This is a genomic window from Cupriavidus sp. SS-3 (genome assembly GCF_035818815.1).
GTDB lineage: Bacteria > Pseudomonadota > Gammaproteobacteria > Burkholderiales > Burkholderiaceae > Cupriavidus > Cupriavidus taiwanensis_C.
The window spans coordinates 1-56159 of record NZ_JAYLVT010000024.1; the positions used below are offsets into that span (position 1 = coordinate 1).

At 66.8% G+C, this 56159-nt stretch carries 55 protein-coding genes and 3 tRNA genes (1 of these 58 running past the window's edge); 18 read left to right on the forward strand and 40 right to left on the reverse strand.

Annotated elements, in window-relative coordinates:
* Positions 1 to 823, reverse strand: an 823-nt coding sequence (locus U9J39_RS26375; RefSeq protein WP_326348530.1) for an AMP-binding protein, incomplete at its 3' end; no start/stop codon positions are given.
* A gap of 310 nt (positions 824 to 1133) precedes the next feature.
* Between U9J39_RS26375 and U9J39_RS26380 the strand changes: the two genes are divergently transcribed.
* The 4 genes from U9J39_RS26380 (at position 1134) to murI (ending at position 5373) form a co-directional block, all read left to right on the forward strand.
* Positions 1134 to 2093 carry a DMT family transporter gene (locus tag U9J39_RS26380; protein WP_115710120.1) on the forward strand — a complete coding sequence of 320 codons (960 nt, stop codon included), beginning with the start codon at positions 1134 to 1136 and terminating at the stop codon, positions 2091 to 2093.
* A 100-nt stretch (positions 2094 to 2193) separates the two neighbouring features.
* The gene (locus tag U9J39_RS26385; RefSeq protein WP_115680614.1) at positions 2194 to 2742 is read left to right on the forward strand and encodes a TIGR00645 family protein; all 549 of its coding nucleotides are present in this window, start codon (positions 2194 to 2196) and stop codon (positions 2740 to 2742) included.
* 197 nt (positions 2743 to 2939) lie between these two features.
* A complete protein-coding gene (locus tag U9J39_RS26390) occupies positions 2940 to 4463 on the forward strand; it encodes a fumarate hydratase (protein ID WP_115710122.1) in 1524 nt (507 codons plus the stop codon).
* A 100-nt stretch (positions 4464 to 4563) separates the two neighbouring features.
* A complete protein-coding gene (murI, locus tag U9J39_RS26395) occupies positions 4564 to 5373 on the forward strand; it encodes a glutamate racemase (RefSeq protein WP_115710123.1) in 810 nt (269 codons plus the stop codon).
* 13 nt (positions 5374 to 5386) lie between these two features.
* Here murI and U9J39_RS26400 read toward each other — a convergent pair whose 3' ends face one another.
* Positions 5387 to 7699, reverse strand: a complete 2313-nt coding sequence (locus U9J39_RS26400; RefSeq protein ID WP_115711684.1) for an AAA family ATPase — start codon at positions 7697 to 7699, stop codon at positions 5387 to 5389.
* 487 nt (positions 7700 to 8186) lie between these two features.
* Here U9J39_RS26400 and U9J39_RS26405 point away from each other — a divergent pair, with 487 nt between their 5' ends.
* The 4 genes from U9J39_RS26405 (at position 8187) to U9J39_RS26420 (ending at position 10652) form a co-directional block, all read left to right on the forward strand.
* The gene (locus U9J39_RS26405; RefSeq protein ID WP_326348531.1) at positions 8187 to 8843 is read left to right on the forward strand and encodes an energy transducer TonB; all 657 of its coding nucleotides are present in this window, start codon (positions 8187 to 8189) and stop codon (positions 8841 to 8843) included.
* A 63-nt stretch (positions 8844 to 8906) separates the two neighbouring features.
* On the forward strand, positions 8907 to 9635 hold the full coding sequence (locus U9J39_RS26410) for a MotA/TolQ/ExbB proton channel family protein (protein WP_326348533.1): 729 nt from the start codon (positions 8907 to 8909) through the stop codon (positions 9633 to 9635).
* 21 nt (positions 9636 to 9656) lie between these two features.
* A complete protein-coding gene (locus tag U9J39_RS26415; RefSeq protein ID WP_115710127.1) occupies positions 9657 to 10070 on the forward strand; it encodes an ExbD/TolR family protein in 414 nt (137 codons plus the stop codon).
* Between the two features lie 252 nt (positions 10071 to 10322).
* Positions 10323 to 10652, forward strand: coding sequence for a hemin uptake protein HemP (locus U9J39_RS26420; protein ID WP_115711686.1), 330 nt, complete (start codon positions 10323 to 10325; stop codon positions 10650 to 10652).
* Positions 10653 to 10924: 272 nt separating this feature from the next.
* Here U9J39_RS26420 and U9J39_RS26425 read toward each other — a convergent pair whose 3' ends face one another.
* The 4 genes from U9J39_RS26425 to U9J39_RS26440 all read right to left on the reverse strand — a co-directional run bounded on the left by U9J39_RS26425 (position 10925) and on the right by U9J39_RS26440 (position 14200).
* Positions 10925 to 11332, reverse strand: a complete 408-nt coding sequence (locus U9J39_RS26425) for a heme-binding protein (RefSeq protein WP_062800826.1) — start codon at positions 11330 to 11332, stop codon at positions 10925 to 10927.
* Between the two features lie 162 nt (positions 11333 to 11494).
* Positions 11495 to 11752 (reverse strand): hypothetical protein, encoded by a 258-nt coding sequence (locus U9J39_RS26430; RefSeq protein ID WP_115680618.1) that lies wholly within the window; start codon positions 11750 to 11752, stop codon positions 11495 to 11497.
* A 267-nt stretch (positions 11753 to 12019) separates the two neighbouring features.
* Positions 12020 to 12382 (reverse strand): hypothetical protein, encoded by a 363-nt coding sequence (locus U9J39_RS26435; protein WP_116312829.1) that lies wholly within the window; start codon positions 12380 to 12382, stop codon positions 12020 to 12022.
* 714 nt (positions 12383 to 13096) lie between these two features.
* The gene (locus U9J39_RS26440; RefSeq protein ID WP_326348534.1) at positions 13097 to 14200 is read right to left on the reverse strand and encodes a YeiH family protein; all 1104 of its coding nucleotides are present in this window, start codon (positions 14198 to 14200) and stop codon (positions 13097 to 13099) included.
* Positions 14201 to 14299: 99 nt separating this feature from the next.
* Between U9J39_RS26440 and U9J39_RS26445 the strand changes: the two genes are divergently transcribed.
* Positions 14300 to 15241 (forward strand): LysR family transcriptional regulator, encoded by a 942-nt coding sequence (locus U9J39_RS26445; protein WP_116312831.1) that lies wholly within the window; start codon positions 14300 to 14302, stop codon positions 15239 to 15241.
* Positions 15242 to 15263: 22 nt separating this feature from the next.
* Here the strand turns inward: U9J39_RS26445 and U9J39_RS26450 are convergent, their stop codons facing one another.
* The 6 genes from U9J39_RS26450 to uvrC all read right to left on the reverse strand — a co-directional run bounded on the left by U9J39_RS26450 (position 15264) and on the right by uvrC (position 20160).
* Positions 15264 to 16496, reverse strand: coding sequence for a cation:proton antiporter domain-containing protein (locus U9J39_RS26450; protein ID WP_115710134.1), 1233 nt, complete (start codon positions 16494 to 16496; stop codon positions 15264 to 15266).
* A 348-nt stretch (positions 16497 to 16844) separates the two neighbouring features.
* Positions 16845 to 16918 (reverse strand) — tRNA-Cys (locus tag U9J39_RS26455).
* A gap of 99 nt (positions 16919 to 17017) precedes the next feature.
* Positions 17018 to 17093 (reverse strand) — tRNA-Gly (locus U9J39_RS26460).
* Positions 17094 to 17154: 61 nt separating this feature from the next.
* Positions 17155 to 17230: transfer RNA gene (locus tag U9J39_RS26465), tRNA-Gly, on the reverse strand.
* A 171-nt stretch (positions 17231 to 17401) separates the two neighbouring features.
* Complete coding sequence (gene pgsA / locus U9J39_RS26470) at positions 17402 to 18001, reverse strand: CDP-diacylglycerol--glycerol-3-phosphate 3-phosphatidyltransferase (protein WP_115680623.1); 600 nt, start codon at positions 17999 to 18001, stop codon at positions 17402 to 17404.
* A 116-nt stretch (positions 18002 to 18117) separates the two neighbouring features.
* Positions 18118 to 20160: an excinuclease ABC subunit UvrC gene (gene uvrC / locus U9J39_RS26475; protein ID WP_439897358.1), complete on the reverse strand. Its 2043-nt coding sequence runs from the start codon at positions 20158 to 20160 to the stop codon at positions 18118 to 18120.
* A 172-nt stretch (positions 20161 to 20332) separates the two neighbouring features.
* On the opposite strand from uvrC, the gene earP reads away from it, so the two are divergent.
* Positions 20333 to 21496 carry an elongation factor P maturation arginine rhamnosyltransferase EarP gene (gene earP / locus U9J39_RS26480; RefSeq protein ID WP_326348535.1) on the forward strand — a complete coding sequence of 388 codons (1164 nt, stop codon included), beginning with the start codon at positions 20333 to 20335 and terminating at the stop codon, positions 21494 to 21496.
* Between the two features lie 204 nt (positions 21497 to 21700).
* Complete coding sequence (gene efp, locus U9J39_RS26485; protein ID WP_010814696.1) at positions 21701 to 22261, forward strand: elongation factor P; 561 nt, start codon at positions 21701 to 21703, stop codon at positions 22259 to 22261.
* Positions 22262 to 22357: 96 nt separating this feature from the next.
* On the opposite strand, the gene nagZ is transcribed toward efp, so the two are convergent.
* The 23 genes from nagZ to U9J39_RS26600 all read right to left on the reverse strand — a co-directional run bounded on the left by nagZ (position 22358) and on the right by U9J39_RS26600 (position 42533).
* On the reverse strand, positions 22358 to 23407 hold the full coding sequence (gene nagZ, locus U9J39_RS26490; RefSeq protein ID WP_115710140.1) for a beta-N-acetylhexosaminidase: 1050 nt from the start codon (positions 23405 to 23407) through the stop codon (positions 22358 to 22360).
* Positions 23408 to 23421: 14 nt separating this feature from the next.
* Positions 23422 to 23844, reverse strand: a complete 423-nt coding sequence (gene acpS / locus U9J39_RS26495) for a holo-ACP synthase (protein WP_326348536.1) — start codon at positions 23842 to 23844, stop codon at positions 23422 to 23424.
* Positions 23841 to 24623 (reverse strand): pyridoxine 5'-phosphate synthase, encoded by a 783-nt coding sequence (gene pdxJ / locus U9J39_RS26500; protein WP_326348537.1) that lies wholly within the window; start codon positions 24621 to 24623, stop codon positions 23841 to 23843. Before pdxJ ends, acpS begins: the two co-directional genes overlap by 4 nt.
* A gap of 38 nt (positions 24624 to 24661) precedes the next feature.
* A complete protein-coding gene (gene recO / locus U9J39_RS26505) occupies positions 24662 to 25549 on the reverse strand; it encodes a DNA repair protein RecO (RefSeq protein WP_326348538.1) in 888 nt (295 codons plus the stop codon).
* A gap of 54 nt (positions 25550 to 25603) precedes the next feature.
* The gene (gene era / locus U9J39_RS26510; RefSeq protein ID WP_115680629.1) at positions 25604 to 26539 is read right to left on the reverse strand and encodes a GTPase Era; all 936 of its coding nucleotides are present in this window, start codon (positions 26537 to 26539) and stop codon (positions 25604 to 25606) included.
* Positions 26536 to 27306, reverse strand: coding sequence for a ribonuclease III (rnc, locus tag U9J39_RS26515; RefSeq protein ID WP_326348539.1), 771 nt, complete (start codon positions 27304 to 27306; stop codon positions 26536 to 26538). The genes era and rnc overlap by 4 nt, the downstream gene beginning before the upstream one ends.
* Before the next feature lies 1 nt (position 27307).
* Complete coding sequence (locus U9J39_RS26520) at positions 27308 to 27703, reverse strand: DUF4845 domain-containing protein (RefSeq protein WP_115680630.1); 396 nt, start codon at positions 27701 to 27703, stop codon at positions 27308 to 27310.
* 47 nt (positions 27704 to 27750) lie between these two features.
* Positions 27751 to 28650, reverse strand: coding sequence for a signal peptidase I (gene lepB, locus U9J39_RS26525; protein ID WP_111517561.1), 900 nt, complete (start codon positions 28648 to 28650; stop codon positions 27751 to 27753).
* Positions 28651 to 28748: 98 nt separating this feature from the next.
* Positions 28749 to 30542, reverse strand: coding sequence for a translation elongation factor 4 (lepA, locus tag U9J39_RS26530; protein WP_115710143.1), 1794 nt, complete (start codon positions 30540 to 30542; stop codon positions 28749 to 28751).
* A 197-nt stretch (positions 30543 to 30739) separates the two neighbouring features.
* On the reverse strand, positions 30740 to 31045 hold the full coding sequence (locus U9J39_RS26535) for a glutaredoxin family protein (protein WP_115710145.1): 306 nt from the start codon (positions 31043 to 31045) through the stop codon (positions 30740 to 30742).
* Between the two features lie 6 nt (positions 31046 to 31051).
* Positions 31052 to 32542 carry a DegQ family serine endoprotease gene (locus tag U9J39_RS26540; RefSeq protein ID WP_115710146.1) on the reverse strand — a complete coding sequence of 497 codons (1491 nt, stop codon included), beginning with the start codon at positions 32540 to 32542 and terminating at the stop codon, positions 31052 to 31054.
* A gap of 129 nt (positions 32543 to 32671) precedes the next feature.
* On the reverse strand, positions 32672 to 33751 hold the full coding sequence (locus tag U9J39_RS26545) for a MucB/RseB C-terminal domain-containing protein (protein WP_116313279.1): 1080 nt from the start codon (positions 33749 to 33751) through the stop codon (positions 32672 to 32674).
* Positions 33752 to 33759: 8 nt separating this feature from the next.
* Entirely contained in the window at positions 33760 to 34389 is a 630-nt protein-coding gene (locus U9J39_RS26550) for a sigma-E factor negative regulatory protein (RefSeq protein WP_115680635.1), read from the reverse strand.
* Positions 34390 to 34509: 120 nt separating this feature from the next.
* On the reverse strand, positions 34510 to 35109 hold the full coding sequence (gene rpoE, locus U9J39_RS26555; RefSeq protein ID WP_010814682.1) for an RNA polymerase sigma factor RpoE: 600 nt from the start codon (positions 35107 to 35109) through the stop codon (positions 34510 to 34512).
* Between the two features lie 56 nt (positions 35110 to 35165).
* Positions 35166 to 35774, reverse strand: a complete 609-nt coding sequence (locus U9J39_RS26560) for a hypothetical protein (RefSeq protein WP_326348540.1) — start codon at positions 35772 to 35774, stop codon at positions 35166 to 35168.
* On the reverse strand, positions 35755 to 36987 hold the full coding sequence (gene fabF / locus U9J39_RS26565) for a beta-ketoacyl-ACP synthase II (RefSeq protein WP_326348541.1): 1233 nt from the start codon (positions 36985 to 36987) through the stop codon (positions 35755 to 35757). Before fabF ends, U9J39_RS26560 begins: the two co-directional genes overlap by 20 nt.
* A gap of 190 nt (positions 36988 to 37177) precedes the next feature.
* Entirely contained in the window at positions 37178 to 37417 is a 240-nt protein-coding gene (gene acpP, locus U9J39_RS26570; protein WP_008644813.1) for an acyl carrier protein, read from the reverse strand.
* A 169-nt stretch (positions 37418 to 37586) separates the two neighbouring features.
* Entirely contained in the window at positions 37587 to 38336 is a 750-nt protein-coding gene (gene fabG / locus U9J39_RS26575; protein ID WP_092309615.1) for a 3-oxoacyl-ACP reductase FabG, read from the reverse strand.
* Between the two features lie 16 nt (positions 38337 to 38352).
* The gene (gene fabD, locus U9J39_RS26580) at positions 38353 to 39282 is read right to left on the reverse strand and encodes an ACP S-malonyltransferase (RefSeq protein WP_115710151.1); all 930 of its coding nucleotides are present in this window, start codon (positions 39280 to 39282) and stop codon (positions 38353 to 38355) included.
* An 82-nt stretch (positions 39283 to 39364) separates the two neighbouring features.
* On the reverse strand, positions 39365 to 40345 hold the full coding sequence (locus U9J39_RS26585; protein WP_115710152.1) for a beta-ketoacyl-ACP synthase III: 981 nt from the start codon (positions 40343 to 40345) through the stop codon (positions 39365 to 39367).
* A 53-nt stretch (positions 40346 to 40398) separates the two neighbouring features.
* Positions 40399 to 41478: a phosphate acyltransferase PlsX gene (plsX, locus tag U9J39_RS26590; protein ID WP_062800881.1), complete on the reverse strand. Its 1080-nt coding sequence runs from the start codon at positions 41476 to 41478 to the stop codon at positions 40399 to 40401.
* A gap of 165 nt (positions 41479 to 41643) precedes the next feature.
* Positions 41644 to 41823: a 50S ribosomal protein L32 gene (rpmF, locus tag U9J39_RS26595; protein ID WP_010814675.1), complete on the reverse strand. Its 180-nt coding sequence runs from the start codon at positions 41821 to 41823 to the stop codon at positions 41644 to 41646.
* Between the two features lie 119 nt (positions 41824 to 41942).
* A complete protein-coding gene (locus U9J39_RS26600) occupies positions 41943 to 42533 on the reverse strand; it encodes a DUF177 domain-containing protein (protein WP_115710153.1) in 591 nt (196 codons plus the stop codon).
* Between the two features lie 194 nt (positions 42534 to 42727).
* Here U9J39_RS26600 and U9J39_RS26605 point away from each other — a divergent pair, with 194 nt between their 5' ends.
* Positions 42728 to 43327 carry a Maf-like protein gene (locus U9J39_RS26605; RefSeq protein WP_326348542.1) on the forward strand — a complete coding sequence of 200 codons (600 nt, stop codon included), beginning with the start codon at positions 42728 to 42730 and terminating at the stop codon, positions 43325 to 43327.
* Positions 43328 to 43352: 25 nt separating this feature from the next.
* Positions 43353 to 44084, forward strand: a complete 732-nt coding sequence (locus U9J39_RS26610) for an SAM-dependent methyltransferase (RefSeq protein ID WP_116312836.1) — start codon at positions 43353 to 43355, stop codon at positions 44082 to 44084.
* Between the two features lie 72 nt (positions 44085 to 44156).
* Here the strand turns inward: U9J39_RS26610 and U9J39_RS26615 are convergent, their stop codons facing one another.
* From U9J39_RS26615 to U9J39_RS26630, 4 genes are read right to left on the reverse strand one after another with little or no spacing between them, the layout of a single operon-like run.
* Entirely contained in the window at positions 44157 to 45335 is a 1179-nt protein-coding gene (locus tag U9J39_RS26615; RefSeq protein ID WP_115710159.1) for a S49 family peptidase, read from the reverse strand.
* Positions 45336 to 45358: 23 nt separating this feature from the next.
* On the reverse strand, positions 45359 to 45757 hold the full coding sequence (locus U9J39_RS26620; RefSeq protein WP_326348543.1) for a Rieske (2Fe-2S) protein: 399 nt from the start codon (positions 45755 to 45757) through the stop codon (positions 45359 to 45361).
* Complete coding sequence (locus U9J39_RS26625; protein WP_326348544.1) at positions 45750 to 46409, reverse strand: HAD-IA family hydrolase; 660 nt, start codon at positions 46407 to 46409, stop codon at positions 45750 to 45752. The genes U9J39_RS26620 and U9J39_RS26625 overlap by 8 nt, the downstream gene beginning before the upstream one ends.
* A gap of 30 nt (positions 46410 to 46439) precedes the next feature.
* Positions 46440 to 47441 (reverse strand): RluA family pseudouridine synthase, encoded by a 1002-nt coding sequence (locus tag U9J39_RS26630; protein WP_115710163.1) that lies wholly within the window; start codon positions 47439 to 47441, stop codon positions 46440 to 46442.
* 795 nt (positions 47442 to 48236) lie between these two features.
* On the opposite strand from U9J39_RS26630, the gene U9J39_RS26635 reads away from it, so the two are divergent.
* The 5 genes from U9J39_RS26635 (at position 48237) to U9J39_RS26655 (ending at position 55140) form a co-directional block, all read left to right on the forward strand.
* Positions 48237 to 51368, forward strand: a complete 3132-nt coding sequence (locus tag U9J39_RS26635) for an Rne/Rng family ribonuclease (protein ID WP_116312837.1) — start codon at positions 48237 to 48239, stop codon at positions 51366 to 51368.
* Positions 51369 to 51593: 225 nt separating this feature from the next.
* On the forward strand, positions 51594 to 52718 hold the full coding sequence (gene moaA, locus U9J39_RS26640; RefSeq protein WP_326348546.1) for a GTP 3',8-cyclase MoaA: 1125 nt from the start codon (positions 51594 to 51596) through the stop codon (positions 52716 to 52718).
* A gap of 19 nt (positions 52719 to 52737) precedes the next feature.
* Positions 52738 to 53337, forward strand: a complete 600-nt coding sequence (gene mobA / locus U9J39_RS26645; RefSeq protein ID WP_115680648.1) for a molybdenum cofactor guanylyltransferase MobA — start codon at positions 52738 to 52740, stop codon at positions 53335 to 53337.
* 29 nt (positions 53338 to 53366) lie between these two features.
* The gene (gene moeA, locus U9J39_RS26650) at positions 53367 to 54665 is read left to right on the forward strand and encodes a molybdopterin molybdotransferase MoeA (RefSeq protein WP_116312839.1); all 1299 of its coding nucleotides are present in this window, start codon (positions 53367 to 53369) and stop codon (positions 54663 to 54665) included.
* Positions 54666 to 54858: 193 nt separating this feature from the next.
* A complete protein-coding gene (locus U9J39_RS26655) occupies positions 54859 to 55140 on the forward strand; it encodes a hypothetical protein (protein ID WP_115710171.1) in 282 nt (93 codons plus the stop codon).
* Positions 55141 to 55219: 79 nt separating this feature from the next.
* On the opposite strand, the gene rmuC is transcribed toward U9J39_RS26655, so the two are convergent.
* On the reverse strand, positions 55220 to 56159 hold the 3' portion of the coding sequence (gene rmuC / locus U9J39_RS26660) for a DNA recombination protein RmuC (RefSeq protein WP_115710173.1). It continues 560 nt past the right edge of the window; 940 of the gene's 1500 nt are visible here — the last part of the coding sequence; its start codon lies off the right edge, out of view — the gene reads right to left on this strand; its stop codon occupies positions 55220 to 55222.

The window sequence follows — 56159 nt, forward strand, 5'->3', positions numbered from 1 at the left end:
CGGTGGAGCCCGAGGTGTAGAGCACGAACAGCGGATGCTCGGCGCCGACGGGTTCGGCCTCGCAGGTATCGGGCTGGTTGGCGCAGACGTCGTCGAGCCAGCGGTCGCGGCCCTCGGTCCAGCCGACATTGCCGCCGGTGCGGCGGTACACGATCACGTTCTTCACGGCCTCGCAGCCGCCCAGCGCCAGCGCGTCATCGGCGATGGCCTTCAGCGGCAGCGCCTTGCCGCCGCGCATCTGCTCGTCGGCGGTGATCAGCGCCACCGCGCCCACGTCGACCAGCCGCTCCTGCAGCGACTTGGCGGAGAAGCCGCCAAACACCACCGAGTGCGTCGCGCCCAGGCGCGCGCAGGCCTGCATCGCCACCACGCCCTCGACCGACATCGGCATGTAGATCACCACGCGGTCGCCCTTCTTGATGCCGAGCGACTTCAGCCCGTTGGCTAAGCGGCACACCTTGGCATGCAGGTCGCGGTAGGTGACGCGGCTGACGGTGCCGTCGTCGGCCTCGAACACGATCGCGACCTTGTTGGCATTGCCGTTCTGCAGGTTGCGGTCCAGGCAGTTGTACGAGGCATTGAGCTCGCCGTCCTCGAACCACTTGTAGAACGGCGCATTGCTCTCGTCCAGCACCTTGGTGAAGGGCTTGTTCCAGTGCAGCAACTCGCGCGCGTGGCGGGCCCAGAAGCCCTCGTAGTCGCGCTCGGCCTCGTCGCACAGCGCGCGGTAGGCGTCCATGCTGGGGATGGCGGCCTGGCTGGCAAACGCCTCGGGCGGGTTGAACACGCGATGCTCCTGCATCACCGATTCGATGGCGGACATGGACTCGTCTCCTGATTTTGGACTGGCTTTGGCTGCCACGTTACGCCCGACGGCTTACTTAAACCTGACGATAAATCCCTGCAGCCGGCAGGATCAGGCGCTGCAACGTGTTGCATTGCAGCGGGAAGAATCGGGGGGCGCGCCGCGAAAGTGCAGCCTTCTCCATTAGGCTAGCACAGCTATAATGCCGCGAGCCTGATACCTGAATGCGACGCTGGCCCTTGCCACGCGGCGCCGCACCGACCAGCACGGACGCTTGCCCGTGCACCCCGCCGGCCGGTCGACCGGAAGATCCCCGAGGCAAGTACCCGTGCCCGCCAACGCTCCTGTCTTCGCTCCCGTCTACGTGCTGTTTCTGATTGCCTCGATGGCGCTGGTCGGCAGCAACGTCGGACTCGGCAAGTCGATCATCGCGCATGTGCCGGTGCTGCTGTTCGCGCTGCTTCGCTTTGTCATCGCCATCGTCTGCCTGGCGCCCTGGTACCGACCCGCGCGCATGCGTCGGGTCTCGCGCGGAGAATGGTTGAACCTGTTCCTGCAGGCGTTCTTCGGCACCTTCCTGTTTACGCTGCTGATGCTCAACGGCGTGCGCCTGACCAGCGCCATGGCCGCCGGCGTGATCACCAGCACCATCCCCGCCACGGTGGCGCTGCTGTCCTGGCTGCTGCTGCGCGAACGGCTGTCGCGGCGCACGCTGGTGTCGGTGCTGCTGGCGGTGGCCGGCATCGCCGTGCTCAACATCGCGCGCGGCGATTCCCACGGCGCCGGCGCAGGCAGCCAGGCCTGGCTGGGCAACCTGATGATCATGGGCGCGGTGGTGTGCGAGTCGATCTACGTGATCCTGTCGCGCCGGCTCACGCAGACGCTGGCCGCGATCGAGATCTGCGCCTACACGCACCTGATCGGCGGACTGCTGATGCTGCCGCTGGGACTGGTGCCGCTGCTGAACTTCGACGCCGCCGCGGTGCCGGCGCAGACCTGGCTGATGGTGCTGTGGTATGCGCTGTCGGCCAGCGTGTTCTCGTTCTGGCTGTGGATGAAAGGCATCCGCCATGTGCCGGCGCAGCTGGCCGGGGTCTTCACCTCGGTGCTGCCGGTGGCCGCCGCCACCTACGGCATCGTCTTCCTGGGCGAGCAGCCGGGCTGGCCGCACGGCGTGGCGCTGGCGTGCGTGCTGGCGGGGATCGTGCTGGCCAGCTGGCCGGGCCGGATCACGCGCGGCGCGTGGGGCGCCAAGGCGGCAGGGACCGAGCCGGGCGCGCGGGCCTGAGCGGCCTGGCGTGGCCGCGGTTACCGCTGGTAACACAGCGTTGCCATGGTCGCTTGGTACAATCCACGCCGATTTTCAACTCCGCCGACCCCGCCCCGCCATGGCTTCCAACCCGATTCCCAAGCCGCAGCCCCAGACCCTGCGGCCGATCCCGAGCATCATCTTCGCGTCGCGCTGGCTGCAGCTGCCGCTGTACCTGGGCCTGATCGTGGCCCAGGGCGTCTACGTCTACCATTTCCTGATCGAAGTCTGGCATCTTCTCGCCCACGTGACCGAGTTCGACGAGAACAAGATCATGCTGGTGGTGCTGGGCCTGATCGACGTGGTGATGATCTCCAACCTGCTGATCATGGTGATCGTCGGCGGCTACGAGACCTTCGTCTCGCGGCTTGGCATCGACAACCATCCCGACGAGCCCGAATGGCTCGACCACGTCAACGCCGGCGTGCTGAAGGTCAAGCTGTCGATGGCGCTGATCGGGATTTCGTCGATCCACCTGCTCAAGACCTTTATCGACGCCGAGCAGCGCACTACCCATACCATCATGTGGCAGGTGGCGATCCACCTGGCGTTCCTGCTGTCGGCAGTGGCGATGGCGTGGGTGGACCGCATGGTGACCCACCCTGCCGGCGCGCACGCCAAGCATTGACGACGGCTTGCGGGGCCAACCCCCCTTGCTGACTAACCGCGGCCATGTGCCGCGGTTTTTGCTTTTGGGCCGGCGCGTTCGCCGGCAGCGGCGTTTGCCGCACATTACCGGCTGTGGACGGCTGTATGCAGACGGGCAGAGCGGCGCCGCTCAGTGTATGATTTCGGGCTGTGTTTCACCGCTGCCCACCCCACAAAATGACAGTCATCAAGCAAGAAGACCTCATCCAGAGCGTCGCCGACTCCCTGCAGTACATCAGCTACTACCACCCGATGGACTACATCACCAGCCTGGGCCGCGCCTATGAGCTGGAGCAGAGCCCGGCGGCCAAGGACGCGATCGCGCAGATCCTGACCAACAGCCGCATGTGCGCGGAAGGCAAGCGCCCGATCTGCCAGGACACCGGCATCGTCACGGTCTTCGTCAAGGTGGGCATGGACGTGCGCTGGGACGGCGCCACCATGGGCCTGACCGACATGATCAACGAGGGCGTGCGCCGCGGCTACACGCACCCCGACAACGTGCTGCGCGCGTCGATCGTCAGCCCGCCCGAAGGCGGCCGCAAGAACACCAAGGACAATACCCCGGCGGTGATCCACTATGAAGTGGTGCCGGGCAACACCGTCGACATCCAGGTCGCGGCCAAGGGCGGCGGCTCGGAGAACAAGTCCAAGTTCGTGATGCTGAACCCGTCGGACTCGATCGTCGACTGGGTGCTGAAGACCGTGCCGACCATGGGCGCCGGCTGGTGCCCGCCGGGCATGCTGGGCATCGGCATCGGCGGCACCGCCGAGAAGGCGATGGTGATGGCCAAGGAATCTCTGATGGAATCCATCGACATCCAGGACATCATCGCGCGCGGCCCGAAGGACTGGGTCGAAGAACTGCGCGTCGAGCTGTACGAGAAGGTCAACGCGCTGGGCATCGGCGCGCAGGGCCTGGGCGGCCTGGCCACCGTGCTGGACGTCAAGATCATGGCCTGCCCGACGCACGCCGCGTCCAAGCCGGTCGCGATGATCCCGAACTGCGCCGCCACCCGCCACGTGCACTTCACGCTGGATGGCAGCGGCCCGGCCAAGCTCGAAGCGCCGGACCTGTCGCAATGGCCGAAGGTCGAGTGGGCACCGAACACCGAGACCTCCAAGCGTGTCGACCTGGACACGCTGACGCCGGAAGAAGTCGCCTCGTGGAAGCCGGGCCAGACCCTGCTGCTCAACGGCAAGATGCTGACCGGCCGCGACGCCGCGCACAAGCGCATCGCCGACATGCTGGCCAAGGGCGAGAAGCTGCCGGTGGACTTCAAGAACCGCGTGATCTACTACGTCGGCCCGGTCGATCCGGTGCGCGACGAGGCGGTCGGCCCGGCCGGCCCCACCACTGCCACGCGCATGGACAAGTTCACCGAGATGATGCTGGCCGAAACCGGCCTGATCTCGATGATCGGCAAGGCCGAGCGCGGCCCGGTGGCAATCGAGGCCATCAAGAAGCACAAGTCGGCCTACCTGATGGCCGTGGGCGGCGCCGCCTACCTGGTGGCCAAGGCGATCAAGGAAGCCAAGGTAGTCGGCTTCGAAGATCTGGGCATGGAAGCCATCTACGAGTTCGACGTCAAGGACATGCCGGTGACGGTGGCCGTGGACAGCGAAGGCACCTCGGTGCACAAGACCGGTCCGGCGGAATGGCAAGCCAAGATCGGCAAGATTCCGGTCGCCGCGTTGTAAGCCGCCACGCGCCGGGACGGTAGAATCTGCCGTCGCGCTCGAAAAGCCGGGTTCCGACCCGGCTTTTTTCTGCCCTCTTTCCTGCCATCCCCGCATCCCAGTGAACCCCGCACCCATCGGCGTCTTCGATTCCGGCCTCGGCGGCCTGTCGGTGCTGCGCGAGATCCGCGCCCTGCTGCCGCATGAGCCGCTGCTGTACCTGGCCGACTCGAAGTACGCGCCCTACGGCGAAAAGCCCGAACGCTTTGTCGAAGCACGCACGCTGCAGGCCTGCGAGTGGATGATCGGCCAGGGCTGCAAGGCGCTGGTGATCGCCTGCAATACCGCCACCGGCCATGCCGTGGCATTGCTGCGCGAGCGGCTGCCGGTGCCGATCATCGGCGTCGAACCCGGCCTGAAACCCGCCGCCGCGGCCAGCCGCAGCAAGGTGGTCGGGGTGCTGGCGACCGCCAATACGCTCAAGAGCGCCAAGTTCGCGCGGCTGCTGGCATCGCTGGACGGTGAAAGCCGCTTCCTGTGCCAGGCCGGGCTGGGACTGGTGACGCTGGTCGAGCAAGGCCAGATCGACGGACCCGCGGTGCGCGAGCGCCTGGACGCCTATCTCGCGCCGATGCTGGAAGCCGGCGCCGACACCCTGGTACTGGGCTGCACGCACTACCCCTTCCTGGCAGGCGCCATCCGTGCCATCGCCGGCAACCGGCTGACGCTGGTCGATACCGGCAGCGCGGTGGCGCGCCAGCTGGCGCGCAAGCTGGCCGAGCACGGGCTGGCCGCGCCGCCCGATGCCGCCGGCCGTAACCGTTTTCTCTCGACCAAGGATGCCGCGCACCTGCGCGCGATGGTGGCGGCGCTGCTGCAGGCGCAGGCCGATGCGGAAACCGTGGTGATCGAGCCGGCGCCGGCATGCTGACCGGCGCCCTGGGCTAGCGCAGGAAGCCCAGCGGCCGGTGCTCGCGCACCTCGGGCTTGATCGCGTGTTCCTGGCGCAGCTGTGCCAGGAATTCGTCCGGCGTCAGCGCCTCGCCCAGCAGTACGCACTGCCGCTTGACCGTGGCAAAGTCGCCGGGCGTCAGGCAATCCATCGCATCCAGGTCCGCGCGCATGGCGTCGGTCAGGCCGGCGGCGTCGCCGTCGAGGGCCTCGTCGACGAACATGGCCACGCGTTGCGCGGGCTTCAACGCCAGGAAACGGATCTTGAACGAGAAGCGGCGCAGCGCGGCCTCGTCGATGCGGTCGAACAGGTTGGTGGTGCAGATGAAGATGCCGTTGAAGCGCTCCATGCCCTGCAGCATCTCGTTGACCTCGGAGATCTCGTAGTTGCGCACCGCCTGCTGGCGGCTCTGCATGAAGCTGTCGGCCTCGTCCAGCAGCAGCACCGCGCCGTCCTCTTCCGCACGCGCGAACATCGCGGCGATCTGCTGCTCGGTCTCGCCCACGTACTTGCTCATCAGGTCCGAGGCGCGCCGGATCATCAGCGGCAGGTCCAGCTCGGCCGCGATATGCTCGGCCAGCGCGGTCTTGCCGGTGCCGGGCGGGCCATAGAAACACAGCGTGCCGCGCTGGCGCACGCGCAGCGCGTCGACGATCTTGACCACGTCGTAGCGGGTCTCGAGGTGCAGGTTCTCCAGCCGGTAGTGCGTCACCACCGGGCGTGCCTCCGCCTCCGGGCGCAGGCCCATGGCACGGTCGGCATGTTCGAGCTGGCGCAGGATCAGCGCCTCCACCGGCTCTTCCACCGATTCTTCCAAGTTCGGCCGCGCCAGTTCGACAAAGCGCGCCGCCGACTGCACCTGCGCCGGCGTCAGCGTCTTGCGCCCGGCCAGCCCGGTGATAAAGGCATCGCTGACATCCAGCCCGCCCAGGTGCTTGCGGATGATGTTCTCGCGCACCAGCGGCGGCGGGATCTTCAGCTCGAGGTGGAACTGGAAGCGGCGCAGGTAGGCCGGATCGATCTGCCGGATCGAATTGGAAATCCAGATCACCGGCACCGGGTTCTGCTCCAGCGTCTGGTTGACCCAGGCCTTGCCGTTGACCGAGGCGCGCGTGTCCTCCTGCCCGAACAGGCTCATCAGCTCGCGCGCGCTGCCCGGGAACACGTCTTCGACTTCGTCGAACAGCAGCGCGGTATGGGCGCGCCCGCGCAGGAACGCCTGCGAAACCTGCAGCGAGCGGTAGCGGTCCTTGCCCGACAGGCTGTTGCCGTCGCGATCCAGGCAATCGACCTCATACAGCTCGCAGCCGGCCTCGCGCGCCAGCAGCCGGGCGAATTCGGTCTTGCCGGTGCCGGGCGGGCCGTAGATCAGCACGTTGACGCCACTGGCGTGCTGGCGCGTGGCATTGGCGAGCAGCGCGCGCAGGTAGCGCGCGTCGGTCTCCACGTGCGGATAGTCGGCGGTGGTCAGCGTGGGCGGCGCGGCCGGGCGGGTGAAGACCGCCATCATCTCGGCCTCGTTGGCGTAGTTGCCGAGCAGCACGTGCAGCAGCCGGTCCGACAGCCGCATCAGGTCGCCGAGGTCGGTCACGCTGTTTTCCGGCAGCGGCTGCTCGATCAGGTTCAGCGTCTCCAGCCGCGAGCCGGGCCGCAGCGACGCCGCCACGTCGGCCGCGCCGGCCCCGGTCAGGCCGGCCAGGATCTGGAACGCCTCCTGGCTGTGCGCGACCTTGCAGTCGACCATCACCGCGCGCAGGTCGCGCTTGTATTTGGCCAGCGCCGCATACAGCAGCAGCTTGCGCTCGTGGTCGGGCAGGTCCAGCACGTGGCTGAGCATGTCGATATTGCGCACCAGCAGCACGCGCTCGCCCTCGAGCCGCTGGGCGATCGCCGCGGCCGACGCGTCGAACACGGCAAACATGTCCTTGGCGTGATGCTTGACGTACTCGTCGAGGTAATAGAACAGCGCGCTTTCGTCGAAGGCGCTGTTCCACTGGCCGTGGCGGTCGAGGAATTCTTCCGGGGTCAGGCGCGCCGCGCCCTTCCAGGCGGGCATGTCGGCGCAGCGCGCGGCCAGGAAGCGCTGCACGCGCAGCACCACGCCGTACGGCCACACCATCTCCTGCGCGCTGACGGTCAGGACATCGTTGATATTGCTGCGCAGGTTGAAGCGCGGGCCCAGCGCGCAAACCACGCGCAACGCGAACTGCGCGCACATCCAGTCCAGCGCCGAGCTGGACGATGCGCCGGGCATGGAGCGCAGCAGCGTCGATCGGTCATCTTCAGCAAAACGTGTGAAGTCCATGAACGGGTCCCCGAGCGCGCGATGCGCAATGGCGGGCCGCGACAGGCGCACCGCCACGTCTGCAGTGTCTTTCTATGCTAGCGCGCTTTCCCGCCCCGCGGGCGCGCCCGTGCGCGGCCGGCGCCGGCCAGGGTGGCCTGGGGCACCGAAGCGCGGCGCGGTGCGATGGCGTGCCAGCGCGCATGATTCAACCGTATTGCCCCCTCCCGATTTGCCGCCGGGACTTGCCGGTATAACGCGCGCGGGCGGAAAATTCCAGTTGCGACGCACAAATCACAACAAATAAGAATCATTATCGTTTATACTCAGCAGCTGACACGCTGCCCCAGAGTGGCGCTCCCACGGCAACCCAGTTGAAGGAGCGTTTATCATGGAATTGCTGCTTAGCCTGCTGGTCGGTTGCGGCATCTCGCTGATCCTGTTCTACCGCAAGTGACGGCGCACGGCCGCCGAGGTATCGCCGCCGGCAGACTTTTGTTGTTGACACATGTTCGACCAACGCTTCTTAAAGATTACGCTCGCCGTCCTGCTGTTCCACGCCGGCCTGCTTTACCTGATCCAGAGCGGCCTGGGCCGCAAGCTCACCGAGGCCGTGATCGCGCCGGAAATCATCGCGCGCATCATTCCGCTCGAGCCGCCCAAGCAGGAGGCCCCGCCGGAGCCGCCCAAGCCGAAGCCCAAGCAGGAAACCCCGCCCAAGCAGGTCAAGGTGACCACGCCCAAGCCGACGCCGGCGCAGCCCAAGCCGGCACCGCAACCGGTCGCCGACCTGCCGCCGACGCCTTCGGCGCCTGAGGCGCCACCGGCCCCGCCGGCGCCTCCCGCACCGCCCGAGCCCACCCCGGCACCGGTGTCGGCCGCGCCGCGTGCCGTCGGCATTGGCGAAATCCAGTGCACGCCGCCGCAACCGAAGTATCCTTCCCAGTCGCGCCGCATGGGCGAGACCGGCAAGGCCGTGGTGCGGCTGACCACCGACGAAAGCGGCAAGGTCGTGAAGACTTCGGTGGTGTCGTCGAGCGGTTCGTCGCGGCTTGACCAGGCCGCGGTCGAAGCCGTGCAGGCCATGCGCTGTAAGCCCTACATGGACAACGGCCGCGCCGTCGCCGTCACGGCGCAGCAGCCGATCGGCTTCGAGCTGAACTGACCGCCCCAGATTTCCGATCTCTGATCTGACCTAAACCAAGCGAACTCACCAGGAAACCAACACATGCAGGACCTCGGACTCACCCACCTCTGGTCGCAAGGCGACTTCGTCATGCGTGCGACCGCCATCATTCTGCTGATCATGTCGCTCGCCTCATGGATCGTGATCCTGACCAAGGCGTGGGATCTGGTGCGCCTGAAGAAGATGGCGCAAGGCGCGGAAAAGCGCTTCTGGCACTCGGACGATTTCGACCACGCCCTGGAAACCCTGGGCGCCGGCGATGCCAACCCCTTCCGCACGCTCGCCATCGCCGGCAAGGAAGCCGCCCAGCACCACCGCGCCAGCCAACCGCAGCTGCACGACGTGATGGACATCTCCGACTGGCTGACCCGCTCGCTGAAGAGCTCCATCGATGAATCGGTGGCGCGCATGCAGTCGGGCCTGGCCGTGCTGGCCTCGGTGGGCTCGACCGCGCCGTTCGTCGGCCTGTTCGGCACCGTGTGGGGCATCTACCACGCGCTGATCGGCATCGGCGCCTCGGGCGTGCCGACCATCGACAAGGTTGCCGGCCCGGTGGGCGAGGCGCTGATCATGACCGCCTTCGGCCTGGCCGTGGCAATCCCCGCCGTGCTGGGCTATAACGCCCTCACCCGCGGCAACAAGTCGGTGATCTCGAAGCTCAACCGCTTCGCCCACGACCTGCACGCCTACTTCGTCACCGGCGCGCGCGTTCGCCCCACCGGCGCCCGCGCCGATGACGGCACCGTGCGCCTGGCCACGGCACAGCGCTAAACCGCTAGCAAGGAAGTCATCATGGCATTCGGCACTCTCGAAGGGGACGACGACGAGGTGATGAGCGAAATCAACATGACGCCGCTGGTCGACGTCATGCTGGTGCTGCTGATCATCTTCATCATCACCATCCCCGTGATCAACCACGCGGTGAAGATCGACCTGCCGCGCGCCACCAACTCGCCGAACGACCCGAAGCCGCAGAACATCAACGTCTCGATCGATGCAAGCGGCAAGGTCTTCTGGAACCAGGTGGAAGTGGACCAGGCCACGCTGGAAAGCAATATCTCACTGGCCGCGCAGCAGCAGCCGCAACCTGAACTGCATTTGCGCGCTGACCGCGAGGTGCGCTACGAGCGCGTGGCCGAGGTCATGGCCGCCGCACAGCATGGCGGCCTGGGCAAGATCGGTTTCATCACCGAACCCAAGCAGTAAGCCGGCGCCTGCGGGCGCCCGCCAACGACAAAGGGCACCTTCGGGTGCCCTTTTGTCATGGTGCCGCCAGTTCCTACAGTGCGGCCAGCGCGCGCCGCGGCACGGGACATGGTCGTTGCCTGATTCTTAGCGAGAGACTATTGTAATGATAACAATTCTCATTTAATATCTTTCCATCGACTGCGCCCGGTTCGGCATGGCCGCTCCGGGTTGCACACCCCTTACTCTCCTATCGCAGAACGGAGCCAGATGATGAGCACACTTTCCCTGCCGCTGTCGCAACCCCGTGAAGTCACCCGCCGCCGCCTGTCGTTGCGCCGCGTCGACGTGGCCGCGCAGCCGCGCCGGGACGCCAGCGCCAAGACCACCCCGTCGGCGATCGCCTCGGTCAAGTCCGCCGTGGCCGCCCTGCCCGCGCGGCTGGAAGCGTTGGTGCGCGACAGCCTGAGTTCGGCGCCTGCCGGCGAGCCGGTAGCGCTGGAAGCCATCATGCGCGGGGCCAACACGCTGCCGATCCTGCACAACGGCGAGGTCTACACCCTGCGCGTGACGCGCTACGGCAAGCTGATCCTGACGAAATGACGCGGCCCCGCGGCGATGCGGCAGGAACGCAGCCCGGAGGAAGCGATTCGAAATCCGCGCCTGGCGCGGACGCCACGAACGTGGCAGCCAAGACTTTTGTGGGGACCACCTCGGAACGAGGTGTTGGGCAGTAGCCAGGTATGCGTGCCGCGGGCGGGAGTCAGACCCCACGCCAGGCCGGCCGTACCCAGCCATGCCCTCTTTTATGCCGCCCCGCAGGCCGTGCCTGCGGGGCATTTTCATGCACCGTCGCCGGCGCCGGCGCGATCGCCTTACAGGCCCAGCGCGGCGATGCCGGCACGCGCGACTTGCGCGTCCTCGGTCGACTTCACGCCCGACACGCCGACGGCGCCCACCACCTGCTCGTTGCAGACGATGGGCACGCCGCCCTCCAGCATGCCCTGCAGCACCGGCGCCGTCATGAACGAGTAGCGGCCGTTGTTGATCATGTCTTCGTAGACCTTCGACTCACGGCGGCCCAGCGCCGAGGTACGGGCCTTCTCGCCGGCGATATAGGCCGAGATCGGCGCGGCGCCGTCCAGGCGCTGCATGGCCAGCATATGGCCGCCATCGTCGACCACGACGATCGACACGGCCCAGTGATGGTTCTTTGCCTCGGTTTCCGCTGCGGCCATGATCTTCTTCACATCGTCTGCCGTCAGAACCGTCTTTTGCTGCATGCCACTCTCCTGGTCATAGATTTGGATTGAGGCCGAAGTATAGCGCCGCACCTGCGCCACCGTCATGGCAAGCGGCTGCCACGTGCCGCGCCCCGCCGTGCTCACCACGGCAAAATGGCCCGCGAGCGGGCCATTGGTGATGCGACGACTGCAGCGGTGCGATCAGGCGCCGTCGGTGAACGAATCGGGCTTGCCCACGCGGGCGCCGTCGGTGAACGGGTCAGTCTTGCCGACGCGCGCGCCATCCGTGAACGGATCCGGCTTGCCGACCTTGGCGCCATCGGTGTACGGATCCACGGCGCCGATCTTGGCACCGTCGAGATACGGGTCGACCTTGCCGACCGCGGCGAACGAGGCGGTGGACGCAGTGCCCAGGAACGCCAGTGCGGCGGCGGCAATCACGGCTTGTTTGATCTTCATGAGATTCCCCTTGCTTCTTGGTTGGTCACGGCATCGCTGGCCAGGTGTCTCGGCGTCATCGCGATGTCACACAAGTAGTTTAGGGAAAACCCTTATCTTGATGCAGGTGATGCTTTGAGCAGTCTGTTCAAATATTTTGACCTCGATCAAATTGCGTCACGCCTTCCGGAACCAGCCCCGCACCGTTATGTCGCAATGCAGCGCCAAAAGGAAAGGGCCCGCAGTTGGGGCCCTTTCCTTTTGGACAAGCTGAATCGAAGACAAAGCTTAATCGCGCCACTTGCCGTGACCGTGACCATGACCGTGACCATGCCGATGGCCGCGGTGATAGCCCGGCGGGCCATAGTAGCCACGGTGGCCGCCGTAATAACGCGGCGGACCATAATAGCCAGGACCGTAGTAGACCGGGCGCGGGCGCACCACCACCGGCGGCGGACCATAATAGACCGGAGCCGGCGCCACCACGACGGGCGGCGGGCCATAATAGGCCGGAGCGGGCGGATAATACGCCGGCGCACCGATCACCACGCCCGGAACGCCGACGGACACGCCAACGCTGACATGGGCCATGGCTGCGCCAGACGCCAACCCGGCGGCAATACCGAATGCTGCAAGCCACCAACGTTTCATATCCGCCTCGCAAAGTGGGATTTCTCGTAACTGATATTGTAGGGGTTCGGAAATTTCCAGGTGCAACGGCGCACACGACATTGTTACCAGCCGTAACAGTGTCGTCACTTTTCGCTTGAGGCTCGCTTGAGGTGTCGGCGCGCTCGCGACCCTGCCCTTTCGTCGACGCCGTAGCTTGCATCCGGGATGCGGAGCCACCACAATATCGGGCTTGCCGCGCGCTGCAGCAACCGGGGCCGCTCTGGCGCCGATCGGGACCAACGCAGCGCTCGCGCCCGAGTGGTGAAATCGGTAGACACAAGGGACTTGAACAATTTGAGCCTTCGGGGGGAAACGCCCGAAGTGACGCCCGTCAAAGTCGGCGAACGCCCTGGATGCATGGCATCCGAGCCAACGCCGAGCCAAGCCCCTCCGCATGGTTGGGAAGGTGTAGAGAGCAGACGGCGGGCACCTACGGCCGCAAGGCTATGGTGAAGGCGTGCTCCAGCCCACGAACAGCGCCCGCGCTGGCGGCGAAAGCCGAAGTGGGAAGAAAATCCCTCGCCGCAAGGCGTGCCGGTTCGATTCCGGCCTCGGGCACCAATCCACGGTTGCCGCCATTTGCGTGGCGGCAACATCCTGCGGACCGCCGCTCGCTGCTGACGGCCGCCAGACTTGCAGCAAAATAAAAAGGGGGCCATCGCCCCCTTTATAGCCTGGCTTCTGACTGCGCCGTCACGCCATGGCGTAGCACATCAGCGCCCCCACCCCCATCAGGAACACGAACAGCACCCCGGCCAGCGCCAGCGGCTTGCGGCCGGCGCGCACCAGGTCGCCGATGCGGGTGTGCAGGCCGATCGCCAGCATCGCACAGGCCAGCAGCCAGTTGTCCAGCGCGATCAGCGGCGCCTTCCAGGCAGCCGGAACGGCCCCGGCCGAGTTCACCGCCATCACCGCGACAAAGCCCACCGCGAACCACGGCACCGACTTCATGATGCCGCGCAGGCGGCCGGCGCCGGCGCCGGACTGGGCCGCTTGCGAGCCTCCCTGCGGCCACAGCGCCATCACCAGCAGCAGCGGGCCCAAGGCCAGCACGCGCACCATCTTGGCCACCACGGCGGCGTCGGCGGTCGGTTCGCTGATCATCTTGCTGGCGGCGATCACCTGCGCCACCTCGTGCAGCGTAGCCCCGGTGAAGATGCCGAACATGCGCTCGGTCACGGCCCAATGCCAGTGGCCGGTGGCCAGTTCGTACAGGTAGGGATAGAGCAGCATGCCGACGGTACCGAACAGCACCACCGTCGCCACCGCCACGGCAGTCTGCTTGTCATCGGTGCGCACCACCGACGACACCGCGATGGCCGCGGCCGCGCCGCAGATGGCGCTGCCGGAACTGACCAGGATCGCCTCGCGACGGCTCAGGCCGAAGAAACTTGTTCCGACCCAGGTGCCGAACAGCAGCGTGGCGACCAGCATGGTCAGCGGCACGGCAATGCCCGGCAAGCCGAGCGCGACGATCGAGGCGAAAGTCAGGCGCAGCCCGTACAAAGCCACGCCCAGCCGCAGCAGGTAGTGCCGCGCCACCTGCATGCCGGGAGCCAGCGGCGCCAGCCAATGGCGCGGCAGCGTATTGGCCGCGACCATGCCGGCGCACATGGCCAGCGTCAGCGCGCTGAGCCCGTAGCGCGATACCGCCGGATGCTCGGCCAGCGCAATCGCCAGCCAGGCGATGCCGCCCAGCGGGAGCAGCGTCAGCAAGCGCTGCGACCAGGGCGGCGGCAAGGCCGGCGCGGAGGCTGGCGCGGTGGCCGGAGTGCGGGGGCTGGAGACGGAAGACATGGCAGGCTCGGGTTGGTGTGCTTTAGTGACTCCAGCGTAATGGTGCCCATCTAACCCGTAAAACGGGTAATATCGTTATGCGTTATTGATATTTTCGATATGGACCTTCACCCCACCCCGCCAGCCGCGCTGCGGCCGGAGCAGCGCCCGCTGCGTCTGACGCTGCGTCAGTTGTCCGTCTTCGTGGCGGTGGCCCAGCATGGCAGCACCATGGCCGCGGCCCAGGCGCTGGCGATGTCGCAGTCGGCGGTCAGCGCCTCCCTGGCCGAACTGGAGCGCGCGCTGGACAGCCCGCTGTTCGACCGCATCGCGCGCCGCCTCAGCATCAACGAGACCGGTCGCCAGTTCTTTCCGCGCGCGCTGTCGCTGCTGGACCAGGCCCAGGAACTGGAGCGCTTTGCCGGCCAGACCGGGGTCCAGCTGCGCATCGCCGCCAGCAACACCATCGGCAGCTATATGCTGCCGCCCCTGCTGGCGGGCTTCCGCCACTCGCGCAGCGGCCCGTGCACGCTCGACCTGCGCATCGGCAATACCCGCGAAGTGCTGCAGTCGCTGCTGCAGTTCGAAGCCGATATCGGCCTGGTCGAGGGCGCCAGCCATGAACGCGACCTGCGCAGCGTGCGCTGGTGCGACGACGAGATGGTGGTGATCGTCGGCCCCTCCCATCCGCTGGCCGCGGCGCCCCATGACCTGGTGGCACTGCGCGATGCCGAATGGATCGTGCGCGAGCCCGGCTCGGGCACGCGCGAGGTGATCGAGGAGCGGCTGGTGCCGCTGCTGGGCGAACTGCGCTTCGCGCTGGAACTGGGCAATGCCGAGGCCATCAAGCGCGCGGTGATGAGCGGCTTCGGCGTCAGCTGCCTGTCGCTGCACGTGGTGCGCGACGAACTCGAGCGCGGCACGCTGGTGGCGATCCGCGAGGGCCTGCCGCGCATCGTGCGCCCCCTGCAACTGGTGGTGCACCAGGACAAGTTCCCGACCCAGGGTCTGCTGGCGTTCACCGAATACCTGCGCACCATGGCGCCGCGCATCGGCGCCTGAAGGAAGCCGCTCAGGAAACCCGTCAGGCCGGCTGGGGATCCGCGCCGCGGCTGCGGCGCGCGGTGTACAGGTCGAGCATGTGGAACAGCACGGGATTGAGCATGATCGACAGCAGCGCGCCGGCCAGGATCAGGGCCTGGCCACGTTCGGGCAGGATCTTCAGATAGACGCCCAGGCTGGCGAGGATGAACGAGAACTCGCCGATCTGCGCCAGGCTGACGGCAATGGTCATGCCGGTCTGCCCCGAATGCCCGAAGGCACGCACGATCCCCAGCGCCGCCAGCGACTTGCCGACCACGATGATAAACACCGTCGCCAGCACGCCCCAGGGGTCGTTCACCAGCACCATCGGGTCGAACAGCATGCCCACCGAAACGAAGAACAGCACGGCGAAGGCGTCGCGCAGCGGCAGCGATTCCTCGGCCGCGCGGTGACTGAACTCGGATTCCGCCAGCACCATGCCCGCAAAGAACGCGCCCAGCGCGAACGACACGCCGAACAGCGCATAAGCGCCATAGGCCACGCCCAGCGCCGTCGCCAGCACGCCCAGGCGGAACATCTCGCGGTTGCCGGTCCAGACGATGCGCTCGAGCATCCACGGGATAAAGCGGCGGCCGATCACCAGCATCACGGCGACGAACGCCGCCACCTTGCCCAGCGTGGCGAAGATCGCCAGCACCACCTCGCCAGTGCCAGGGGCGGCATCGCCGGAAGCCGCGCCCGCGCCCGCCAGCAGGCCCGCCATCGCCGGCAGCAGCACCAGCGCCAGCACCATCGCCAGGTCTTCCACGATCAGCCAGCCGACGGCGATGCGCCCCTGCGGCGATTCCACCAGGTCACGCTCCTGCAACGCCTTGAGCAGCACCACGGTGCTGGCCACCGACAAGGCCAGCCCGTACACCAGCCCCTGCCCCCACGACCAGCCGAAGCCCCAGGACACCAGCATGCCCATCAGCGTGGCGATGCCGATCTGCACCACCGCACCCGGAATGGCGATGCGCTTGACCGCCATCAGGTCCTTGACCGAAAAATGCAGGCCCACGCCGAACATCAGCAGGATCACGCCCAGCTCGGCCAGTTCCGGCGCCAGCGCCTGGTCGGCGGTGTAGCCGGGGGTATGCGGCCCCACCACGATGCCCGCGCACAGGTAGCCGATCAAAGGCGGCAGCCGCAGCCGGCTGGCGACCGCGCCAAGGATAAAGGCCAGGACGATACCGCCGACGATGGTACTGATAAGCGGGGTGGCGTGATGCATGCGCGCGGGATTCCTCGTGTCAGGGGCTGAACGGCTAACCCGCTCCCTTGCCCTGGCAAGTGGCACAGCGCATCCGGCGCGCACCAGCGGTCAGCGCGGGACAGTCGCCGCAACCCTCGGCAGCAGCATCGGAACGGGGAAGAACGGGAAATGCCGCAGCGGCCCCGGACACGCCGGCGGCGCGTCACGGATCAGGGATGGCGATTGACTTGCTGCCCCGCGAACCAGGCCGCGGAGCCCCCCGAAAAGCGTACGACAGGAGTAATGTAACATGCCCGCCACGTCCCGGCGGCGCAGCCGGCCCGGGAAAACAAAAACGGCGCCAAAAGGCGCCGTTCTGCTTGCAACTGGAGGCGGAGGTCGGAATCGAACCGGCGTACACGGCTTTGCAGGCCGCTGCATAACCACTCTGCCACCCCGCCAGGTGACGTGCTGCTGGATTGTATCCGCATTCAGCCGCGGCCGCCGCGTGCGGCGATTCAACCCAAACAAAAAGGGAAGCGTGGCTTCCCTTTGGGGATTGGAGCGGGAGACGAGTCTCGAACTCGCGACCTCAACCTTGGCAAGGTTGCGCTCTACCAACTGAGCTACTCCCGCATACAACTTTGACTGCCAGCCCCGCACCGCGATGACCGCGCTGCCGGACCCTGTTTTGACCTGGAGCGGGAGACGAGTCTCGAACTCGCGACCTCAACCTTGGCAAGGTTGCGCTCTACCAACTGAGCTACTCCCGCAGGGCACTGCTGAAATCGTATTAAGGTGCTTTATGCCGCAACACGCAGATATCTCACAACATCTTGCGCCAAACCCACCTTATCTCGCTGCTTTCGTTTGCGTCGTCAGCAACGAGAATGAGATTATGCAAAGAACAGCCCTCTGCGTCAACCACTTTTTCGAATTTCTTTTCATTTGGGCGCGCCCGCGCGTGCCACCACGTTGCTGCGTTCGCGGATCTGCGGCCACGCCAGCTTCATGTAGTAGATCATCGACCACAGCGTCAGCACCGCCGCCACATAGATCATCCAGGTGCCAAGCAGATGGGCATCGAAGCCGAACAGGCGGTCGCTGAACAGCAGCAGCGGAATCGCCACCATCTGCACGGTGGTCTTGAGCTTGCCGAGGAAATTCACCGCGACGCTCTTGGAGGCGCCGATCTGCGCCATCCACTCGCGCAGCGCCGAAATCGTGATCTCGCGCCCGATGATAACCAGCGCGATCAGGTCGGTGACCCGGTCCAGCGCCAGCAGCGACAGCAGCGCCGCGGTCACCATCAACTTGTCGGCGACCGGATCCAGGAACGCGCCGAACGACGAGGTCTGGTTCCAGCGTCGTGCAAGGAAGCCGTCCAGCCAGTCGGTTACCGCGGCGATGATGAAGAACGCCGCCGCGGTAACGTTCTTGGTATGCATCGGCAGCCAGGCGTCGGGCAGGTAGAAGACCCCTACCACCAGTGGAATCATGGCGACGCGAAGCCAGGTCAGCAGGATCGGGATATTGAAGGGCATGGAACTCGGACGGCGGGGGACGGTAACCAATCCTGCGATTGTCGCCGATTTCCGGGCCAATCGAGCATTTCCGGCGATTGGCGTGCCGGCCCGCCGCCGGTCGCGGGCGGGCGCGGTCAGTGCAGCTGCCGGTAGATTTCCTCGGCAAGGCCGCGCGAAATGCCCTCGACGCTGGCCAGTTCGTCGATGCTCGCGGCCATCACGCCGCGCAGGCCGCCAAAGCGGGTCAGCAGCTTCTGGCGCCGGCGCGCGCCAATTCCCTCGATCTCTTCCAGGCGCGAGGTGGTGCGCGTCTTGGCGCGGCGCGCGCGCATGCCGGTGATGGCAAAGCGGTGCGCCTCGTCGCGGATCTGCGCCACCAGCATCAGCGCGGCACTGCCCTGGCCCAGTTCGAGCGCGGGGCGGCCATCGGCGAACACCAGCGTCTCCAGGCCGACCTTGCGGCCCTCCCCCTTGGCGACCCCGACCAGCAGGCCGATATCCAGACCCAGCTCCTCGAACACCTGCCGCGCCACCTCGACCTGGCCCTTGCCGCCGTCGATCAGCACGATCTGCGGCACCAGCGCCGCGGCTTCACTGCTACCCTCGATGCCGCCGTCTTCCTGGATCTGTTCGACCAGCTTCTGGTAGCGCCGTGTCAGCACCTGCCGCATCGCCGCGTAGTCGTCACCGGGAATAATGTCCTGGATGTTATAGCGGCGGTATTCGCTGTTCTGCATGTCATGGTGGTGGTACACCACGCACGACGCCTGCGTGGCCTCGCCGGCGGTATGGCTGATGTCGAAGCACTCGACGCGCAGCAGCGCCAGATCCTCCAGGTCCAGCCCGATGGTTTCCGCCAGCGCGCGCGTGCGCGCTTCCTGGCTGCCCTGCTCGGCCAGGCGGCGCGACAGCGCCAGCGCCGCGCCCTGCTGCGCCATCTCCAGCCAGATCTTGCGCTGGCCCTGCGGCTGGCGCACCAGCGTGACCTTGCGCCCTGCGTGCAGCGCCAGGGCCTCGAGCACCGCGCCATCGTCCGGCACATGGCTGACCACGATGATGGGCGGCGCCGACTGCTCCAGGTAGTGCTGCACCATGAAGGCCGACAGCACGCGCGTGGCAATGCGGTCCACGGTCAGCGGCAGCGCGGCGGCCGCGGCGCCGGACTCGTCGGCGCTGTCTTCGGCGCGCTCGTCGGCGTCCTCGACGATCATCGCCGCTTCATCCGCATGGGCCGGGAAGTAGGCCTTGTCGCCCAGGTGGCGCCCGCCGCGCACCATGGCTAGGTTGACGCAGGCGCGGCCACCTTCGACCGCGACCGCCAGCACGTCGATGTCGCGCGCCTGGCCCCCCACCTCTTCCACCGCCTGGCGCTTGAGCACGGTCGACAGCGCCGCGATCTGGTCGCGCACCGCCGCCGCCTGCTCGAATTCCAGGCGCTCGGCGTGCTGCTCCATCTTGCCCTGCAGGCCCTCCAGCACCTCGCTCTGGCGGCCTTGCAGGAAGCGCGCCGCGTTGGCGACATCGCGCGCGTAGTCGTCCTCGCTGATGGCATTGACGCACGGCCCGGTGCAGCGGTGGATCTGGTGCAGCAGGCACGGCCGCGTGCGGTTGTTGAAGACGGTGTCCTCGCAGGTGCGCAGCTGGAACACCTTCTGCAGGATCTGCATGCTTTCGCGCACCGCATAGGCGCTCGGGAACGGGCCGAAGTACTGGTGCTTGCGGTCGGTGGCGCCGCGGTAGTACGCCATGCGCGGGAAGCGGTGCCCGCTCAGCTTAAGGAACGGGTACGACTTGTCGTCGCGGAACAGGATGTTGTAGCGCGGCGCCAGCGCCTTGATCAGGTTGTTCTCGAGCAGCAGCGCCTCGGCCTCGGTGCGCACCACCGTGGTCTCGATGCGCGCGATGCGCGACACCATCATCGCGATGCGCGGCGACAGCTGGGTCTTGTTGAAGTAGCTCGACACCCGCTTCTTCAGGTCGCGCGCCTTGCCCACGTACAGCACATTGCCGTTCGCGTCGAAATAGCGGTAGACGCCCGGCAGGCCAGGCAGGCGCGAAATGACTGGGCGCGCATCGAAGGGCTCGGCCGGAGCCTCGGCCAGGGCTTCAGGCGGCGCTTCAGGCGGCGCTTCTGCCTGCGTTTCTGCCTGCGTTTCCGCTGGCGCGGCGGAAGGCATCTCGGCGTGCGCCTCGGCCGGTACCTCGTCGGCGGGTTTCGGGGAATCGGGTTGCTGGTCTGACATGTGAGGACGGTGACCGCTGCGGACCGGCGCGCGTCAATGCCGCGCGGCCTCTAAAATCGCAAGTTTAGAGCAATTCAACCGCGCGCCCCGCCGACCACCACCTCTCATGCCTATCCGTTCCTGGGACATCTTCTGCACCGTGATCGACAACTTCGGCGACATCGGCGTCTGCTGGCGGCTGGCCCGCCAGCTGGCGCAGGAGCACGGGCACGCAGTGCGGCTGTGGGTCGACGACCTGGCCAGCTTCGCCCGGCTGGCGCCGGAGCTGGACACAGCCGCCGCGATCCAGCACCTCGCCGGCGTGGAAATCCGCCCCTGGCATCCGTCAGCCGCGGCCGGAGAAGCGGACGGCACCGCCGGCGCAATGCCGCACGATGCCGTCATCGAAGCCTTCGCCTGCCACCTGCCGCCGGCGTTCCTCGAGCGCATGGCGGCGCGCGCGCCCAAACCCGCGTGGATTAACCTGGAATACCTGAGCGCGGAAGCCTGGGTGCGCGAACATCACGCGATGCCCTCGCCCCATCCGCGCCTGCCGCTGGTCAAGCACTTCTTCTTCCCGGGCTTCGAACCCGGCACCGGCGGGCTGCTGCGTGAATCGATGCTGGGCGCGCAGCGTGCCGCGTTCCTCGACGGCGCGGCGGCGCAGGCATCACTGTGGCACCGGCTGGGCGTGACCCCGCTGACCGATGCGCTGCGCGTGAGCCTGTTCGCCTACCGCACCCCCGTGCTGCCTTCGCTGCTGGAGCAATGGCGCGACGGCACCGAGGCCGTCCATTGCCTGGTGCCGGCCGGCCTGGCGGCCCGGCAGGTGGCGGAGTGGCTCGGCGCCCCGCTGGAGCCGCACCGGCCGCTCGCGCGCGGCAGCCTGTGCGTGCAGGCCATTCCCTTCGTGCGGCAGGAACACTATGACGAACTGCTGTGGGCCTGCGACCTTAATTTCGTGCGCGGCGAGGACTCCTTCGTGCGCGCGCAGTGGGCGGCGCGGCCGCTGGTCTGGCACATCTATCCTCAGGACGACGAGGCCCACCGGGTCAAGCTCGATGCCTGGCTGGAACTCTTCACGAAAAGCGGCGTGGCGCCGGCAGCGGCGGCCGCACTGGCCGATTTCTGGCACGCCTGGAACGGCTACGGCAATGCGCCCGACTGGCCGCGCCTGCGAGCGCAGCTGCCCGCACTTGCGGCGATCGCGCCGCGCTGGGAGCGGCGCTTGCAGCATCCCGGCGACCTTGCCGCCAACCTGGTGGCGTTCTGCGAAAATCAGGTAAAATAACCGGTTGATCCAAATGGCGACCGGGCCGGAGAACCAGGGCCTTGCCGGGCGTGTACCACCACGCGGGGCAATGGCTTAAAGCAAGCTGGGCACGGGGTCGCGAGCGCGTGGATCCGGGCTCTCGCGGGCTTACCGCGGGCACGCCGGCAGCGCGCCTTCGCCATTCCAAATTCCTAGACTTTATTTTTCAGGAAATCAGTTCAGATGAAAATCGCACAGGAACTCCGCGTCGGTAACGTGTTCATGATCGGCGGCGATCCGATGGTCGTGCAGAAGGCCGAGTACAACAAGTCGGGCCGCAACGCCGCTGTGGTCAAGATGAAGTACAAGAACCTGCTGACGGACGCACCGGGCGAGTCGGTGTTCAAGGCCGACGACAAGTTCGAAGTGGTGGTGCTCGAGCGCCGCGAATGCACCTACTCGTACTTCGCTGACCCGATGTACGTGTTCATGGACGCCGACTACAACCAGTACGAAGTCGAGAAGGACAGCATGGGTGACTCGCTGAACTACCTCGAGGACGGCATGAACGTCGAAGTCGTGTTCTACAACGACAAGGCCATCTCGGTCGAAATGCCGACCACGCTGGTCCGCGAAATCGTCTACACCGAGCCGGCCGTCAAGGGCGACACCTCGTCGGGCAAGGTGCTCAAGGGCGCCAAGATCAACACCGGTTTCGAACTGCAAGTGCCGCTGTTCTGCAACATCGGCGACAAGATCGAAATCGACACCCGCACCGGCGAATACCGCAGCCGCGCCAACTAAGGCGCTGGTCTGGCCCCGCTTCAGCGCGGGGCGTGCAATAAAAAATGGCAGCCTTGGCTGCCATTTTTGTTTGCGCACGACGCGCGGCGCACGCGTTCAGGCGATCAGCTCGTGTTCCTTCAGCGTGCGTAGTGCGGCGCGGTATTCGCCCTCCTGCTGCAGCTTGTTCCAGTCCAGCGGCTTGCGGCGCGCGAACAGCTTGCGGATACGGCGCTGCGAGGGCTTGCCGATCTCGACGTCGAGCTCGCTCAGCAGCTGGTCGGCGCGGTCGGGGTGGTTGCAGATCAGCACCATGTCGCAGCCCGCGCCCAGCGCGGCGCGCGCGGCCTCGGTGACGGTGCCGGCGACGCTGGCGCCTTCCATGCTGAGGTCGTCGCTGAAGATTACGCCCTCGAAGCCCAGCTGCGCGCGCAGCACGTCCTGCAGCCAGTAGCGCGAGAAGCCGGCCGGGCTGGGGTCGACCTTGGGATAGATCACGTGCGCCGGCATCACCGACGACAGCGACAGCCCCAGCCATTCATACGGGCGCGCGTCCTGGCCGAGGATCTGGTCCAGCGTGCGTTCGTCGACCGGGATCGCCACGTGCGAATCCGCCTCGACGTAGCCGTGGCCGGGAAAGTGCTTGCCGCAGTTGCTCATGCCGGCCAGCAGCAGGCCGTGGTTCAGGTGGCCGGCCAGCATCGACACCACGCGCGGGTCGGCGTGGAAGGCGCGGTCACCGATCACGGCACTGCGGCCGTAGTCGAGGTCCAGCACCGGGGTGAAGCTCAGGTCGATATCGCAGGCGCGCAGCTCGGCGGCCAGCACGTAGCCGCAGGCGACCGCCGCCTTGGTCGCGGCCAGCACGTCGCGTTCCCACAGTTCGCCCAGGCGGTGCATCGCCGGCAGGTGGGTAAAGCCGTCGGTCTTGCAGCGCTGCACGCGACCGCCTTCATGGTCGATGCAGATCAGCACATCGTCGCGCACGGCGCGGATCGCGCGCGTCAGTGCCTGCAGTTGCGCGCGCGACTCGAAATTGCGCGCGAACAGGATCACGCCGCCGGTGAGCGGATGCGCGATGCGGCGCGCGTCTTCCGCGTCGAGCTGCTTGCCGACGACATCGAGGACCACCGGGCCCGGCCGCTTGCCGGAATTCTTCTTGGACATGGAAGGGGTTGGGTTCACAAGGCTGTAGGTTGAGACGCCGCCGCGCCGCTGCGCTCGGCAATGGCGAAGGCGACTGCGTAATCATGTTCGTCACTGACACTGACCCGCACGACCAGCCCGCGTTCCGCCAGCCACGCAGCGAGCTCGCCACGGCACACCGCGGTGGGCTCGCCGGACGGCAGGTTCATCAGTTCCATCGCGCGCCACGTCATCGGCCAGCGCATGCCCAGGCCGATCGCCTTGGAGAACGCCTCCTTGGCCGCGAAGCGCGTCGCCAGGAACGCCAGGCCGCGCTTTTCCGAACGGGCCTTGCGGGCGTGGTATTTGGCCAGTTCGTCGGGGCCCAGCACCTTTTCGGCGAAACGGCCGTTGGTGCGCGTCATCACGCCCTGCACGCGCGCGATCTGGATGATGTCGGTGCCGATGCCGTAAATCACGCCGGGGTGCCCCCGGCAGGATATTGCGTGCCCAGGCGCGCGGCCACCATGATCGCCTTCATCTCGCGCACCGCGTTCTCCCAGCCCGCGAATACCGCATGCGCGACGATGGCATGGCCGATGTTCAGCTCCTTGATGCCCGGCAGTGCCGCGATCGGCTGCACGTTGGTGTAGTGCAGACCGTGGCCGGCATTGACCACCAGGCCGTGCTTCTGGCCGGCATCGGCCCCGTCGGCGATGCGGCGGAACTCGGCCGCCTGCTCCTGCGGCGTATGCGCATCGGCATAGCGCCCGGTATGCAGTTCGATCACGGGCGCGCCGCAGGCAGCGGCCGCAGCGATCTGGTCGGCGTCCGGATCGATAAACAGCGACACGCGGATGCCGGCACCGGCGAGCTGCGCGCACGCGGCCTTGACCTGTTCGAAGCGGCCGGCCACGTCCAGCCCGCCCTCGGTGGTCACCTCTTCGCGGCGCTCCGGCACCAGGCACACGTCCTGCGGGCGGATCTCGCAGGCGATGTCGAGCATCTCCTGCGTGATTGCGCATTCCAGGTTCATGCGCGTGGCCAGCTGCGGGCGCAGCGAGCGCACGTCGGCATCGCGGATATGGCGCCGGTCTTCGCGCAGGTGCAGCGTGATCAGGTCGGCGCCGGCCTGTTCCGCCAGCAGCGCGGCGCGAATGGGATCGGGGTACACCGTGCCGCGCGCGTTGCGCAGCGTGGCCACGTGGTCGATATTGACGCCAAGGTCGATGACGCCCGGATTTGCGTGGAAGATCATGCGAGCAGGTGCAGGAGTAAGTCGGAGGTTCTTGTCGGTCAGAGGTACTGCAGGTCGATCAGTATCTGGCGCGTCTTCAGCGGCGCACCTGGCAGATAATAATGCAGCAGGAACCGCATCAGCGCGCGGCTTTGCGCGGCAGTCTGCGCGCGGCTGTAGTCGTCCTGCGCCATGTCCAGCAGGGTCTGGCCCGAGACCACCGGCCACGTCGACGGATCGCTCGGCTGAGCCCGGCGCACGCCGCGCTCGGGCTGGTAGACATAGTCGAGGCCCGGCAGCACCCGCTCGCCGGTACTCAGGCACTGGTCGAACGCCACCGCGAAACCCGTTTCCTGCAGCAGCACGCGCTCGAAACTGCGCAGCACCAGGCCGGCCGGCTCACCATGCGCCAGCCGCGTCAGCGTCGACAGGTAATGTCGGAACAGCACCGGATGCGCGTCCTCGCGCGGGCAGAAGCGCATCAGCAGTTCGTTCAGGTAGAACGCCGACAGCAGCGCGTCGCCGGCCAGCGGCGGCATGCCGCCAACCCACTCGGCCTTGGTGAGGGTCTTGACCTCGCCGCGGCCACTCCATGACACCGAGACCGGGTGGAAGTGCTGCAGCACCGCGCGCAACGCCGAGTGCGGGCGCTTGGCGCCCTTGGCCACCATCGAGATGCGGCCGTAGTCGCGCGTGAACACGTCCAGGATCAGGCTGGTCTCGCGGTAGGGCCAGGCGTGCAGCACGAAACCCGGCTGCTCGGCCACGCGCGACTCGGGCCGTGCCGGCACGATGCGCATGGCGCGGTCCATCATCGCGCGCGCGGCGGCGTCGGCCATGCCGGGCAGCGCGCCGCTGTCGAGCAGTTCGGCGGCCTCGTCGACCACGGGGTCGGCGCGCCGGGCCTTGGGCGCGGGCGCGCGCGCGATGTCAGCGGTCTTGCTCACGGGGCGCTCGCTGGGGGCTCGCTGTCGGGTTGGGCGTCGGGATCGTTGCCAGGCTCACTCGTAGCCGTATGCGCGCAGGCCGGCTTCGTTGTCGGCCCAGCCGCTCTTCACCTTGATCCACATTTCCAGGTAGACCTTGCCGTCGAACAGCTTTTCCATGTCCAGGCGCGCCTCGGTCGAGATCTGCTTGAGCTTGCTGCCCTTGTTGCCGATGATCATGGCCTTGTGCGCATCGCGCTCGACCAGGATGGTGGCAAAGACGCGGCGCAGGCGGCCTTCGGTCTCGAACTTGTCGATGATCACGGTGCTGGTGTACGGCAGCTCGTCGCCGGTCCAGCGGAACACCTTCTCGCGGATGATTTCCGACGCCAGGAAGCGCTCGCTGCGATCCGTCATCGCATCGGCGTCATACATCGGCTCGCCTTCCGGCAGGTAGGGCCGGATGATGTCGAACAGCCGCGCGATATGGTCGCGGGTCTTGGCCGACATCGGCACCACTTCGCGGAACGGGAACAGCTGCCCCATCTTTTCCAGGAAGGGCATCATCACTTCCGAGCGGTTCTCGCCGATGCGGTCGAGCTTGTTGGTCACCAGCAGCACCGGCGTGTTCTTCGGCAGCAGCGCCAGCACCTTCTCGTCGTCGGCGCCGTAGTAACCGGCCTCGACCACGAACAGGATCAAGTCAACCGACGACAGCGTCGAGGTGACCGCGCGGTTCAGCGAACGGTTCAGCGCGCTGGCGTGGCGGGTCTGGAAACCCGGCGTGTCGACGAACACATACTGCGCGTCATCCGTGGTCTGGATGCCGACGATGCGATGCCGCGTGGTCTGTGCCTTGCGCGAGGTGATGCTGATCTTCTGGCCGACCAGCGCGTTCATCAGCGTGGACTTGCCCACGTTGGGGCGGCCGACGATGGCCACGGTGCCGCAGCGGAACGCCGCGGCCGGGGTATCCGCCGCGTCTTGCTGCGGATGGGTAGATTCGGTCATTCCTTCAACCTGAGAGACAGCTGCGGGTCCTGCGGCTGGGGTTGCTTGCGGGTCTTGCCGGTACGCTCGGCGCGGCTGCGCTTGAGCAGCTGCGGCACCAGCTTCTGGACTTCATCGAGCGCCAGCTTGGCGGCGGCCTGCTCGGCGGCGCGCCGCGACGCGCCGGTGCCGAACACCCGGACTTCCAGTTTAGGCACGGTGCACTCGACTTCAAACTGCTGGCTGTGCGCGGCGCCGTGTGTGGCGATTACGTTATATTGCGGCAGGGCAATCTTGTGGCCCTGCAGGTATTCCTGCAGCAGGGTCTTGGCGTCCTTGCCCAGCGTGCGCGGATCGACCTGCTCCAGGATCGGGATATAGAGCTTGCGGATCAGTGCGCGCGCTGCGTCGAAGCCGGCGTCGAGGAACACCGCGCCGACGATCGCTTCGAGCGCATCGGCCAGGATCGACGGGCGGCGGAAGCCGCCGCTCTTCAGCTCGCCCTCGCCCAGTCGCAGGGTGTCGGACAGCTGCAGCATCTGGGCGATTTCGTACAGCGCCTGCTGCTTGACCAGGTTGGCCCGCACCCGCGACAGGTCGCCCTCGTCGAGCTTGCCGAACATGCCATAAAGCATGTCGGCCACGGCGCAGTTGAGCACCGAGTCGCCGAGGAATTCCAGGCGTTCGTTGTGCTGGGCGCTGTGACTGCGGTGCGTCAGCGCCTGTTGCAGCAATTCGGGCTTGCTGAATCGGTAGCCGAGTCGTTGCTGCAAGGCGTCGAAGTTCATATCAGTGCTGCGTTCCTGAATAGGTAATCAACAGGCTCAGGGGTCCGTAGACAGGCACCTCGGTGCGGTACGAGAAATCGACCGACTGGATGGTGCCGTTATCGTCTTCCCGGATCAGCAGGTCCTCGCCCTTGACCGCGGTGATGCGGTCGATGGCGGCCTGCTTCTCGAAGAATTCGACCACTTCACGTTTGTTGGCGGCGCGCTGCTTGGCATAGCCGGCGGCGCGCTTGACCGAAAAATATTCCACCAGGCTCGGGATCGCGCGCAGGGCCGGCAAGGCCACGCCGACCACGAACACCACGATCACCAGCAGCGTCCACACGGAAAACCCGCCGGCGCCAGCCCGGCGCCATGCCGGATGGTTTCCTGCCCCCACCTTCCCAAATCGACCCATCGCGCCTGCCCTCTTTTTGTTGAGTGTTCTTGCGCCGCGTCAGATGCTTACTTAAACGATCCCACGCGTCCGAAATTGCCCAGGTTCATCCAGATCACGAATGCCTTGCCAACGATGTTCTGGTCCGGCACAAAGCCCCAGTAACGGGAATCCAGGCTGTTGTCCCGGTTGTCGCCCATGACGAAATAGTGACCTGCAGGTACCTTGCAAGTCACACCCTGCTGATTGTAGGTGCAGTTGTCCCGGTACGGAAAATCCGGATCCGCGCCGGCGATAAAGGCCGGGCGGTCGGCGTCGTTCAGGATGCCATGATCGACGCCGCCGGGCAGCTTTTCGCGGAAATGGCGCGAATAGGCCAGGCGCTCCTCGTCGAGGAAGTCCGGCAGCGCGGTGTACTCGGCCGGCTTGCCGTTGATGGTCAGGCGCTTGTTGGCGTACTGCACCACGTCGCCGGGCACGCCGATGACGCGCTTGATGTAGTCGAGCGACGGGTCCTTCGGGTAGCGGAACACCATCACGTCGCCACGCTGGGGCTCGCCCATGTCCATGATCTTCTTGTTCACCACCGGCAGGCGGATGCCGTACTCGTACTTGTTGACGAGGATGAAGTCGCCGATCAGCAGCGTCGGGATCATCGAGCCGGACGGAATCTTGAACGGCTCGACCACGAACGAGCGCAGCACGAACACCGCCAGGATCACCGGGAAGAAGCTGGCCGAATACTCCAACCACCACGGCTGGCGCAGCTTTTCCTCGGCCAGGCGCTTGCGCGTGGCGTCGGCATCGGCCGTGCCGAAGCTGCCTTGCAGGCGGCCCTGCTGCGAATCGAACTCGGCCAGCGCGAGCCGCGCCGAAGAGCGGCGCTGCCGCTCGAACACGAGCTTGTCGGCCACCCACGCCACGCCCGTGATCACCACCAGCACAAAAAGGATCAGTGCAAAATTCATGACGGCTTCTGGTTCTTGGAAATCCTGGTACAGCCTGTTCTGTCACCACGCCGGCAAGGCTGCAGGGCATGGCCCTGCCCCTGCCCTGCGCGCGGCAATTATTTGTCGTCGACTTGCAGGATGGCCAGGAAGGCCTCCTGCGGAATCTCGACGGTGCCGACCTGCTTCATCCGCTTCTTGCCCGCCTTCTGCTTTTCCAGCAGCTTCTTCTTGCGCGAGATATCGCCGCCGTAGCACTTGGCCAGCACGTTCTTGCGCAGCGCCTTGACGTTTTCGCGCGCGATGATGTTGGAGCCGATGGCGGCCTGGATCGCCACGTCATACATCTGGCGCGGAATGATCTCACGCATCTTCGCCGCGACTTCGCGCCCGCGGTATTGCGAATTGGAGCGGTGCACGATCACCGACAGCGCGTCGACCTTGTCGCTGTTGATCAGGATATCGACCTTGACCACGTCGGACGGCCGATATTCCTTGAACTCGTAATCCATTGACGCGTAGCCGCGCGACACCGACTTCAGGCGGTCGAAGAAATCCATCACGATCTCCGCCATCGGGATCTCGTAGGTCAGCTGCACCTGCTTGCCGTGGTAGCTCATATTGATTTGCGAGCCGCGCTTCTGCGTGCACAGCGTGATCACCGAGCCGACATATTCCTGCGGCATATACAGGTTGACGGTGACAATCGGCTCCAGGATCGCCTCGATCTTGCTCGGGTCGGGCATCTTCGCCGGATTTTCGACGGTCATCATGGTGCCGTCGCGCATCTCGACCTGGTACACCACCGTCGGCGCGGTCGTGATCAGGTCCATGTCGAACTCGCGCTCGAGGCGCTCCTGCACGATCTCCATGTGCAGCAGGCCGAGGAAGCCGCAGCGGAAGCCGAAGCCCAGTGCCTGCGACACCTCCGGCTCGAACATCAGCGAAGCGTCGTTCAGGCGCAGCTTTTCCAGCGATTCACGCAGCGCCTCGTATTGGTTGGCTTCCACCGGATACAGGCCGGCAAACACCTGCGGCTTGACTTCCTTGAAGCCCGGCAGCGGCGCTTCGGCCTTGCGCTGCACGGTGGTGATGGTGTCACCGACCTTGGCCGCCTTCAGTTCCTTGATGCCGGCGATGACAAAGCCCACCTGCCCGGCGGTCAGCGCGTCGCGCTGGATCGACTTGGGCGTGAACACGCCCACCTGCTCGACCAGATGCTGCGCGCCGGTGGCCATCAGCAGCACTTTGTCCTTGGTGCGCAGCGTGCCGTTGACCACGCGCACCAGCATCACCACGCCGACGTAGTTGTCGAACCACGAGTCAATGATCAGCGCCTGCAGCGGCGCGTCGGCGTCGCCCTTGGGTGGCGGCACCTTGGCGATCAGCGCCTCGATCACGTCCTGCACGCCCTGACCGGTCTTGGCCGAGCACGGCGTGGCATCCTGCGCGTCGATGCCGATGACGTCCTCGATCTCCTGGATCGCGCTGTCCGGGTCGGCCTGCGGCAGGTCGATCTTGTTCAGCACCGGCACCACTTCCACGCCCAGCTCGATCGCGGTGTAGCAGTTGGCGACGGTCTGCGCCTCAACCCCTTGCGAGGCGTCGACCACAAGCAGCGCGCCTTCGCAGGCGGACAGCGAGCGGCTGACTTCATAGCTGAAGTCGACGTGTCCCGGGGTGTCGATCAGGTTCAGGTTATAGATCTTGCCGTCGCGCGCCTTGTAGCTCAGCGCCGCGGTCTGCGCCTTGATGGTGATGCCGCGCTCTTTCTCGATATCCATCGAATCGAGAACCTGCGCTTCCATCTCCCGATCCGACAGCCCTCCGCAAAGCTGAATGATCCGGTCGGCCAGGGTGGACTTCCCATGGTCGATGTGGGCAATGATCGAGAAATTACGGATATGGTCCATCTAATGTTCAGGGAAGCGCCGGCTGAGAGCCCGGGCGGCAACAAGCAGTGGAGCGGCCCGGCGCCGCGCGCCGCAAGGCGTGCGCGGGCGTACCGCGGGTTCGGGGGGCACAAATTTTGCGCCAATCCGCAATTTTACCGGATTTTCAATGACTTCCGGGTCGTCATCTGGTGGCGTGGCGCGGATGCCGGCGCGGCTCAGCGGGCGGTGCGTGTAGCGCCATGTGCGGCAAGCCATACCCTTGTCGCCGCTTCATCCAGGAAATAGTGACAAAGGGGCGCGGCATGCGCCGACGTGTCCGCCGGCAAGTCCGCCGGCGTGCCGGGCATCAGCACCGGCACCAGCTCGCCAAAGCGCGCCTCCAGCGCGGCATCGGCGTCGACATCGACTTCATGCAGGGTAAAAGAAAAATCGCGCCGGAGCGGCTCCAGCGCGACTTTCATGTCTTCGCAAAGATGGCAGTACGCCCGGCCGTAAAGCGTCAGCGCGGGCGTGGATACCATGGCGGGTCAGCGGGTCGAGGCGGCGCCCGGTCGCAGCGTCAGCACCTGGGTGGCGTCGCCGCGCCGCACGAACACCGCGGCGATCCGGCTCTTGTCCAGGCCACGCACCAGTTCGTTGAACTGGCGTGCGTTGGTCACGTCGGTGTCGCCCAGGCGCAGGATGATGTCGCCCGGACGGATGCCGGCACGCAACGCCGGGCCGTCGGCCACTTCGACCTCGACGCCGGACTTGAGCTTGAGCTCTTTCAGGCGCGCCTCGGGCAGGTCGTTGACCACCAGGCCCAGCGCGTTGGGCTTGCCGGCCTGCGGCGCGCTGTCATCCTTCGGCGTCGCCCCGCTGCGGGCGCGGGCCTTGCCGTCCGGCTCCAGCTCGGTGACGGTGATGCTGACCTCGCGGGTCGCGCCCTTGCGCCACAGCTGCAGCGGCACGCGCGTGCCGGGCTTGGTCTCGCCGACCATGCGCGGCAGGTCCGAGGCCCGCTCGATGTCGCGGCCGTTGAACTTCAGGATGATGTCGCCCGCCTCGATGCCGGCCTTTTCGGCAGGACCGCCCGGCTCGACACTGCCGACCAGCGCGCCGCGCGCACGGCCCAGCCCCAGCGAATCGGCGACTTCCTTGGTGACATCGCCGATCGCCACGGCAATGCGGCCGCGGGTCACACGCCCGGAGGACTTGAGCTGCTCCGACACGCGCATGGCCTCGTCGATCGGGATCGCGAACGAGATCCCCATATAGCCGCCGCTGCGGCTGTAGATCTGCGAGTTGATGCCGATCACTTCGCCGCGCAGGTTGATCAGCGGCCCGCCGGAGTTGCCCGGATTGACCGCGACGTCGGTCTGGATGAACGGCAGGTAGTCGCCGGTGTCGCGGCCCTTGGCCGAAACGATGCCGGCGGTCACGCTGTTGTCCAGCCCGAACGGCGAGCCGATCGCCAGCACCCACTCGCCGGCGCGGACCTTGTTGGAATCGCCCAGCGGCAGGCGCGGCAGCCCGCTGGCCTCGACCTTGAGCAGCGCCACGTCGGTGCGTTTGTCGGAGCCGATCAGCTTGGCCTTGAATTCACGCTTGTCCGGCAGCGTCACGTAGATGGTTTCGGCGTCGGCCACCACGTGCGCGTTGGTCATCACATAGCCATCCTGGCTGATGATGAAGCCCGAGCCCACGCCGCGGCTCTGCTCTTCCTGCTGCGGCGGCTGGCCGCGGCGCGGCGGGGTGCCCGGCGCCGGGGCGCCGGGCATCGGCACGCCGAAGAAGCGGCGGAAGAACTCGGCCATCTCGTCGTCGCCGCCCGGCACGCCGCCGCGCTGGCGCACCAGCTCGGTGGTGCGGATATTGACCACGGCCGGGCTGGCCTTCTCCACCAGGTCGGTGAAGTCGGGCAGGTTGTAATTGGAGGCAGCGGCCTGGGCGTGGCTGACTTCGGCAACGGTCGGGCCGAGCAGCATCATGGCAGCCATGACCACGGCCCGCGCCAGGGCTGGAGATCTGAACATCATCGACAACTCCCGGGATTCAGCGAAAAGAAGAAAAACCGACTGGATGGGATCCCGTGGCGGGGACCCCTGCGCAGGTTTCATGGAGCCGGCCCCGGACGGAATCCGGGCGCCGGCCGCACCGGCTCACGCTCAGTGTACCGTCTTGGGCGGACGGTACTCTACGGCCGTCGCAAACTGGCGCACGGTGCTCGCCGGCACCTCGCCCACCACGGTAATCCAGAAATCGGCAACCCGGCGCACCACGACCTGGGTCGCGCCGAGCGCGGCCACGCCTTCGCGGCGCGCACGTTGCTCGGAAACCGGCTCAATAAAGACCGACAGGCCGGTCAGCCCGTCGCTGTAGACGACCTGCAGCACTTCGAACACCTGCCCGCGGGCATTGCCCGGGTTCGGCGCGCGCAGCTCGCCGAGCGGGCGGCGAACCTCGCGGATCTTCTGGAACCCCTTGAGCGGCACCGCGATCGACCAACCCTCGTCGGCGATGTTGGTGGGCTGGTAAGTCACCTCATAGTGGTTCCAGTTGCTGGAATTCTTGATCGCGCCAAGGATGCGCTGCTTCTCGGAAGGAACCCCGATCTGCACCTGCGAGAACGCCACCTGCTCCAGCACCTTGCCGCCGTCGCCGATGGTCTGCGCGCGCATCAGCAGGCCGGAGTTCTTCTCGGCCCACAGGCGCACCGCGTAACGCGCGGCATCGTGAGGTTCCAGCGCAAAGACCTCGCACTCCATGCCGGCCACGCGCTCGGCGGGCATCTTGCGCATGTCGTACAGGTCCAGCACATCGTTCTTGTTGGTGGCGAGCAGCGCCGGGAAGCGGTCCTTGGCTTCCTGCTTTTCCACCACCACCAGCTTGGCTTCGGGGATCAGGCTGTGCACCACGTCGTTCTGCCGCAGCACTTCGCGCGGCTTGCCGTCGAGGGTTTCCAGCCGCTCGTATTCGTTGTGGACGAGGTCGCTGTAATGCTGGATGCGCGAGGCGTGCATGACGCTGCCGCGCTGATAGATCAGCGTGCCGACATAATTCTCGCGCTGGGCGGCTTTATGGATCTTGTTGAGCCAGGCAGTGGCGTCGCGTCGGTTCAGCGTATTGTCCGAAGGCTGCGCGGTGGCCGCGGCAGCGCTCAGACACAAGGCCAGAAAAAAGGACCTGCGCAGGGCCCTAATTCTCTGCGCGCCCGCTACATAGGCGGACGAACCTCCTTTATGCATGTCCGGCATTATTCCTGCGTATTTTCCTGAGTGAAGTTCGCACCGTTGGCAACCGTGCGCATGGACGGCACGAAAGCATCCGTTGCCACTGAAGTGCGATGCGCACGCAGGTATTCGTCCAGGCGCGGGTCGCGGATCATCTGCGGCGCGTCCGCGGCAACCGTGACGATGCCGGTGGCCTGGCCGGCGGCCGGCTGCTCGGCACGGGCCACCACGGCGTCGGGCGTTCCGACCGTGGCCGGACCGCGCAACTGCGGCACCACCACCCAGCTGACCGCGGCCACGGCGGCGGCGATCGCGGTGCCCGGCATCACGCGGCGCACCCACGACGGCCTGACCAGCAGGCGATGGCGGGCGCTGGCCTGCGCCACGGCCGGCACCAGCACGTGCGGCTCGGCTTCCAGGCGCGCGGAGAAACGCGAGAGGAAATCGGCGGTGGAGCCCGCCTGCGTCAGGTCTTCGGACCGCAGCGCGTCGCCGATCAACTGGTATGTGGTCCAGTCCGAAATGCCGGCCTCGCCCTTCGCGAGATCCAGCACGGCATCGACTTCATGCGGCGCCAGTTCGCCATCCATCAATACGGAGATCTGCTCCGCTGCTTCCACTACATGAACCGACTGCTTATGAGCCTGACCCATTTCCCACCCCAAGACATTCCATTGAACACCGATAATCCCGTTACTGCTGTCGCTTATCGATGCAGGAATAGGCTGCAACGCTGGCCGCACGACATTCTTCTCTACTACCTGAACCGCCAATTACCACCGCTTGCCCTCTGCCGTTCCCAGTAGCGGGCGCAATTTCTCGGCAATCGCCTCGCGCGCGCGGAAGATCCGCGAGCGCACCGTGCCGATCGGGCATCCCATCGCTTCGGCGATTTCCTCGTAGCTGAGGCCCTCGATCTCGCGCAGCGTGATGGCGGTCCGCAATTCTTCCGGAAGTGCTTCCATCGCGCGGTTCACCGTCTCGGCGACTTGCCGCGTGTGGAGCATCGACTCCGGCGTATTGATATCCCTTAGTTGTTCACCGTCCGCAAAAGTTTCAGCCTCTTCCGCATCGATATCGCTGGACGCTTCCGGGCGGCGGCCCTGGGTGGCCAGGTAGTTCTTGGCGGTGTTGACGGCGATCCGGTACAGCCACGTGTAGAAGGCCGACTCCCCGCGGAACTGGGGCAAGGCGCGGTATGCCTTGATGAAGGCATCCTGCGCCACATCCTCGACTTCAGCGGGATCCCTGACCAGGCGCGAAATCAGGCGAATGATCTTCCGATGGTATTTGGTCACCAGAAGTTCAAAGGCCCGCTTGTCGCCCTGCTGGACGCGTTCAACTAGGAGCTGATCGGCTTCGCGTTCGCTCACGTATGGCTCACCTGCAGTGTATCTCTTGGTTTGGTCGTCACGACAAACGTTGTATTTTACCTACGATTCTCAGCCCGCCCGGTGAAGCAACGCGCATCCTGTGACCGCAAGCTAACAAAATCGTTCCCTGTCCGGGCGTCAGGTTGCACCCGCAGTGCAACTCGCGCGGACCGCCGCAGCCAGCGCGCCAGTTCGGGGCCGGCGGCCTGCCAGGGTAGAAGAATGACGCCGGGCATGGCAGCGCCGCCGGGGGCAAGGCACACCACCGTAGCGCCTCCGATCTGCCAGCACTGCCGCACGATGGCCTCGCGCCGCGCACCGCCCGGTGCTTCCAGCCAGAGTCGCAGGGGTCCTTCGGCGTCCGCATCCTGCACGGCCGTACAGGTCCAGCGCAGGCCGCGCCACCATGCCGGCCACGCGCGCAGGGCCGCCACGGCGGCCAGCGCGAGGCCCATGGCCGCGGCGAGGTACCACCACAGGAATCCGGCCTGGCTGCCGGCGATTGCGTCGGCCAGCGTCCGCGTCAGCAGCGCGAGCGCCAGCAATTCGCCGGCACAAAACACGAACAGGGCCCACCCCAGAGGGTGGACCCTGCCATGGCGCAACCCCTTATGGAACTCCTTAAGGGCCCGCCTCAACCACGGATCAGGCGCGGCGGAAAACAAGCGTGCCGTTGGTGCCGCCGAAACCGAAGTTGTTCTTCACCGCCACGTCGATCTTCATCTCGCGCGCCGTGTTGGCTACGTAGTCCAGGTCGCACTCGGGATCCTGGTTGTCGAGGTTGATCGTCGGCGGCGAGACCTGGTGGTGCAGCGCCAGCACGGTGAAGACCGATTCCAGGCCACCGGCGCCGCCCAGCAGGTGGCCGGTCATCGACTTGGTCGAGTTCACCACCATCTTGTAGGCCTGGTCGCCGAATGCGGCCTTGATCGCATCGGACTCGTTCTTGTCGCCCAGCGGCGTGGAGGTGCCGTGCGCGTTCAGGTAGTGCACCTGGTCGGTGTTGATGCCGGCATCCTTGAGCGCATTGACCATGCAGCGGCGCGGGCCGTCCATGTTCGGTGCGGTCATGTGGTAGGCGTCGCCGCTCATGCCGAAGCCGATCAGCTCGGCATAGATGCGGGCGCCGCGCGCCTTGGCCGCTTCGTACTCTTCCAGCATCATCACGCCCGCGCCCTCGCCCAGCACGAAGCCGTCGCGGTCCTTGTCCCACGGACGCGAGGCTGCTGCCGGATCGTCATTGCGGGTCGACAGCGCGCGCGCGGCGGCGAAGCCACCGATGCCGAGCGGCGACACGGTCGATTCGGCGCCGCCCGCCAGCATGGCGTCGGCATCGCCGGCCTGGATCAGGCGGGCGGCCAGGCCGATGCTGTGCAGGCCGGTGGTGCATGCCGTCACCGCGGCCAGGTTCGGGCCCTTGATGCCGTGGATGATCGACAGGTGGCCGGCGATCATGTTGATGATCGAGCCGGGCACGAAGAACGGCGAAATCCGGCGCGGACCCCGCTCGCTCAGCACGGCATGGGTATCCTCGATCATCGGCAGGCCACCGATGCCCGAGCCGACCAGCACGCCGATGCGCTCGGCATTGGCTTCGTTCACTTCCAGGCCGCTGTCCTTGAGCGCCTGCGTCCCGGCCGCGATGCCGTAATGGATGAACGTATCCATGTTGCGGGCTTCCTTGGCCGGGATGTAGTCCTCGGCATTGAAACCCTTCACCTCGCCGGCGAAGTGCACGGACAGCGCGGAGTGATCGAATTTGGTGATGGTGGCGATGCCGGACTTGCCGGCTACCAGGTTGGCCCAGCCTTCGGCAACCGTGTTTCCGACCGGAGACACAAGGCCAAGCCCAGTGACGACGACGCGACGACGGCTCACTATGTTTTCCTACGGGTGCGTGAAACGGGAACGGAACGCGGAGTTGCCCGCCGCCGGCCCAGCGGGCCGCGCGGCGAAGCTCATTCCATTCTGCTTCTTCGAACAGACGAAAGCCACAGAAAACAGCAAGGCGCGGCCGCAACGGCCCGCCCACCTGCCTTCTGTGGCTCGGAATGCAGAGACGACGGGCTTAGGCCTTGACGTGCGCGGTGGCGTAGTCGATAGCCTGTTGCACGGTCGTGATCTTTTCGGCTTCCTCATCAGGAATTTCCATGCCGAATTCATCTTCCAACGCCATCACGAGTTCAACCGTGTCCAGCGAGTCCGCACCGAGATCGTTCACGAACGAGGATTCGTTCTTGATGTCTGCCTCGGCTACGCCAAGCTGTTCTGCAACGATTTTCTTGACGCGTTGTTCGATATTGTCCATGTAACCCTCCAGGGAAGTTCGACAAAAAGTGGGCGCATTTTAGCAGGTTTGGGACAACAGAAATGCTGCCTGCCAAGCTTTGCAAGAATCGCGCCCGATTGGTTCGGAAAACTACGACTTCCGGCAGCTTCTTCCGGCTTCTGAACCGAAAAAGCGCGCCGGAAAACCATTAATTCATGTACATCCCGCCGTTCACATGCAGGGTGGTGCCGGTGATGTAGGCGGCTTGCGGACCCGCCAGGAAGGCTACCGCATTGGCGATATCCTCAGGCTGCCCGAGGCGGCCCAGCGGAATCTGCGTCTTGAGCGAAGCATGCTGCTCTTCGGACAGCGCCTTGGTCATGTCGGTATCGATAAAGCCCGGCGCGACGCAGTTGACGGTCACATTGCGGCTGCCGATTTCGGCGGCCAGCGAGCGAGTCATGCCAGCCACGCCGGCCTTGGCCGCGGAGTAGTTCATCTGGCCGGGATTGCCGACCGAGCCCACCACCGAGGTGATATTGATGATGCGGCCCTGGCGCGCCTTCATCATCGGGCGCAGCACCGCGCGCGACAGGCGGAACACCGAGGTCAGGTTGGTCTGGATCACGGCCAGCCAGTCCTCGTCCTTCATCCGCATCGCCAGCTGGTCCTGCGTGATGCCGGCATTGTTGACCAGCACGCCGATGCCGCCGTGGCTCTTGACGATCTCGTCGATGAGCGCATCGCAGGCCGCGGCGTCGTTGACATTGAGCACGGCGCCCTTGCCCTTCAGGCCTTCGGCGCCGAGGTAGTCGGTGATGCCGGCCGCGCCGGCTTCGCTGGTCGCGGTGCCGATCACGGTGGCGCCCTGCCGGGCCAGTTCCAGCGCGATGGCGCGGCCGATGCCGCGCGAGGCGCCGGTGACCAGCGCAACCTGATTGTCGAGAAGTTTGGTCATGCGGTTGTCCTGTTGCTTACTTCAGCAGTGCCAGCGTGTCCTGCAGCGAGGCCGGATCGAAGATCGCGCCACCGCTCAGGTTGCCGTCGATGCGCTTGGTCATGCCGGCCAGCACCTTGCCCGGACCGCATTCGATCACGTGGGTGATGCCTTCGGCGGCCATCTTCTGCACGCACTCGACCCAGCGCACCGGCGCGGCGGCCTGGCGCACCAGCGCATCCTTGATCGCCTCCGGATCGCTGACGATGGCGACGTCGACGTTGTTCACCAGCGGAATCGACGGAGTCGAAAAAGCCAGGCCGGCCATGCGCTCGCGCAGGCGGTCAGAGGCCGGCTTGAGCAGCGACGAATGGAACGGCGCCGACACCGGCAGCGGCAGGGCGCGCTTGGCGCCCTTGGCCTTGGCGATTTCGCAGGCCTTCTCGACCGCGCCCTTGTGGCCGGCGATCACCACCTGCGACGGCGCGTTGAAGTTGACGGCCTCGACCACGCCCGCAGCCGACGCTTCGGCGCATGCGGCGCGCACGTCGTCATCCGACAGGCCGAGGATCGCGGCCATGCCGCCCTCGCCCACCGGCACGGCTTCCTGCATGGCCTGCGCGCGGAAACGCACCAGCGGCACGGCGTCGGCAAACGGGATCACGCCGGCGGCCACCAGCGCCGAGTACTCGCCCAGGCTGTGGCCGGCGACCAGCGCCGGCGCCGGACCACCGGCATCGAGCCAGGCACGGTAGATCGCCACCGCGGCGGTCAGCATCACCGGCTGCGTATTGGTGGTCAGGTTCAGTTCTTCGGCAGGGCCTTCGGCGATCAGGCGGCCGAGATCCTGGCCGAGCGCAGCCGAGGCTTCTTCCACGGTGGCACGCACCACGGCGTTGTCGGCGAAGGCATTGAGCATGCCGACCGACTGCGAACCCTGGCCGGGAAATACGAATGCGAATTTCATCGGATGAAAACCTAACAAGAAATCGGGGGCCGGCGCCGTGGCAAGTCGTGCCTGCGCGGCACGCCTGGGCACCGACCGCGTATTACATGCGCAGCAGCACCGCGCCCCAGGTGAAGCCGCCGCCCACGCCTTCCATCAGCACGGTGTGGCCCGGGCGGATGCGCCCGTCGCGCACGGCCACGTCCAGCGCCAGCGGGATCGAGGCGGCCGAGGTATTGCCGTGCTCGTGCACGGTGGCGACCATGCGCTCGGCGGGCAGGCCCAGTTTCTTAGCCGTGCCCTGCATGATGCGGATATTGGCCTGGTGCGGAATCAGCCAGTCGACCTGGTCGGGCGACACGCTGGCGGCTTCCATGGCTTCGCGCGCCACCTTGTCGAGCACGTTGACGGCGAGCTTGAACACCGCCTGGCCGTCCATGTGCAGGAACGGGTTGCCGGTGATGTTGCCGCCGGCGACGTTGCCAGGCACGCACAGGATGTCGACATGGCTGCCGTCCGAATGCATGGCGCTGGACAGGATGCCCGGCTCGTCGGACGCCGACAGCAGCACCGCGCCGGCGCCGTCGCCGAACAGCACGCAGGTGGTGCGGTCGTTGAAGTCGAGGATGCGCGAGAACACTTCGGTGCCGATCACCAGCACATTGCGGTGCGAGCCGCTGCGGATGAACTTGTCGGCGGTGGCCAGCGCGTACACAAAGCCGGAGCACACCGCCTGCAGATCGAAGGCCGGGCAATGGTTGGTGATGCCCAGCTTTTCCTGCACGATGCAGGCGGTGCTGGGGAACACGAAGTCCGGCGTCGAGGTGGCGACGATGATCAGGTCGATGTCCTGCCGGTCGATGCCGGCGGCCTCGATGGCCTGCTCGGCTGCCTTGACCGCCAGCGTGCTGCTGGTCACATCGGGTTCGGCCCAGTGGCGCGCCGAGATGCCGCTGCGCGAGACGATCCACTCGTCGCTGGTCTCGATGCCTTTCTCGGCAAGCTGCGCCGCCAGCTCATGGTTGGTCACGCGCCGCGGAGGCAGGTAGCTCCCGGTACCGATGATTTTTGCGTACTTGGTCATGTATTGTCGGATCGTATGGCCCGCCGGCACGCTCGACCGGCGCGCAGTGGCGCTCAGGCGACGTGGGGGCTGGGATGCGCGCCAGGCGCCTCTGTCTCCGGGGCGGGCTGGGCACCGCCTGCGGCGCTGGATTTATCGGCAAACGCCCGGGTGATACGGGCGATCACGCCATTCTTGGCGGCATCATACCCGCGTTTGATAGCCCACTCAAAAGAATGGGCATCGGCCGAGCCGTGGCTCTTGATCACCAGCCCGCGCAGGCCCAGCAGCGACGCGCCGTTGTAGCGCGCCGGGTCGAGCCGCTTGGCCAGGCGCGACAGCACCGGCATGGCGACCGCGGCAAGCAGCTTGGTGAACCACGAGCGAGTGAATTCTTCCTTGATCATGCTGCCGATCATCTTGGCCAGGCCCTCGGTGCTCTTGAGCGCCACATTGCCGACGAAGCCGTCGCAGACCACGATGTCGGTGGTGCCCTTGAAGATGTCGTTGCCTTCCACGTTGCCGTAGAAATTCAGCTCCGAGGCGCGCAGCAGTTCGCCGGCGCGCTTGACCACCTCGTTGCCCTTGATGACTTCCTCGCCGATGTTCAGCAGGCCCACCGTGGGGTGTTCCTTGTGATCGACGACGGCCACCATGGCCTCGGCCATGCGCGCGAACTGCAGCAGGTGCTCCGGCTCGCAGTCGGCATTGGCGCCAAGGTCCAGCACCGTGGTGCCCCAGCCCTGTTCGTTGGGAATGGTGGTGGCGATGGCCGGCCGCTCGATGCCTTCGAGCGTCTTCAGCACGTAGCGCGATACCGCCATCAGCGCCCCGGTGTTGCCGGCGGAAATGCAGGCGCCGGCCAGGCCTTCCTTGACCTGGGTGACGGCAACGCGCATCGAGGAATCGCGCTTCTTGCGCAGCGCCACCTCGACCGGGTCATCCATGGTGATGACCTCGGTAGCCTCGACGATGCTGACGCGCGGATGGTCCAGCGCGTGCAGCTTCTTCAGCTGCGCCCGGATGGCGTCGGGCAAGCCGACCAGCACCATCTCGGCATCGTCGTGGCGGGAAAGAAAACTGATCGCCGCGGGCACCGTCACGGAAACTCCGTGATCGCCGCCCATGCAGTCGATAGCGATTTTGATCGTCATTGTTCCTGGTACGGATAGCGCGGCGGCGCACGCCATGCCCGGCGGGAATTCCGAGCGCCCAACAAAAAAGCGGCAACGATCTTGCCGCTTTTTTGTGTCTGACCGATTATTGTCCGACCCACAGGCATGCGCGAGCGAGACGCAACGTCACGCCTAGCGAAGCTATCAGTCGTTCTTGGTCTTGATGACCTTGCGACCACGGTAGTAGCCGTTCGGGCTTACGTGGTGGCGCAGGTGGGTTTCGCCGGTGGTCGGCTCGACGGCCAGCGGTGCGGCCGACAGGTGGTCGTGCGAACGGTGCATGCCGCGCTTGGACGGCGACTTCTTGTTCTGTTGAACAGCCATGATGACTCCTTCGAGAATTTTTCAATATTAACACACGCATCCCGCCCAAGGCGTAGCCGGGGCCCGGCCGGATGCTTCAGATTCACCTGCAAGACCCTGCAGGCCGCGCGCTGGCGGCTTCAATGCCGGGTCTTCAGGCCGGCCAGCGCCGCGAAGGGCGAAGGCCGCTTTTCTTCCTCAGGCTCAGCTTCAGGCTGGGCCTCGCCGTCCGATCCGGTCACGAGGCTTTCGTGCACCGTCGGGCAGACGTCATGCTTGGGTGCCACCGGCAACGCCAGCAGCACTTCATCTTCTATCAGTTCCAGCAGCGAGAACCGCTTCGAGCCGGCGATCACGTCGACCTCGTCGTCGTCCATCGGCGCGGCGTCGGCCGCTTCTTCGCTTTCCACCACCTCGAAACGCGTCGCCGTATCGATCGGCTGGGCATAGGGCGCCAGGCAGCGCTGGCAATCCAGCCACATCCGGCCCTGCACCGTCACGTCGAGGAACAGCCGCTGCGCCACCGGGGCGCCGGGCTCGGCCGCCTCTTCGCGGACGAAGCCGGTTGCCGTATAGGCGAAGGTCTCATCGGGTGCCGAGGCTGGCGCTTGCGCGGCGGTCTCGGCTAAGATGCGCGGCAAATCCCGCACCGCCACCTCGCCGGCCAGGCTTTCACCCTTTCGGCACATGGCGAAGAGGTCAAGCGCGCGCAGGTCAGTCGGCTGGGTCATGTGCGTGGCTCCTGTCGCAAATCAATGACGGGTTCGCCACATTCACTACCTGACGGATTGCGGGCCGCGCACATTGGCGGCACTGCGCCCGGGTGCGGATGCGGCTAAACGCGCGATTATACGGTGTAAACCTCCCCGAGGTCAAAGGCCTTGCTCCGGAAGCCACACGGCTTCCTGTCCTGATTCTATTACTTATGTCTCCAGATCCTCGCCCCCGGCTGATCCTCGGCTCCGGCTCGCCCTACCGCCGCGAACTGCTGGCGCGGCTGCGCATTCCCTTCGAAGTCGCGGTGCCGGACATCGACGAAACCCCGCTGGCCGGCGAAGCGCCCGAGGCCACGGCGCTGCGGCTGTCGCAGCGCAAGGCCGAGGCCATCGCGGCGCGCCACCCCGGCGCGCTGGTGATCGGCTCGGACCAGGTGCTGACGCTGGACGGCGCCCAGATGGGCAAGCCGGGCACGCACGACAACGCCCTGGCGCAGCTGCGCCGCATGCGTGGCCGCACCGCCACCTTTCACTCGGCACTGTGCCTGCTCGATTCCCGCACGGGGACCGCGCAGCTGGCCGACGTGCAAACCCGCGTGACGATGCGCGATCTCAGCGACGCCGAAATCGAGACCTACCTGCAGCTGGAGCGCCCCTACGACGTGGCCGGCAGCGCCAAGTCCGAGGGACTCGGCATCACGCTGCTGGCGCGGGTCGAGTCCGACGATCCCACCGCGCTGGTCGGCCTGCCGCTGATCGCGCTGACCGGCATGCTGCGCCAGGCCGGCTATCCTCTCCTTTCCGCATGAAACGCATCCACCTCACCCTCCCACGATGAGCGGCACCCTCTACCTGATTCCCAATACCCTGGGCAAGCGCGACGAAGCCGATCCGCTGGCCGACGTGATCCCGGCCGGCGTGCAGCAGATCGCGGCCGCGCTGGACTACCTCGTCGCCGAGAACGCCAAGACCGCGCGCGCCTTCCTGAAGAAACTGGGCGAAACCACGCCGCTGCCGCGCCCGATCCAGCAGATCGAGATCCAGGAGCTGAATGTGAATACGCGCGCCGACGCCCTGGCGGCGCTGCTGGCGCCGCTGCAGGCCGGCCGCGACGGCGGCCTGCTGTCGGAAGCCGGCGTGCCGGCGGTGGCCGACCCCGGCGCCGACCTGGTGCGCCTGGCGCATGCGCGCGGCATCCGCGTGCGGCCGCTGGTGGGGCCCAGTTCGATCCTGCTGGCGGTGATGGGCTCGGGCCTGAACGGCCAGAGCTTTGCCTTCAACGGCTACCTGCCGGTCGATGCCAACGAGCGCGCGCAGCGGCTGCGCGAACTGGAACAGCGCTCGCGCAAGGCCAGCCAGACCCAGGTCTTCATCGAAACGCCGTACCGCAACGGCGCGCTGCTGGAGGCCATGCGCCAGCATTGCGCCGGCACCACGCTGCTGTCCGTGGCGGTGGACCTGACCCTGCCCGGCGAGACCATCGTCACGCTGCCGCTGTCGGACTGGCGCCCCGAGCGGGTCGCGCTGCACAAGCGCCCGGCGATCTTCTCGCTGCTCGCCCTCTAGGGCAAACCACTGCACGGAAATGACAAAGGGGGCGCTTGCGCCCCCTTTGTTCACACGCTGCCGCGCCAGGCTTCAGCGCATGCCCTGCATGCCGGTGCTCCACAGCATGGTCTTCATCGCCGCGGTGCCCACGGCCGCGCCAAAGCGCTTGGCCACGCGCTCGGCGATGTTCTCCTTGACCGTGTAGTCGACGATGTCTTCGGCCTTGAACAGGTCGCGCGCCACGTACTCCGCACTGCCCAGCCCGTCGGCCAGCCCCAGCGCGACGCTGCGCTCGCCCGACCAGAACAGGCCCGAGAACAGCTCCGGGTCGTCCTTGAGCCGGTCGCCGCGGCCTTCCTTGACCACGTCGATGAACTGCTGATGGATCTGCTTGAGCATGGCTTCGGCAAAGGCCTTCTGCTTGGGCACCTGCGGCGAGAATGGGTCGAGCATGCCCTTGTTGGCGCCCGAGGTGTAGAGCCGGCGCTCCACGCCCAGCTTGTCCATCAACCCGGTAAAGCCGAAGCCGTCCATCAGCACGCCGATCGAGCCGACGATGCTGGCCTTGTCGACATAGATCTTGTCGGCCGCCGCCGCCACGTAATAGCCGCCGGAAGCACAGATTTCCTCGACCACCACATACAGCGGCTTGGACGGGTAGAGGCCGCGCAGGCGTTGGATCTCGTCGTTGATGATGCCCGCCTGCACGGGCGAGCCGCCGGGCGAATTGATCTTCAGGATCACCCCGGCGGCGTTGTTGTCGGCAAAGGCCGCCTGCAGCGAGGCGTTGATCGCTTCGGCGCTTGCCGGCGTGCCGGCGGCGATCTCCCCTTCCAGCGTAACCATCGCGGTGTGGCGGCCAGAAGCGCTGATAGCGCCATCGCCCTTGAAGTCGAACACCGCGAACAGGATCAGCGCCAGCAGGCCGAGGGTCACCAGGCGGAAGAAAATGCGCCAGCGCCGCGCCGCGCGCTGCTCGCGCAGCGATTCGGTTAGTACTTTTTCCAGCACATCGCGCTCCCAGCCTCCGCCCACCTGTCCGCTGGCGGTGGCGCCGGCCAGGCGCGCCTTGCGCTCGCGCGCCTCCTGCCGCGCGGCGTCATCGCCCGCGCGCAGTTCGTCCTCCAGCGGGAAATCGGCGCGCTTCGCGGTCACCAGACGCTCGGACTCCGGCTCGGGCGCCGGCCCGGCCTCGCCGGCCGGCTTGCGCGGGTCCGGCTGCCCCGGTTCGTTGGGTTCATCCGAGGGCGGCTTCTGTTGTTCTGTCATGCAAATCGCTCGTGGAAATCCATTCAGGCGCCGCCGGAAGGCTCGGGGGCGCGGTACGGGGCCCGCGGCAGCCAGTAGACCTGGCCATCGCGCTCCTCGACCTGCAGCTTGGCCAGCGCGGCCCCGCGGCAGGGGCCGCCGACGCACTCGCCGCTATCCGGCGCGTACACCGCGCCATGAGTGGCGCACATCAAGTATAGGCCCGAGGCATCGAAGAACCGGCCCTCCTGCCAGTCCAGCTCCATCGGCACGTGCGCGCACTGGTTCAGGTAGGCATGGGCAACGCCGTCGAAACGCACCACAAAGGCGCCGATCTCGCGCCGGTCGAGCGCCACCGAAAAGCGCACGCCAAGTCCGCCCTCCTGCAATGCATCGGCGGCGCACACCCGCACCGGCGCCTGGCCGGAGGCCGCGTCAGGCATGGGCCAGCAGCCACTCGGTCAGGTCGGAGATCGAGCTGGCGCAGTGCACCGGCGCCATCGCGCGCAGCGACTCGGCCGGATGCGCCCCGTAACAGACCCCCAGGCCCTTGGCGCCGGCGTTGGCCGCCATCTGCAGGTCATGGGTGGTGTCGCCGATCATCACCGTGCGCTCCACGTCCTGGCCCAATTCGCGCGTCAGCTCGTGCAGCATGGCCGGGTGCGGCTTGGAGAAGGTCTCGTCGGCACAGCGCGTGGCGTCGAACAGCGCGGTCAGGCCGGTGGCCGCCAGCGCGCGCTGCAGGCCGACGCGGGTCTTGCCGGTGGCCACGCCAAGGAAATAGTGTTCCGCGCGCAGCGTCTCGAGCATTTCGCGCACGCCTTCGAACAGCACCAGATCGGCGTCGCGGGTCAGGAAATGGTAGCGGTAGCGCTCGGCCAGCCGCGGATAGTCGGCGGGATCCAGCGTCGGCACTGCGTATGAGAGCGCGTCCTTCAGACCCAGGCCGATCACGTGGCTGGCGGCGCTGTCGTCGGGCACCGGCAGGCCAAGGTCCCGGCTGGCCAGCTGGATGCACTTGGCGATGGTCGGGGTCGAGTCCATCAGAGTCCCGTCCCAGTCGAAAACGATCAGGTCAAATTGTTGCCTGGCCATGGAAGTCCTTGTGGCGTTTGAAGCACTACCCTACTCTGGGGCGTGCAATTCACGCAATTGTTGCAGGAATCCGACGCACTCGTCGGGCAGCGGCGCCTCCACCGACAGCGGCTCGCCGGTGGCCGGGTGGATGAACACCAGGCGGTGCGCATGCAGGAACATCCGCTTGATGCCGGGCTTGGCCCCGGAACGCGCCAGCGACTTGTTCAGCGAGAAATCGCCGTATTTTTCGTCGCCGACGATCGGGAAACCCGAGTGCGCCAGGTGGACGCGGATCTGGTGCGTGCGGCCGGTCTTCAGCTCTGCCTCCAGCAGCGTGAAACCCTGGAAGGCCTCGATCCGGTTGAACACCGTATGCGAGGCCAGCCCGTCGGCCTGGACCCGCACGCGGCGCTCGCCGTCCGGCGTGCTGAATTTATATAGCGGCAGCTTCACGTGCTGGCGGGCGTTGAGGAATTCGCCGGCGACGCAGGCGAAGTAACGCTTGTCCATGGTGTTGCCGCGAATCTGCTCATGCAGGTGGACCAGCGCCGAGCGCTTCTTCGCCAGCACCAGGATGCCTGAGGTCTCGCGGTCCAGCCGGTGCACCAGCTCCAGGAACTTGGCCTGCGGCCGCGACCGGCGCAGCTGCTCGATCACGCCGAAGGCGACGCCCGAGCCGCCATGCACCGCGACGCCCGCCGGCTTGTTGATGACCAGCAGGTGCGCGTCTTCGAACAACACCGGGAATTCCCCGGCAGGCACCGGCGCCGCGCTGGATTGCGCCGCACTCGCCACCCGCATCGGCGGGATGCGCACCACATCGCCCGACTGGAGGCGATAAGTGGCATCGATACGCCCCTTATTGACCCGAACCTCGCCCGAACGGAGCACCCGGTAAATATGGCTCTTGGGTACCCCCTTGGCTACCTTCAACAGGAAGTTGTCGATGCGCTGGCCTTCGGAGCCTTCGTCAATCGTGACATACGCCACCTGTGGGCTGGCCGGCGCAGCTTCGGCAGCCTTTTCAATTTGATGGCGTAACTCATTCATTTTCAATATAATTTCCTCGCTGTTCCGGCTCGAGGCCGGCAGCGCAAGACCTGTGTAAGCGATGGATCTTCGAGTTTTATTCGATTTTTCGCATTCTACACTTGGGGTTGCCGTCGACCCCGCCCGTCTCCCGCAATTCGCGTTACGCCAAGCGCCAGACGGGCAAATGGCAGCAAAAAAGCAGCACGCACGGTGCCGCCGGCATGCAGGAAGTCGCCCAAAGGTGGCTTCGGCACGGGCAGGCGGTGACGTGGGAACTGAGTGTTCAGGTAAAACAGAATTTAAGGGCGGATGCCGCAGCCGGCATCCGCTTCGGTGAGAGAAGTCCCGCCCGCACCGGGAAACGGTGCCGGCCGGCAGGTTGACCTGCCGCCTGACTGGAAGTTACCGGCGCCCGGTCGCAGAACTCCAAGAAGTAGTAGGTGCGCCCGCCAGGAGAAGTCAGGCAGCAACGGCAACCATGCCGTGTCCGAAAAATTTGCTCTTTGACGCGTCTAGGCCTTCCGCGGCCGGCCGCGATGCCGCCGGCGCTGGTTGCGCCGGCGCCAAGCATCGCCTCCGGCACGGGAATGCGCCGGATGTCTGCGCAAGAGCAGCCTCCGGTGTTCTCTCCTGCCCTGCGGTCGTTACCCCGACGTCATCGCTCTCTTTCACCCGCGCCCAGCCGCCCGCATGTCTTGCGCAGCGGCGCTTTCCGGCAATTCTCGCGCCTCGCTCGCTCCCTCGCGTGCTCCATGGATCGCCGCGGACACCGCCCAGACGGTGCCACCCGCGACACTGGAGTGAGGTATTGCGATGAAACGCATGCTGTTCAACGCGACGCAACAGGAGGAATTGCGCGTCGCCATCGTCGACGGTCAGAAGCTGATCGATATCGACATCGAGACTGCCGGGCGCGAACAGCGCAAGGGCAACATCTACAAGGGTGTCATCACCCGTATCGAACCTTCGCTGGAAGCCTGCTTCGTCAATTACGGCGAAGAGCGCCACGGCTTCCTGCCGTTCAAGGAAGTCGCGCGCGCCTTCTTCAAGGAAGGCATCGACGTGCGCAACGCGCGCATCCAGGACGCCCTGCATGAAGGCCAGGAACTGATCGTCCAGGTCGAGAAGGAAGAGCGCGGCAACAAGGGCGCGGCCCTGACCACCTTCATCTCGCTGGCCGGCCGCTACCTGGTGCTGATGCCGAACAACCCGCGCGGCGGCGGCGTGTCGCGCCGCATCGAGGGCGAAGACCGCCAGGAGCTGCGCGAGACCATGGCGCAGCTGACCGTGCCGGAAGGCATGAGCATCATCGCCCGCACCGCCGGCATCGGCCGCTCGGCCGAGGAACTGCAGTGGGACCTGAACTACCTGCTGCAACTGTGGAAGGCCATCGACGGCGCCGCCGGCGACAACAAGGCGCCGCTGCTGATCTACCTGGAATCCAGCCTGGTGATCCGCGCCATCCGCGACTACTTCCAGCCGGATATCGGCGAGATCCTGATCGACACCGACGAGATCTACGAACAGGCCCGCGCCTTCATGAGCGTGGTGATGCCTGACAACATGAACCGCGTGAAGAAGTACCGCGACGACGTACCGCTCTTCTCGCGCTTCCAGATCGAACACCAGATCGAATCGGCCTACTCGCGCATGGTGATGCTGCCGTCGGGCGGCGCCATCGTGATCGACCACACCGAGGCACTGGTGTCCGTGGACGTGAACTCGGCCCGCGCGACCAAGGGCGCCGACATCGAGGAAACCGCGCTGCGCACCAACCTCGAGGCCGCCGACGAGATCGCCCGCCAGCTGCGCCTGCGCGACCTGGGCGGCCTGATCGTGATCGACTTCATCGACATGGAGTCGGGCAAGGCCCAGAAGGACGTGGAAACGCGCCTGAAGGACGCGCTGCGCCACGACCGCGCGCGCGTGCAGATGGGCAAGATCAGCCGCTTCGGCCTGATGGAGCTGTCGCGCCAGCGCCTGCGCCCGTCGCTGTCGGAGGGCTCGCACATCACCTGCCCGCGCTGCAATGGCACCGGCCATATCCGCGATACCGAATCCTCCGCCCTGCAGGTGCTGCGCATCATTCAGGAAGAGGCGATGAAGGAAAACACCGCCGCCATCCACTGCCAGGTGCCGGTGGAGGTCGCCGCCTTCCTGCTGAACGAGAAGCGCCAGGAAATCAACCTGATCGAGTTGCGCTTCAAGGTCAACGTGCTGCTGATTCCCAACAAGCACCTGGAAACGCCGCACTACAAGCTGGAGCGCCTGCGCCACGACGACCCGCGCCTGGAAGACAGCACCGCCAGCTACAAGATGGCCGAGGCTGCCGCCAAGGAACTGGAAGCCGACACCAGCTACAGCAGCCGCCGCAAGGAAGAAGCCAAGCCGCGCCAGGAAGCCGCGGTCAAGGGCATCACGCCCGAGCAGCCCGCCCCGGTCTCGGTGCCGCGCCCCGAGCGCGCGCCGCGCCCGGAAGCCGCGCCGGTGGCGCCGCCCGTGCCGGCCACCAAGCCGGTGGAAGCCGGCGGCTTTATCGCCTGGCTGAAGGGCCTGTTCGGTGCGCGTCCGGCCACTCCGCCGGTGGTGGAGCCGGCCAAGCCGGCAGCCGCCGCGGAAACCCGCAGCGCCGATGGCCGTCGTGAGCGCGGTCCGCGTGGCGAAGGCCGCGGCCAGCGTGGCGAGCGCGCCGAACGCGGCGAACGCACCGAACGCGCTGAGCGTGGCGAGCGCCAGGGCCGCGGCCAACGTGGTGAACGTGCCGAGCGCGGCGAACGCACCGAACGCGGCGAGCGTGGCGAACGCCAGGCCGCAGAGCGCGGCGAGCAGCGCGAGGGCCGTGGCGAACGCCAGGGCCGCCAGCCGCGCCAGCAAGGTGAAGGCCAGGCAACGCCGGCCGTGGCGCGCCAGGCCGAGGCCGTGCCCGCCGAGCGCGCCCAGGGTGAACGCGCCGAGGCACGCCAGGAAGGCCGCCGCGACCGCAACCAGGAACGCCGCGAGCGCCAGCGCGAACGCCAGCGTGAGCGCAGCGAACTGCGCGAAGCCGAAGCCGGCGAAGCGCCGCAGCCGGAAGCCATCGCTGCCGCCCAGGCCCTGGGCGTGCTGCCGCAGGCCCTGAACGAAGACACCCAGGCCCGCGCCGAACTGCCGGAAGGCGCCGAAGCTGCCGCCGAAGGTATCTTGGAAACCGCGGAGACCGCCGAGGGCGAGGAACGCCGCCGCCGCAACCGCCGTGGCCGCAACCGCTATCGCCGCGAACGCGACGAGTCGGTGCAAGGCGTGGCGGGTGAAGGCGAAGGCGAAGGCTTCGTCCCGGCCAGCGCCGAAGCCGGCGCACCGGCCGAGCCCGCGCAGCAGCCGGCCGTGGCCGCGCAAGCCGCACCCGAAGCTGTCGAAGCAGTCCGCATCGCGGTGCCGGCAGATGTGACGCCGGCCCCGGCAGCACAAGCCACCCCGGCGGTCCAGCCGGAGGCCGCGCCAGCTGCCGAACCTGCCGAGGCTGTCACGCCGGTGGCCGGGGCGGTGACTGAGGCCGTTGCCGCCGAAGCCATCGCCGAGCCTGCCGTCAGCGCCGCGGTCGAAACCGCTGCGCCGGTCGTGCCGGCCGCTGCCCCCGCCGCGGCACCCGCACCGGAGCCCGTGCTGGCACCGGTCGCGCAAACCGCTCCGGCGGCCGAGCCGGTAGCCCAGGCAACTGCACCGGCCCCGGTGGCCGCCGCAGCGCCGGCGTCGCTGGAAAACTTGGAGCCGATGCTGGCCACCGCCGGGCTGCAATGGGTCCATACCGACAGCGACAAGCTGCGCTCGGCCCAGGAAGCCGCCGCCCGCATCGCGCCCGCCCCGCGCGTACCGCGCGAGCGCAAGCCGCTGCCGCCGCTGCCCCAGGGTCCGATGATCCTGGTGGAAACCGGCAGCCGCGAAGTGCAGATGGCATCGCAGCAGTAAGCGACGCCGCTGCGCGGCAGCCAAAGCAAGAAGGGGACGGCCAGGCCGTCCCCTTTTTTCATGGGCGGCGCGCCGGATGAATCCCCGTCATCACCGCGGGATGCGGATGCCCTGCCCCCGCCTCGGCTAGAATGGCAGCAGAATGCATCCGGCCCCCGAGCGCCCGCGCCACATCGCTTCTTGCGTTGCCGTCCCGCTCCCCGGACGCCGTGCCACCCACAGGCCATGACCGAATCCGTCATCCCGATTTTCGACCTGCGCGACCATCGCTACCGCTCGATGACGCCCAGCATTCCCGGCACCCTGGTTGCGCCGACCGGCCTGGTGGCCGACCGCCGCGGCCGGCCGCTGCATGACCTGCGCATCTCGGTGACGGACCGCTGCAATTTCCGCTGCGTCTACTGCATGCCGAAGGAAGTATTCGACAAGGACTACACCTTCCTGCCGCATTCCGAGCTGCTGAGCTTCGAGGAGATCGAGCGCACCGCGCGCCTGTTCGTGGCCCACGGAGTCGAGAAAATCCGCCTGACCGGCGGCGAGCCGCTGCTGCGCAAGAACATCGAGCACCTGGTCGAGATGCTGGCGAAGATCGAAACCGTGTCGGGCAAGCCGCTCGACCTGACCCTCACCACCAACGCATCGCTGCTGGCGCGCAAGGCGCGCGCGCTGCGCGACGCGGGCCTGACACGGGTCAGCGTCAGCCTGGACGCAATCGACGATGCCACCTTCCGCCGCATGAATGACGTGGACTTCGCCGTCGCCGAGGTGCTGCGCGGCATCGAGACCGCGCAGGCCGTGGGCCTGGCGCCGATCAAGGTCAACATGGTGGTCAAGCGCGGCACCAACGACCAGGAAATCGTACCGATGGCGCGCCACTTCCGGCATAGCGGCATCATCCTGCGCTTTATAGAGTTCATGGACGTGGGCGCCAGCAACCACTGGCAGATGGATGAGGTGCTGCCGTCCGCCGAGGTGGTGAAGCGCATCGATGCGGAATTCCCGCTGGAACCGGTGCAGGCCAACTACTCCGGCGAAACGGCCGAACGCTGGCGCTACCGCGACGGCGCCGGCGAGATCGGCGTCATCTCCAGCGTCACCCACGCCTTCTGCGGCGACTGCAGCCGCATCCGCCTGTCCACCGAAGGCCGGCTCTACCTGTGCCTGTTCGCCACCGAGGGCTTCGACCTGCGCGCGCTGCTGCGCGGCGGCTACAGCGACCTGGAAATCTCCAATGCGATCGCGCAGGTATGGCAGGGCCGCACCGACAACTATTCCGAGCAGCGCAGCGACCCGGCAGTGCGCGCGAAACGCGCCGAACGCAAGATCGAGATGTCCTATATCGGCGGCTGAACCCGCCGCAGCGAACTCCATGATTGCACGCGACGACATTACCGGCCTGATTCTCGCAGGCGGCAGGGGCAGCCGCATGGGCGGCACCGACAAGGGCCTGCAGCCGCTGCATGGCACGCCGATGGCCATGCACACGATGATGCGGCTGACGCCCCAGGTGGGCGGGCTGATGATCAACGCCAACCGCAACCTGGCTGCCTATGAGTCCTTCGGCGTGCCGGTCTACACCGACAGCGTGCCCGACTTCGCCGGCCCGCTGGCCGGGATGCTGGCCGGCCTTGAACAATGCGCGACCCCCTGGATGGTGACGGCGCCGTGCGATTCGCCGTTCCTGCCGACCGACCTGGTGGCGCGCCTGGCACAGGCGATCGAGGCCGAAGGCGCCGAGCTGGCGATCCCGGTCACGCTGGACCAGGATGGCCGGCGCCAGGCCCAGCCGGTGTTCTGCCTGATGCCGGTCAGTGCGCTCGACAGCCTGGTGGCTTATCTTTCCGGGGGCGGCCGCAAGATCGAGACCTGGGCCGCCTCGCAGCGGCTGGCCGAGGTGCTGTTCGACGACGCCGCGGCCTTTGCCAATATCAACACCCTGGACGAACTACGCGCGCACGAAGCGCGCTGAACTCCTGCCCCAGCCACCGCCGAGCCGCCATGCCATCGCTGCAATCCGTCATTTCCTGCCTGTCCGACTACGATCCCACCGCGCTGCCGGTGGACCAGGCCAACCGCATCATCGGCGAGGTGGTCGAGCCGGTGCGCGGCATCGAGCAGCTGCCGATCCGCAGCGCGCTGGACCGGGTGCTGGCCGAGGACATCGTCTCGACCATCGACGTGCCGGCGCATGACAACTCGGCGATGGACGGCTATGCCTTCCACGGTGCGGCCCTGGCCGCGGCGCAGACCGCCACGGTCGAGCTCGAGGTGATCGGCAGCGCGCTGGCGGGCGGTGCCGGCGCGCTGGCCCCCACCGCCGTGCAGGCGGTGCGCATCATGACCGGCGCGGTGATGCCGGCCGGCTGCGATACCGTGGTGCCGCAGGAGTTCGTCGAAACCGTCGCCGACGGCGCGCGCATCCGCTTTGCCGCGGACTGCGTCCGCATCGGCGACAACCGGCGCCTGCGCGGCGAGGACCTGGCGCGCGGCCAGGCGGCGCTGCAGGCCGGGCGCATCCTGCAGCCGGCTGACCTCGGCCTGCTGGCGTCGCTGGGCGTAGCCGAGGTGCGCGTGCGCAGGCGCCTGCGCGTGGCGTTCTTCTCCACCGGCGACGAGCTGCGCTCGATCGGCGAGCCGCTCGACCCGGGCTGCGTCTACGACTCCAACCGCTACACGCTGCACGGCATGCTGCGCCGGATGAACGTGGACCTGCTCGACATGGGCGTGGTGCGCGACGATCCCGACTCGCTCGAAGCCGCTTTCCGCACCGCCTGCGAAAGCGCCGACGCGGTCATCACCTCCGGCGGGGTGTCGGTCGGCGAGGCCGACTACACCAAGCAGATCATGGCGCGCCTGGGCGATGTCACGTTCTGGAAGATCGCCATGCGCCCGGGCCGGCCGATGGCCTTCGGACGGATCCAGGCCGACGGCGCGGGCGCGCACTCGGCCCTGCTGTTCGGCCTGCCTGGCAATCCGGTGGCGGTGATGGTCACCTTCTACCATTTCGTGCGGGCGGCGCTGCACCGGCTGATGGGTGCGACGGTGCCGCCGCTGCCGCTGCTGCGCGTGCGCAGCGCGCAGGCGATCCGCAAGAAGCCGGGGCGCACCGAGTACCAGCGCGGCATCCTGGCGCGCGCCGGCGACGGCGAGTGGGAAGTGCGCATCACCGGCCAGCAGGGCTCGGGCGTGCTGCGCTCGATGAGCGAGGCCAACTGCTTTATCGTGCTCGGCCACGAGCAGGATTCGGTCAAGGCCGGCGACGCGGTCGAGGTGATGCTGTTCGACGGGCTGGTTTGACCGGCACGGCGGGGGCTGCGCGCAACCATTCGCTACACGATCGTAGCAATGTGTCGTTTTTGTGCCGCACATTTGCCGCCGCGGCACCGTTGCCGCCGGGCTTTCGGCTGCCCCGCGGCCGGCGGGCTATGCTTGGCATCGGCCAATCGCTACACTTGGCGCACGATTCAGAAACATTCGAGTATCCCCCGTCATGAATCAGGAGATTGCGTACCTCCACCCCGTCAAGACCGCCCGCGCGCTGGTGCTGGTCTACCTGTGCTTCTCGCTGCCGATCGTGTCGCTGGGCCTGTTTGTCACCTTCGTCCGCTATGGTGACCTGCCGGCCATCACGGTGTTCAGCGCGATCATCCTCAATGCGCTGATTGGCTTCGGCCTGCTGTGGCTGGCCTGCAAGGCCTACAACTGGGTGGCCGCCCGCTTCGGCGGCATCGAAGTCCACGTGCGCGAGCTGGCCCCCGAAGAAGACCGCTGAACGGCGCAGCGCCAGTCCCGGCCGGGACCCAGGCCGGCCGCCTCACCCGCTTCCCTCCGACACCTGCCCCGCGGCACGCTCAGGCCCGGCTGTTTTCCGCGTTCTCAGGGCTTTCCGGCATGCCGTCCGCCGGCGCATCAAGCCCGAGCCCCAGCAACTGCTGCGCGGCCTCGCCCGGCAGCGCTTCCACCGTGCGCAGCTTGCGCGCCATCTGCCGCGTGCGCACCTCCGCCTGCTCGATATTGCGCGCAGCACGTTCCAGCGTATCGCGGGTCTTGGCCAGCACGTCGCCAAACTTGCCGAATTCGGTCTTGACCGCGCCCAGCACCTCCCACACCTCGCTCGAGCGCTTTTCCAGCGCCAGCGTGCGGAACCCCATCTGCAGGCTGTTCAGCAGCGCGGTCAGCGTGGTTGGACCGGCCACGGTCACGCGATAGTCGCGCTGCAGCTGGTCGGTCAGGCCGGGACGGCGCAGCACCTCGGCATAAAGCCCTTCGGTCGGCAGGAACAGGATGGCAAAGTCGGTGGTCTGCGGCGGCGCCAGGTATTTTTCAGCGATGGTCTGGGCCTCGCGCCGCAGCGCCGTTTCCAGTTCGCGGCCGAACGCCAGTACGCCGTCCGGATCGCCGCGCTCCTGCGCGTCGACCAGGCGCTCGTACTGCTCCTTGGGAAACTTGGCGTCGACCGGCAGCCAGACCGGCGCATGGTCCCCACCCGCCGCCTTGCCGGGCAGGCGGATGGCAAACTCCACGCGCGCGCCCGAGTTGCGCACGGTCTCGACGTTCTTGCCGTACTGCTCCGGCGTCAGCATCTGCTCCAGCAGCATCTCCAGCTGCACCTCGCCCCAGGTGCCGCGCGACTTCACGTTGGTCAGCACCTTCTTCAGGTCGCCCACGCCCTGCGCCAGCACCTGCATTTCACCCAGGCCGCGATGCACTTGCTCGAGGCGGTCCGACACCAGCCGGAACGATTCGCCCAGGCGCTGCTCCAGCGTCGCGTGCAGCTTCTCGTCGACGGTG

Bases quoted from the DNA above. Each gene is read 5' to 3' on its own strand.
- U9J39_RS26520 (WP_115680630.1), bottom strand. From the start codon at position 27,703: ATGGGTCGATTTGGGAAGGTGGGGGCAGGAAACCATCCGGCATGGCGC.
- U9J39_RS26430 (WP_115680618.1), bottom strand. From the start codon at position 11,752: ATGAAGATCAAACAAGCCGTGATTGCCGCCGCCGCACTGGCGTTCCTG.
- U9J39_RS26610 (WP_116312836.1), top strand. From the start codon at position 43,353: ATGAGCGGCACCCTCTACCTGATTCCCAATACCCTGGGCAAGCGCGAC.
- U9J39_RS26420 (WP_115711686.1), top strand. From the start codon at position 10,323: ATGAGCACACTTTCCCTGCCGCTGTCGCAACCCCGTGAAGTCACCCGC.
- U9J39_RS26400 (WP_115711684.1), bottom strand. From the start codon at position 7,699: ATGGACTTCACACGTTTTGCTGAAGATGACCGATCGACGCTGCTGCGC.
- plsX (WP_062800881.1), bottom strand. From the start codon at position 41,478: ATGACGATCAAAATCGCTATCGACTGCATGGGCGGCGATCACGGAGTT.
- U9J39_RS26585 (WP_115710152.1), bottom strand. From the start codon at position 40,345: ATGACCAAGTACGCAAAAATCATCGGTACCGGGAGCTACCTGCCTCCG.
- rnc (WP_326348539.1), bottom strand. From the start codon at position 27,306: ATGAACTTCGACGCCTTGCAGCAACGACTCGGCTACCGATTCAGCAAG.
- U9J39_RS26390 (WP_115710122.1), top strand. From the start codon at position 2,940: ATGACAGTCATCAAGCAAGAAGACCTCATCCAGAGCGTCGCCGACTCC.
- U9J39_RS26535 (WP_115710145.1), bottom strand. From the start codon at position 31,045: ATGGTATCCACGCCCGCGCTGACGCTTTACGGCCGGGCGTACTGCCAT.
- efp (WP_010814696.1), top strand. From the start codon at position 21,701: ATGAAAATCGCACAGGAACTCCGCGTCGGTAACGTGTTCATGATCGGC.
- U9J39_RS26655 (WP_115710171.1), top strand. From the start codon at position 54,859: ATGAATCAGGAGATTGCGTACCTCCACCCCGTCAAGACCGCCCGCGCG.
- U9J39_RS26605 (WP_326348542.1), top strand. From the start codon at position 42,728: ATGTCTCCAGATCCTCGCCCCCGGCTGATCCTCGGCTCCGGCTCGCCC.
- U9J39_RS26445 (WP_116312831.1), top strand. From the start codon at position 14,300: ATGGACCTTCACCCCACCCCGCCAGCCGCGCTGCGGCCGGAGCAGCGC.
- U9J39_RS26410 (WP_326348533.1), top strand. From the start codon at position 8,907: ATGCAGGACCTCGGACTCACCCACCTCTGGTCGCAAGGCGACTTCGTC.
- nagZ (WP_115710140.1), bottom strand. From the start codon at position 23,407: ATGTCCAAGAAGAATTCCGGCAAGCGGCCGGGCCCGGTGGTCCTCGAT.
- U9J39_RS26620 (WP_326348543.1), bottom strand. From the start codon at position 45,757: ATGCCTGACGCGGCCTCCGGCCAGGCGCCGGTGCGGGTGTGCGCCGCC.
- U9J39_RS26545 (WP_116313279.1), bottom strand. From the start codon at position 33,751: ATGCATAAAGGAGGTTCGTCCGCCTATGTAGCGGGCGCGCAGAGAATT.
- U9J39_RS26415 (WP_115710127.1), top strand. From the start codon at position 9,657: ATGGCATTCGGCACTCTCGAAGGGGACGACGACGAGGTGATGAGCGAA.
- U9J39_RS26440 (WP_326348534.1), bottom strand. From the start codon at position 14,200: ATGTCTTCCGTCTCCAGCCCCCGCACTCCGGCCACCGCGCCAGCCTCC.
- fabG (WP_092309615.1), bottom strand. From the start codon at position 38,336: ATGACCAAACTTCTCGACAATCAGGTTGCGCTGGTCACCGGCGCCTCG.
- U9J39_RS26615 (WP_115710159.1), bottom strand. From the start codon at position 45,335: ATGACAGAACAACAGAAGCCGCCCTCGGATGAACCCAACGAACCGGGG.
- U9J39_RS26405 (WP_326348531.1), top strand. From the start codon at position 8,187: ATGTTCGACCAACGCTTCTTAAAGATTACGCTCGCCGTCCTGCTGTTC.
- moaA (WP_326348546.1), top strand. From the start codon at position 51,594: ATGACCGAATCCGTCATCCCGATTTTCGACCTGCGCGACCATCGCTAC.
- acpP (WP_008644813.1), bottom strand. From the start codon at position 37,417: ATGGACAATATCGAACAACGCGTCAAGAAAATCGTTGCAGAACAGCTT.
- U9J39_RS26425 (WP_062800826.1), bottom strand. From the start codon at position 11,332: ATGCAGCAAAAGACGGTTCTGACGGCAGACGATGTGAAGAAGATCATG.
- moeA (WP_116312839.1), top strand. From the start codon at position 53,367: ATGCCATCGCTGCAATCCGTCATTTCCTGCCTGTCCGACTACGATCCC.
- U9J39_RS26600 (WP_115710153.1), bottom strand. From the start codon at position 42,533: ATGACCCAGCCGACTGACCTGCGCGCGCTTGACCTCTTCGCCATGTGC.
- rpmF (WP_010814675.1), bottom strand. From the start codon at position 41,823: ATGGCTGTTCAACAGAACAAGAAGTCGCCGTCCAAGCGCGGCATGCAC.
- lepB (WP_111517561.1), bottom strand. From the start codon at position 28,650: ATGAATTTTGCACTGATCCTTTTTGTGCTGGTGGTGATCACGGGCGTG.
- U9J39_RS26635 (WP_116312837.1), top strand. From the start codon at position 48,237: ATGAAACGCATGCTGTTCAACGCGACGCAACAGGAGGAATTGCGCGTC.
- U9J39_RS26435 (WP_116312829.1), bottom strand. From the start codon at position 12,382: ATGAAACGTTGGTGGCTTGCAGCATTCGGTATTGCCGCCGGGTTGGCG.
- U9J39_RS26550 (WP_115680635.1), bottom strand. From the start codon at position 34,389: ATGGGTCAGGCTCATAAGCAGTCGGTTCATGTAGTGGAAGCAGCGGAG.
- U9J39_RS26450 (WP_115710134.1), bottom strand. From the start codon at position 16,496: ATGCATCACGCCACCCCGCTTATCAGTACCATCGTCGGCGGTATCGTC.
- uvrC (WP_439897358.1), bottom strand. From the start codon at position 20,160: ATGCCTTCCGCCGCGCCAGCGGAAACGCAGGCAGAAACGCAGGCAGAA.
- pdxJ (WP_326348537.1), bottom strand. From the start codon at position 24,623: ATGATCTTCCACGCAAATCCGGGCGTCATCGACCTTGGCGTCAATATC.
- mobA (WP_115680648.1), top strand. From the start codon at position 52,738: ATGATTGCACGCGACGACATTACCGGCCTGATTCTCGCAGGCGGCAGG.
- U9J39_RS26540 (WP_115710146.1), bottom strand. From the start codon at position 32,542: ATGATGTTCAGATCTCCAGCCCTGGCGCGGGCCGTGGTCATGGCTGCC.
- U9J39_RS26630 (WP_115710163.1), bottom strand. From the start codon at position 47,441: ATGAATGAGTTACGCCATCAAATTGAAAAGGCTGCCGAAGCTGCGCCG.
- U9J39_RS26625 (WP_326348544.1), bottom strand. From the start codon at position 46,409: ATGGCCAGGCAACAATTTGACCTGATCGTTTTCGACTGGGACGGGACT.
- era (WP_115680629.1), bottom strand. From the start codon at position 26,539: ATGACCGAATCTACCCATCCGCAGCAAGACGCGGCGGATACCCCGGCC.
- U9J39_RS26385 (WP_115680614.1), top strand. From the start codon at position 2,194: ATGGCTTCCAACCCGATTCCCAAGCCGCAGCCCCAGACCCTGCGGCCG.
- pgsA (WP_115680623.1), bottom strand. From the start codon at position 18,001: ATGCCCTTCAATATCCCGATCCTGCTGACCTGGCTTCGCGTCGCCATG.
- lepA (WP_115710143.1), bottom strand. From the start codon at position 30,542: ATGGACCATATCCGTAATTTCTCGATCATTGCCCACATCGACCATGGG.
- earP (WP_326348535.1), top strand. From the start codon at position 20,333: ATGCCTATCCGTTCCTGGGACATCTTCTGCACCGTGATCGACAACTTC.
- fabD (WP_115710151.1), bottom strand. From the start codon at position 39,282: ATGAAATTCGCATTCGTATTTCCCGGCCAGGGTTCGCAGTCGGTCGGC.